The sequence below is a fragment of the Roseovarius gaetbuli genome, assembly GCF_900172365.1.
GTDB classification, from domain to species: domain Bacteria; phylum Pseudomonadota; class Alphaproteobacteria; order Rhodobacterales; family Rhodobacteraceae; genus Roseovarius; species Roseovarius gaetbuli.
This window is the reverse complement of record NZ_FWFJ01000019.1, coordinates 1-55405: the sequence shown is the minus strand read 5'-3', so window position 1 is coordinate 55405 and position 55405 is coordinate 1. Positions and strand designations below refer to the sequence as shown.

General features: G+C 61.6%; 57 protein-coding genes and 1 pseudogene (1 of these 58 cut by a window edge). 26 read left to right on the top strand and 32 right to left on the bottom strand.

Annotation, left to right across the window (positions count from 1 at the left end; translation table 11 throughout):
* From ROG8370_RS10880 to ROG8370_RS10870, 3 genes and pseudogenes are all read right to left on the bottom strand, one after another.
* Positions 1-432, bottom strand: a pseudogene (locus ROG8370_RS10880) (PhzF family phenazine biosynthesis protein) (it extends 453 nt beyond the left edge of the window).
* A gap of 24 nt (positions 433-456) precedes the next feature.
* Complete coding sequence (locus ROG8370_RS10875) at positions 457-684, bottom strand: DUF1150 family protein (protein WP_073198274.1); 228 nt, start codon at positions 682-684, stop codon at positions 457-459.
* Positions 685-690: 6 nt separating this feature from the next.
* On the bottom strand, positions 691-1104 hold the full coding sequence (locus tag ROG8370_RS10870; protein ID WP_085827108.1) for an Hsp20 family protein: 414 nt from the start codon (positions 1102-1104) through the stop codon (positions 691-693).
* Between the two features lie 159 nt (positions 1105-1263).
* Here ROG8370_RS10870 and ROG8370_RS10865 point away from each other — a divergent pair, with 159 nt between their 5' ends.
* From ROG8370_RS10865 to ROG8370_RS10855, 3 genes are read left to right on the top strand one after another with little or no spacing between them, the layout of a single operon-like run.
* The gene (locus tag ROG8370_RS10865) at positions 1264-1488 is read left to right on the top strand and encodes a YdcH family protein (RefSeq protein ID WP_073198272.1); all 225 of its coding nucleotides are present in this window, start codon (positions 1264-1266) and stop codon (positions 1486-1488) included.
* 46 nt (positions 1489-1534) lie between these two features.
* A complete protein-coding gene (gene purE / locus ROG8370_RS10860; RefSeq protein WP_073198271.1) occupies positions 1535-2023 on the top strand; it encodes a 5-(carboxyamino)imidazole ribonucleotide mutase in 489 nt (162 codons plus the stop codon).
* The gene (locus ROG8370_RS10855; RefSeq protein WP_085827107.1) at positions 2016-3083 is read left to right on the top strand and encodes a 5-(carboxyamino)imidazole ribonucleotide synthase; all 1068 of its coding nucleotides are present in this window, start codon (positions 2016-2018) and stop codon (positions 3081-3083) included. Before purE ends, ROG8370_RS10855 begins: the two co-directional genes overlap by 8 nt.
* A gap of 66 nt (positions 3084-3149) precedes the next feature.
* On the opposite strand, the gene ROG8370_RS10850 is transcribed toward ROG8370_RS10855, so the two are convergent.
* Both ROG8370_RS10850 and ROG8370_RS10845 read right to left on the bottom strand, forming a co-directional pair.
* Positions 3150-4298: an alpha-D-ribose 1-methylphosphonate 5-triphosphate diphosphatase gene (locus tag ROG8370_RS10850; protein WP_085827106.1), complete on the bottom strand. Its 1149-nt coding sequence runs from the start codon at positions 4296-4298 to the stop codon at positions 3150-3152.
* Complete coding sequence (locus tag ROG8370_RS10845) at positions 4295-5020, bottom strand: alpha/beta fold hydrolase (protein WP_085827105.1); 726 nt, start codon at positions 5018-5020, stop codon at positions 4295-4297. Before ROG8370_RS10845 ends, ROG8370_RS10850 begins: the two co-directional genes overlap by 4 nt.
* A gap of 72 nt (positions 5021-5092) precedes the next feature.
* Here ROG8370_RS10845 and ROG8370_RS10840 point away from each other — a divergent pair, with 72 nt between their 5' ends.
* Together ROG8370_RS10840 and ROG8370_RS10835 are read left to right on the top strand one after the other, a co-directional pair.
* Positions 5093-5530 (top strand): NUDIX domain-containing protein, encoded by a 438-nt coding sequence (locus tag ROG8370_RS10840; protein WP_245827323.1) that lies wholly within the window; start codon positions 5093-5095, stop codon positions 5528-5530.
* Positions 5502-6035 carry a GreA/GreB family elongation factor gene (locus ROG8370_RS10835; protein WP_245827321.1) on the top strand — a complete coding sequence of 178 codons (534 nt, stop codon included), beginning with the start codon at positions 5502-5504 and terminating at the stop codon, positions 6033-6035. Before ROG8370_RS10840 ends, ROG8370_RS10835 begins: the two co-directional genes overlap by 29 nt.
* On the opposite strand, the gene ROG8370_RS10830 is transcribed toward ROG8370_RS10835, so the two are convergent.
* The 4 genes from ROG8370_RS10830 to ROG8370_RS10815 form a co-directional block, all read right to left on the bottom strand.
* Positions 6019-6882 (bottom strand): DMT family transporter, encoded by an 864-nt coding sequence (locus tag ROG8370_RS10830; protein ID WP_085827102.1) that lies wholly within the window; start codon positions 6880-6882, stop codon positions 6019-6021. The genes ROG8370_RS10835 and ROG8370_RS10830 overlap by 17 nt on opposite strands.
* A complete protein-coding gene (locus tag ROG8370_RS10825; protein WP_139838108.1) occupies positions 6882-7367 on the bottom strand; it encodes a GNAT family N-acetyltransferase in 486 nt (161 codons plus the stop codon). Before ROG8370_RS10825 ends, ROG8370_RS10830 begins: the two co-directional genes overlap by 1 nt.
* A 70-nt stretch (positions 7368-7437) precedes the next feature.
* Positions 7438-9078, bottom strand: a complete 1641-nt coding sequence (groL, locus tag ROG8370_RS10820) for a chaperonin GroEL (protein WP_085827101.1) — start codon at positions 9076-9078, stop codon at positions 7438-7440.
* Between the two features lie 68 nt (positions 9079-9146).
* Positions 9147-9434 (bottom strand): co-chaperone GroES, encoded by a 288-nt coding sequence (locus tag ROG8370_RS10815; RefSeq protein ID WP_085827100.1) that lies wholly within the window; start codon positions 9432-9434, stop codon positions 9147-9149.
* A 256-nt stretch (positions 9435-9690) separates the two neighbouring features.
* Here ROG8370_RS10815 and ROG8370_RS10810 point away from each other — a divergent pair, with 256 nt between their 5' ends.
* Positions 9691-10611: a manganese-dependent inorganic pyrophosphatase gene (locus ROG8370_RS10810; RefSeq protein ID WP_085827099.1), complete on the top strand. Its 921-nt coding sequence runs from the start codon at positions 9691-9693 to the stop codon at positions 10609-10611.
* 54 nt (positions 10612-10665) lie between these two features.
* On the opposite strand, the gene ROG8370_RS10805 is transcribed toward ROG8370_RS10810, so the two are convergent.
* The 3 genes from ROG8370_RS10805 to ROG8370_RS10795 form a co-directional block, all read right to left on the bottom strand.
* Positions 10666-11391, bottom strand: a complete 726-nt coding sequence (locus ROG8370_RS10805) for a helix-turn-helix transcriptional regulator (RefSeq protein WP_085827098.1) — start codon at positions 11389-11391, stop codon at positions 10666-10668.
* A gap of 362 nt (positions 11392-11753) precedes the next feature.
* Positions 11754-13043: a crotonyl-CoA carboxylase/reductase gene (gene ccrA / locus ROG8370_RS10800; protein ID WP_085827097.1), complete on the bottom strand. Its 1290-nt coding sequence runs from the start codon at positions 13041-13043 to the stop codon at positions 11754-11756.
* Positions 13044-13180: 137 nt separating this feature from the next.
* Positions 13181-14554, bottom strand: coding sequence for a 1-acyl-sn-glycerol-3-phosphate acyltransferase (locus ROG8370_RS10795; protein ID WP_085827096.1), 1374 nt, complete (start codon positions 14552-14554; stop codon positions 13181-13183).
* Positions 14555-14616: 62 nt separating this feature from the next.
* Between ROG8370_RS10795 and ROG8370_RS10790 the strand changes: the two genes are divergently transcribed.
* Positions 14617-16683: a methylmalonyl-CoA mutase family protein gene (locus ROG8370_RS10790; RefSeq protein WP_503128341.1), complete on the top strand. Its 2067-nt coding sequence runs from the start codon at positions 14617-14619 to the stop codon at positions 16681-16683.
* A 157-nt stretch (positions 16684-16840) separates the two neighbouring features.
* On the top strand, positions 16841-17281 hold the full coding sequence (locus ROG8370_RS10785) for a GNAT family N-acetyltransferase (RefSeq protein WP_085827094.1): 441 nt from the start codon (positions 16841-16843) through the stop codon (positions 17279-17281).
* A gap of 114 nt (positions 17282-17395) precedes the next feature.
* Here the strand turns inward: ROG8370_RS10785 and ROG8370_RS10780 are convergent, their stop codons facing one another.
* The 8 genes from ROG8370_RS10780 to ROG8370_RS10745 all read right to left on the bottom strand — a co-directional run bounded on the left by ROG8370_RS10780 (position 17396) and on the right by ROG8370_RS10745 (position 26506).
* The gene (locus tag ROG8370_RS10780; RefSeq protein WP_085827093.1) at positions 17396-18091 is read right to left on the bottom strand and encodes an ABC transporter ATP-binding protein; all 696 of its coding nucleotides are present in this window, start codon (positions 18089-18091) and stop codon (positions 17396-17398) included.
* Entirely contained in the window at positions 18078-18800 is a 723-nt protein-coding gene (locus ROG8370_RS10775) for an ABC transporter ATP-binding protein (protein ID WP_085827092.1), read from the bottom strand. The genes ROG8370_RS10780 and ROG8370_RS10775 overlap by 14 nt, the downstream gene beginning before the upstream one ends.
* A complete protein-coding gene (locus ROG8370_RS10770; RefSeq protein WP_085827091.1) occupies positions 18797-19741 on the bottom strand; it encodes a branched-chain amino acid ABC transporter permease in 945 nt (314 codons plus the stop codon). The genes ROG8370_RS10775 and ROG8370_RS10770 overlap by 4 nt, the downstream gene beginning before the upstream one ends.
* Positions 19738-20664, bottom strand: a complete 927-nt coding sequence (locus tag ROG8370_RS10765; RefSeq protein ID WP_085827090.1) for a branched-chain amino acid ABC transporter permease — start codon at positions 20662-20664, stop codon at positions 19738-19740. Before ROG8370_RS10765 ends, ROG8370_RS10770 begins: the two co-directional genes overlap by 4 nt.
* A gap of 63 nt (positions 20665-20727) precedes the next feature.
* Positions 20728-21345 carry a hypothetical protein gene (locus ROG8370_RS10760; RefSeq protein WP_085827089.1) on the bottom strand — a complete coding sequence of 206 codons (618 nt, stop codon included), beginning with the start codon at positions 21343-21345 and terminating at the stop codon, positions 20728-20730.
* A gap of 25 nt (positions 21346-21370) precedes the next feature.
* The gene (locus ROG8370_RS10755) at positions 21371-22675 is read right to left on the bottom strand and encodes an ABC transporter substrate-binding protein (RefSeq protein WP_085827088.1); all 1305 of its coding nucleotides are present in this window, start codon (positions 22673-22675) and stop codon (positions 21371-21373) included.
* 97 nt (positions 22676-22772) lie between these two features.
* On the bottom strand, positions 22773-24158 hold the full coding sequence (locus ROG8370_RS10750; protein WP_085827087.1) for a hypothetical protein: 1386 nt from the start codon (positions 24156-24158) through the stop codon (positions 22773-22775).
* Between the two features lie 143 nt (positions 24159-24301).
* Positions 24302-26506 carry a hypothetical protein gene (locus tag ROG8370_RS10745; protein ID WP_085827086.1) on the bottom strand — a complete coding sequence of 735 codons (2205 nt, stop codon included), beginning with the start codon at positions 26504-26506 and terminating at the stop codon, positions 24302-24304.
* A 232-nt stretch (positions 26507-26738) separates the two neighbouring features.
* Here ROG8370_RS10745 and ROG8370_RS10740 point away from each other — a divergent pair, with 232 nt between their 5' ends.
* The 3 genes from ROG8370_RS10740 to ROG8370_RS10730 all read left to right on the top strand — a co-directional run bounded on the left by ROG8370_RS10740 (position 26739) and on the right by ROG8370_RS10730 (position 30597).
* Entirely contained in the window at positions 26739-27413 is a 675-nt protein-coding gene (locus tag ROG8370_RS10740; RefSeq protein WP_085827085.1) for a thiamine diphosphokinase, read from the top strand.
* A 66-nt stretch (positions 27414-27479) separates the two neighbouring features.
* Positions 27480-29114 (top strand): MFS transporter, encoded by a 1635-nt coding sequence (locus ROG8370_RS10735; protein WP_085827084.1) that lies wholly within the window; start codon positions 27480-27482, stop codon positions 29112-29114.
* 313 nt (positions 29115-29427) lie between these two features.
* On the top strand, positions 29428-30597 hold the full coding sequence (locus ROG8370_RS10730) for a sensor histidine kinase (RefSeq protein WP_085827083.1): 1170 nt from the start codon (positions 29428-29430) through the stop codon (positions 30595-30597).
* Here the strand turns inward: ROG8370_RS10730 and ROG8370_RS10725 are convergent.
* The 3 genes from ROG8370_RS10725 to ROG8370_RS10715 are packed head-to-tail and all read right to left on the bottom strand — an operon-like array spanning position 30519 to position 32807.
* Positions 30519-31883 (bottom strand): MATE family efflux transporter, encoded by a 1365-nt coding sequence (locus ROG8370_RS10725; RefSeq protein ID WP_085827082.1) that lies wholly within the window; start codon positions 31881-31883, stop codon positions 30519-30521. The genes ROG8370_RS10730 and ROG8370_RS10725 overlap by 79 nt on opposite strands.
* On the bottom strand, positions 31876-32385 hold the full coding sequence (locus ROG8370_RS10720; RefSeq protein ID WP_085827081.1) for a PaaI family thioesterase: 510 nt from the start codon (positions 32383-32385) through the stop codon (positions 31876-31878). The genes ROG8370_RS10725 and ROG8370_RS10720 overlap by 8 nt, the downstream gene beginning before the upstream one ends.
* Positions 32385-32807 (bottom strand): PaaI family thioesterase, encoded by a 423-nt coding sequence (locus ROG8370_RS10715; RefSeq protein ID WP_085827080.1) that lies wholly within the window; start codon positions 32805-32807, stop codon positions 32385-32387. Before ROG8370_RS10715 ends, ROG8370_RS10720 begins: the two co-directional genes overlap by 1 nt.
* A gap of 119 nt (positions 32808-32926) precedes the next feature.
* Between ROG8370_RS10715 and ROG8370_RS10710 the strand changes: the two genes are divergently transcribed.
* From ROG8370_RS10710 to ROG8370_RS10670, 9 genes are all read left to right on the top strand, one after another.
* Entirely contained in the window at positions 32927-33295 is a 369-nt protein-coding gene (locus ROG8370_RS10710) for a MerR family transcriptional regulator (protein WP_085827123.1), read from the top strand.
* A gap of 178 nt (positions 33296-33473) precedes the next feature.
* A complete protein-coding gene (locus ROG8370_RS10705) occupies positions 33474-33875 on the top strand; it encodes a MerR family transcriptional regulator (RefSeq protein ID WP_073198743.1) in 402 nt (133 codons plus the stop codon).
* A gap of 34 nt (positions 33876-33909) precedes the next feature.
* The gene (locus ROG8370_RS10700) at positions 33910-35688 is read left to right on the top strand and encodes an acyl-CoA dehydrogenase C-terminal domain-containing protein (protein ID WP_085827079.1); all 1779 of its coding nucleotides are present in this window, start codon (positions 33910-33912) and stop codon (positions 35686-35688) included.
* A 48-nt stretch (positions 35689-35736) separates the two neighbouring features.
* Entirely contained in the window at positions 35737-35949 is a 213-nt protein-coding gene (locus tag ROG8370_RS10695; protein WP_073198748.1) for a hypothetical protein, read from the top strand.
* Positions 35950-35964: 15 nt separating this feature from the next.
* Positions 35965-37119 carry an acyl-CoA dehydrogenase family protein gene (locus ROG8370_RS10690; RefSeq protein WP_085827078.1) on the top strand — a complete coding sequence of 385 codons (1155 nt, stop codon included), beginning with the start codon at positions 35965-35967 and terminating at the stop codon, positions 37117-37119.
* Between the two features lie 262 nt (positions 37120-37381).
* The gene (locus ROG8370_RS10685; protein WP_085827077.1) at positions 37382-38017 is read left to right on the top strand and encodes a glutathione S-transferase family protein; all 636 of its coding nucleotides are present in this window, start codon (positions 37382-37384) and stop codon (positions 38015-38017) included.
* Between the two features lie 15 nt (positions 38018-38032).
* The gene (locus tag ROG8370_RS10680) at positions 38033-39244 is read left to right on the top strand and encodes an acetyl-CoA C-acetyltransferase (protein ID WP_085827076.1); all 1212 of its coding nucleotides are present in this window, start codon (positions 38033-38035) and stop codon (positions 39242-39244) included.
* Positions 39244-39735, top strand: a complete 492-nt coding sequence (locus ROG8370_RS10675; RefSeq protein ID WP_085827075.1) for a cupin domain-containing protein — start codon at positions 39244-39246, stop codon at positions 39733-39735. Before ROG8370_RS10680 ends, ROG8370_RS10675 begins: the two co-directional genes overlap by 1 nt.
* Entirely contained in the window at positions 39728-41926 is a 2199-nt protein-coding gene (locus tag ROG8370_RS10670) for a 3-hydroxyacyl-CoA dehydrogenase NAD-binding domain-containing protein (RefSeq protein ID WP_085827074.1), read from the top strand. Before ROG8370_RS10675 ends, ROG8370_RS10670 begins: the two co-directional genes overlap by 8 nt.
* 55 nt (positions 41927-41981) lie before the next feature.
* Here the strand turns inward: ROG8370_RS10670 and ROG8370_RS10665 are convergent, their stop codons facing one another.
* The 3 genes from ROG8370_RS10665 to ROG8370_RS10655 all read right to left on the bottom strand — a co-directional run bounded on the left by ROG8370_RS10665 (position 41982) and on the right by ROG8370_RS10655 (position 45906).
* On the bottom strand, positions 41982-44015 hold the full coding sequence (locus ROG8370_RS10665; RefSeq protein WP_085827073.1) for a TRAP transporter permease: 2034 nt from the start codon (positions 44013-44015) through the stop codon (positions 41982-41984).
* Between the two features lie 89 nt (positions 44016-44104).
* Complete coding sequence (locus ROG8370_RS10660) at positions 44105-45109, bottom strand: TAXI family TRAP transporter solute-binding subunit (RefSeq protein ID WP_085827072.1); 1005 nt, start codon at positions 45107-45109, stop codon at positions 44105-44107.
* Between the two features lie 146 nt (positions 45110-45255).
* Positions 45256-45906 carry a carbonic anhydrase gene (locus ROG8370_RS10655; RefSeq protein ID WP_085827071.1) on the bottom strand — a complete coding sequence of 217 codons (651 nt, stop codon included), beginning with the start codon at positions 45904-45906 and terminating at the stop codon, positions 45256-45258.
* A 159-nt stretch (positions 45907-46065) separates the two neighbouring features.
* On the opposite strand from ROG8370_RS10655, the gene ROG8370_RS10650 reads away from it, so the two are divergent.
* The 4 genes from ROG8370_RS10650 (at position 46066) to speB (ending at position 49613) form a co-directional block, all read left to right on the top strand.
* Positions 46066-46446, top strand: coding sequence for a hypothetical protein (locus tag ROG8370_RS10650; protein ID WP_085827070.1), 381 nt, complete (start codon positions 46066-46068; stop codon positions 46444-46446).
* Positions 46447-46528: 82 nt separating this feature from the next.
* Entirely contained in the window at positions 46529-47908 is a 1380-nt protein-coding gene (locus tag ROG8370_RS10645; RefSeq protein WP_085827069.1) for a leucyl aminopeptidase family protein, read from the top strand.
* Positions 47905-48654, top strand: a complete 750-nt coding sequence (locus ROG8370_RS10640; RefSeq protein WP_085827068.1) for a C40 family peptidase — start codon at positions 47905-47907, stop codon at positions 48652-48654. The genes ROG8370_RS10645 and ROG8370_RS10640 overlap by 4 nt, the downstream gene beginning before the upstream one ends.
* Positions 48651-49613, top strand: coding sequence for an agmatinase (gene speB / locus ROG8370_RS10635; protein WP_085827067.1), 963 nt, complete (start codon positions 48651-48653; stop codon positions 49611-49613). Before ROG8370_RS10640 ends, speB begins: the two co-directional genes overlap by 4 nt.
* Here speB and modC read toward each other — a convergent pair.
* From modC to ROG8370_RS10605, 6 genes are all read right to left on the bottom strand, one after another.
* Positions 49610-50710, bottom strand: a complete 1101-nt coding sequence (gene modC, locus ROG8370_RS10630) for a molybdenum ABC transporter ATP-binding protein (protein WP_085827066.1) — start codon at positions 50708-50710, stop codon at positions 49610-49612. The genes speB and modC overlap by 4 nt on opposite strands.
* On the bottom strand, positions 50707-51408 hold the full coding sequence (gene modB / locus ROG8370_RS10625; RefSeq protein WP_245827318.1) for a molybdate ABC transporter permease subunit: 702 nt from the start codon (positions 51406-51408) through the stop codon (positions 50707-50709). Before modB ends, modC begins: the two co-directional genes overlap by 4 nt.
* On the bottom strand, positions 51389-52153 hold the full coding sequence (modA, locus tag ROG8370_RS10620) for a molybdate ABC transporter substrate-binding protein (protein WP_085827065.1): 765 nt from the start codon (positions 52151-52153) through the stop codon (positions 51389-51391). Before modA ends, modB begins: the two co-directional genes overlap by 20 nt.
* Positions 52154-52221: 68 nt before the next feature.
* On the bottom strand, positions 52222-52602 hold the full coding sequence (locus tag ROG8370_RS10615; RefSeq protein WP_370738336.1) for a winged helix-turn-helix domain-containing protein: 381 nt from the start codon (positions 52600-52602) through the stop codon (positions 52222-52224).
* Between the two features lie 10 nt (positions 52603-52612).
* Positions 52613-52957, bottom strand: a complete 345-nt coding sequence (locus ROG8370_RS10610) for a DUF2794 domain-containing protein (protein ID WP_085827064.1) — start codon at positions 52955-52957, stop codon at positions 52613-52615.
* 110 nt (positions 52958-53067) lie between these two features.
* Positions 53068-54723: a Y-family DNA polymerase gene (locus tag ROG8370_RS10605; RefSeq protein WP_085827063.1), complete on the bottom strand. Its 1656-nt coding sequence runs from the start codon at positions 54721-54723 to the stop codon at positions 53068-53070.
* A gap of 116 nt (positions 54724-54839) precedes the next feature.
* On the opposite strand from ROG8370_RS10605, the gene ROG8370_RS10600 reads away from it, so the two are divergent.
* Complete coding sequence (locus tag ROG8370_RS10600) at positions 54840-55043, top strand: hypothetical protein (protein WP_085827062.1); 204 nt, start codon at positions 54840-54842, stop codon at positions 55041-55043.
* Positions 55044-55049: 6 nt separating this feature from the next.
* Positions 55050-55289 (top strand): cytochrome c, encoded by a 240-nt coding sequence (locus tag ROG8370_RS10595; RefSeq protein WP_306372369.1) that lies wholly within the window; start codon positions 55050-55052, stop codon positions 55287-55289.
* Positions 55290-55405: the final 116 nt, after the last annotated feature.

Below are 55405 nucleotides of genomic sequence, written 5' to 3'. Positions count from 1 at the left end.
GTCCGGCTCGATGCCACCCACAGCCGCCACAAGGTCGCGCGGCAGGTCAGGCCCGAATTGGGGCGCCACTTGCGTCATGGTGATGCGTGGTGTGTCCTCGCTTGCGTCAATCGTCACCGGCACAAGCCCCGCGCCGGTTTCCAGCACAAGCTCTGCCCCGCGCGTCAGACCGCGCCGCGCCAAAGAGGCGACCGTCGCAATCGTCGGATGCCCGGCAAAGGGAATTTCCCGGCTCGCCAGAAAATAACGCACCTTGATATCGGCCACATCGGAGGGTTCCAGAAAGGTGCATTCCACAAGTGACGTTTCACGCACGAAAGCCTGACAGGTCTCGCCACTCAGGGCCCCCGCATCATGCACCACGGCACAGCCATTGCCGCCGAACGGCTAATCGCTAAAGGCATCGACCCAATCAAACTCATAGCTGGTCATCGCGGGCCCTGCCTATCGTTGGAGTTAGTGAACCGCGACCGGGTCCATGTTGTTCTGACGCGCCAGCATGAAGGCCAGCTTGCGGTCGCCCACAAGCGCCAGACGCTCGCCATCCACGGTATGAACCGCATAGATCGTGGTCAACCCACCCGCCTGTTCGCGCATCTCCGCAGGCAGGTCCTTAACCTCGACCGGCCGCACATAGACAATCGCAGGCGCCTCATTGGCGTCGAATTCGTATTTGGTATCCATCTTGGCTTACCCCTTGTTTATCTTGATCCGCTGCACAACCGGTTCCGGTTGGGCGCGGGTCAGGTCGACATGCAACAGACCGTTTTCCATGATCGCCTCGCCCACCTCGACCCCATCGGCCAGCACGAAAGAGCGCTGGAACTGCCGCGCAGCAATGCCACGATGCAGGTATAGCCGGGCCTCGGCCTCGTCATTCTGACGGCCCCGGATCACCAATTGGCGGTCCTCGACCGTGATCGACAGGTCATCCTCGCCAAATCCGGCCACGGCAAGCGTGATCCGATAGGAATTATTCGAGGTCTGCTCGATATTGAAAGGCGGGTAGCCTTCATTGCCGGATTTCGCACTGCGTTCCAGCATCCGCTCAAGCTGTTCAAACCCAAGCATGTAGGGGTGTGACCCCAGTGTAAGCTTTGTCATCGACACGTCCTTGACTCTAAGCGACCGTCCGTTGCGCAGGCCCCGTTTTGGCGACCTGCCCCTGAAATATGGGGATTGTGAAACGCGCGTGCAAGGGCTTTGCGAAACGGCGCGAATTCAGTATGTTATGGCTTCAACGGTGCAAGGGAATCGCCAGAAATGAATGCCTATAGCGATCTGTCGATGAAATCCGAAGACGTCCTGCGGGTCGAGCTTGAGGAATTTCGCCGCGAACACCGCGATCTTGACGAGGCAATTCGCGCCCTGCATCTCAATGGCATTGCCGATCCGCTGACCCTGCAACGCCTGAAAAAGAAGAAACTTTACCTGCGCGATATCATCGCCCGCATCGAAGACCGGCTTTATCCGGACATCATTGCGTAACCCCCGCCGATCAGTATAGTGCGCGCTTCATTGCAAGGGGCGTGATATGACAGAGGTCAAAGTCGGCATCATCATGGGAAGTCAGTCTGACTGGTCCACCATGCGTGAAGCCGCTCAAATTCTCGATGAACTTGGTGTTGCCTATGAGACCAAGATCGTCTCGGCGCATCGCACGCCGGACCGGCTCTGGGAGTATGGCAAAACCGCCGCCGCGCGCGGGCTTCAGGTGATCATCGCAGGCGCCGGCGGGGCCGCGCATCTGCCCGGCATGATGGCCAGCAAGACCCGCGTTCCGGTGATCGGTGTCCCGGTTCAGACCAAGGCACTCTCGGGTGTGGATAGCCTCTATTCCATCGTGCAGATGCCGCGCGGTTTTCCGGTGGCGACCATGGCCATCGGCGGCGCAGGGGCGGCCAATGCCGGCCTGATGGCCGCCGCGATCCTTGCCAATGGCGACGCCGACCTTGCCACCCGGCTTGACGACTGGCGCATTGCCCTCTCGGCCTCAATTCCGGATGAACCCACCGATGACTGACCTCCTTCCCACCGGCGCGACCATCGGCATTCTTGGCGGCGGTCAGCTTGGCCGGATGCTCTCTGTGGCCGCCGCGCGCCTTGGCCTGCGTTGTCATATCTTCGAACCGGGCGCCAACCCGCCTGCGGCGGACGTGGCCCATGCCGTCACCACCGCCGCCTACGAGGATGAAGACGCCCTGCGCGCCTTTGCCGAAAGCGTCGATGTCATCACCTACGAGTTCGAGAATATCCCGACCTCGGCCCTCGATATCCTGGAAAAGATCAAACCCGTTCGCCCCGGTCGCAAGGCCCTCCGCATTAGCCAGGACCGGCTTGTCGAAAAGGCCTTCCTAAGCGATCTTGGCTTGCAAACCGCGCCCTTCGCCGCCGTCGACGACGCCGTTGATCTGGCCGAGGCGATTGCCGAAATCGGCCTGCCTGCGATCCTCAAGACCCGCCGCTTTGGCTATGACGGCAAGGGCCAGGCCCGGATCATGACCCCGGAAGACGCCGAAACGGCCCTGGCCGACATGGGCGGCCACCCCGCCATCCTCGAAGGCTTTGTCGAGTTTTCGCATGAGGTCTCGGTGATTGCCGCGCGCAACGAGGCCGGCGATGTGGCCTGTTTTGACCCCGGCGAAAACGTCCACGAGGGTGGCATCCTGCGCACCACCACCGTGCCCGCCCGCCTGAGCGGCGCGCAGCGCACCGATGCGGTGCTTCTGGCCGCCAAGATCCTCAACACGCTGCGCTATGTCGGCGTCATGGGGGTCGAGCTTTTCGTCACCGACAAAGGCCTGATCGTCAACGAAATCGCCCCTCGGGTGCATAATTCCGGCCATTGGACTCAACAGGGCTGCACGATTGATCAATTCGAACAGCATATCCGCGCCGTTGCGGGTTGGCCCTTGGGCGACGGAACGCGCTATGCCGACGTGGTGATGGAAAACCTGATCGGCGATGACATGGACCGCGTCCCGGACCTTGCCAAAACCGCCAATACCGCAATCCACCTTTACGGCAAGGCCGAGGTCAAAGCCGGCCGCAAAATGGGCCATGTGAACCGCATCGTTACGTAAAGCGACGACAGGCCTTTCATCGTTCCATAAATACTCACATCGCGCCGCAGGCCCCTTGCGGCGCGGCTAGCCAATAAAGCGCGCCGCCGCCTCGCCGGACATATAGCTGATCCGCCCGGCGGCCATGGTCGCGGCCACCTTGCGGCTGCCTGCCTCAAGCACAACAAGATCGGCCCTAAGCCCGGCGCGCAGCGCCCCTCGGTCAGACAGCCCCAAAATCCGCGCAGGCCCTGTCGACACAAGCCCCCAGGCCCCAGCCAGATCAAGCAGCCCGCCATCCGCCAGCAGAAACGCCGCCCGTTTCAGCGAGGGATAGTGGTAATCCGAGGCAAGCGCATCCACCAGCCCCATCGCCACAAGCTCGATCGCGCTGGCATTGCCATTGTGAGAGTTGCCGCGCACCACATTGGGCGCGCCCATGATCACCGCGTCACCGCCCGCACGGGCCTCTTCGGCGGCCTCAATTGTCTCGGGGAATTCGGCGATCGCCACACCGCGCGCGCGGCCTGCGCGGCGTTGATCTGCGCGGCGGTCGTCATGGCTTCCAAGGCGCACACCGCGCGCCACAAGCTCGGCGCTTAGCCGGTCAAGTGCGGCGGGCACCTCGCCCATCGCCGCATGCAGGCCTTGAATGAATTCCAGGTGTTTCTCGGGGTTGCGCCCGATCCGAAGCGCCTGACCATGCAGACGCGGCGGGCGTTTGCCCTTGTCGAGCGCCTCATGCGGCAGGTGGTCGTTGAACACCACATAGCCGATATCATGGCGCGCGATCATCTCGGCCACCGCCGCGTAATCGTCCAGCATCGCCACCTCAAAGCGAAACTGCGGGCGCAGGTCGGTTGCCACGCGCGCACGCAGGCTTGCGATGCTGGTAAAAACGCGCTCGGCAAACTCCGGGCCGCGCATACCGCCCTCCCAGCTATAGAATTGCGCCAGCGTGGCGGTGGTGATGCCGTTTGCGCCAAGCTCTGCCTCGGCGGCGGTCAGCCCCTCGCCAAGGTCCTTCATCGCCCCGCGGCGCGGGGCAAGGTGGCGTTCAAATCCGTCGCCGTGCACATCGACGATCCCCGGCAGCACCATGAAACCGCTCAGATCAACCTCGCGCCCGGTCGGGGTATCGGTGATCACGCCGTCGCTTATGCCGAGCGGTTCAACCGATACACCCTCGGGGCGCAGAACCTCTGCCCCGGTCAATGTCAGGCAAAGCGCGCTCATTCCTCGACCCAGCCCCAAAGCACATCGCCAAGGGTAAGGTCGTGATCAAACGCGCCATCGCGCAAGAAAGTCTCGACCTGCGCGATCACCAGCGGATTGTTCATCATGAAGGTATGCGTCACCGGCAGGGTCAGGTGATCCGCCATGCCCTCGACCTTGGTCGAGGCGACCGACACCTTGCCGTCATCCAAACCCTCGATCACGCTCGAATAATAGGGGTTGAGCGAGCGCGTGCCGGCAATCACCCCAAGCTCGAAATCCACCGGCGGAAGCTGTTCCGGAAGACCCTCGGGCCCGGTCTCAAGCTGTGCGCCGGCCGGGCCGTTGATCCATTGGAAAAGCTCAAGCCCGCCCAACTCATCCACAAGTTCGCTGCCGTGATTGGGCGGCGCAAGCATGACGACGCGGCCCATATCCTCGGGGCGGTTGTCCTTGAGCCAGAACCGCAACAGAATGCCGCCCATCGAATGGGTCACGAAATGCACCTTGGTCTCGCCGCAGACCCGCACGCCGAATGGTAGGGTCTCTTCGGCAAGCTCTGCGATGCGCTCTTCGGTCGAGGGGTAATCGGGGCTGAACACGTCATAGCCCGCCGCCTCAAGCGCCTCTTGCATCACCAATAGCGAAGTATCGGAACGCGCCAGGCCATGCAAAAGCACCACGCAATCCGCGCGCGCGGACGTGGCGAACATGCCGACGCAAAGGCCAAGGACGAAAAGCATCTGTTTCATGTGGTTCAGATAGGTATATTTGCCCCTGCTGAACAGCCCCTTTTCCCACTCGGAGACACCACTTTGAGCATCCGCATCGCCACCCGCGCCGTGATCGTCAAGGATCAGCGGCTTTTGCTGGTCAACGCCTTTCCGGACCAGCAGAGCGATCTGTGGTGCGCCCCCGGCGGCGGCGCAGAGGCGGGCGCGTCGCTTCCCGACAACCTCCAACGCGAGGTTTTTGAGGAAACCGGGCTGCGCATCCGGGTCGGCCCGCCCTGCCTTGTGAACGAATTCCACGAGCCGAAAAGCGGCTTTCATCAGGTCGAGATCTTCTTTCGCTGCACCATCACCGACGGCGCGCTAAGCGATGACTGGCAAGACCCCGAGGCCGTCGTCAACCGTCGCCGTTTTGTCAGCGCCGAGGAAATGGCCGACCTGCGCGTCAAGCCCGACAGCCTTGCGCATGTCGCCTTTGCGCGCGGCATGGGCTATGATCCGCTTGAAACGCTGGTACGGTGACACGATGAACAAAGCCTTTACCAAAGAGGATGACGGCAGCACGCCCGAGCGCCTGCCCGACCTGCCGATCAGCGGGCATCCCAACCACGTCACGCCGCAGGGTTTGGCCGCGCTCAAGGCACGCCACGCCAGCCTTGAGGCCGAGGTGAACCGTTTGCGCGAAGGGCGCGAATTCCTCGATGACCTCCACCCGCTGGCCGTAGCCGAACGCGATCTGCGCTATGTCGAGACGCGGCTGAACACCGCGATCCTTGTGCCCCCGCCCGAAGGCCCCTGCGATCAGGTGCTGTTTGGCGCGACCGTCACCGTCGCCGATGAAGACGGGCGCGAGACCAGCTATACCATCGTTGGCGAGGATGAATCCGACCCCGCGCAACGCCTGATCGCGGGGTTTTCGCCGCTGGCGCGCGCCCTGATCGAGGCCCGCGTTGGCGATATCGTGGAATGGCCCAAACCCACCGGCGTGGTCGAGCTTGAGGTGCTGCGCGTTAGCTATCGCGCCTGACGCGCCCAAGCGGCAGAACAGAGATCGCCACCCCGCCCAGCACCAGAGCCGTCGCCATCACGAATTGCATATCAAGCGCCTCGGCGAGAAAGATCATGCCGCCCGCCATGGCGATCACCGGCACAGTCAATTGTGCCACCGCCGCCACGCTTGCGCCGATCCGCGGCAGGATCGAATACCACATCGCATAGCCAATCCCCGAGGTCAGCGCGCCCGAGGCAATCGCCAGCAGAATCCCGTCGCGCCCGATCTCGGCCCCGCCCGGCCCGCTTGGCCAAAGTAGGGTGAGCACCACACCGACCGGCGCCGCCAGAATGAAATTCGCCGCCGTCGCCTGAAGCGCGTCGCAATTGAGCCGCCCGACCAGCGAATAAATGCCCCAGCCGACCCCGGCCAGCGCCATCAACAGCCCGTGCAGCGGGCTTATCACCGGGCCGGCACCGGGCCAGAGCAGCCAGGCCAGCCCGCCAAAGGCCACAAGCGCCCCGATCCAGCGGCGCGGCGGCATCGCCTCACGCGCCCAAAGCCCGCCGGCGAACATGGTGATCTGAACCACGCCAAACAGGATCAGCGCACCGATCCCAGCATCAAGCGCGTTATACGCCCCGGAAAACCCGTAGATATAGACCAAGAGCGCCAGCACCCCGGCGACACGCCCCGGCCCGCGCAAGTCAATCCGCCCGCGCAACGCGAGACATAAACCCGCCAGCATCACCGCCCCCGCCACAAGCCGGATCGCGCCAAAGCTCGCGGCATCAATGCTGCCCCCGGCAAGGGCCAGACGGTTCAGCACCGAATTGGCCGCAAAGGCGATCATGGTCAATGTCGTGAGGAAAAACAGGGGCATTACAGGGTCTCAAACGCCTTGGGATAGATCAGGGTCTGTTCTGGCACATCCGTCCCCGGCCCCGCCAGCAACGTGTTCGTGATCGGATAGGGCGAGGTCAGTTTGGCGGCGCGCTCAAGGCTAAACCCGGCGCGGGTGTAAAACGCGGGCTGACCTAGCACGACAACATAACACCCGCTCAGGCGCGCCCATTCCGCCAACAGGCCGATCATCCGGCGGCCATGCCCCTGTCGCTGCCAGTCGGGATCAATCGCCACCGGCGCAAGGCAAAGCCAGGTCTTGGGGCTGCGCATCACCGAGAGGGCGTAATATCCAACGATGCCATCGTCAGAGGGCAGCACGGTTTCGCCCGCGATATCCCCCGCCCGACGCAGCTTTTCAACAAGGCGCGCCTCGGCCTGCCCGCCAAAGGCGCGCTCTAACAGGGCGGCCACGGCCGGTTCTTCCCCGCGCCGCATCTCGCGGCTGAATTGCGTATGTTTCACTTGTCCACCCACCAATAAAAAGGGGCCGCCCGAAGGCGACCCCAATGCACTAGCACAGATGTGCAGCAGATTACATCATGCCGCCCATGCCGCCCATGTCGGGCATGCCGCCACCGCCTGCGCCTTCTTTGGCGGGTTTGTCGGCAACCATCGCTTCGGTGGTGATCAGCAGGCCTGCAATCGAGGATGCGTCTTCCAGAGCGGTGCGCACAACCTTGGCCGGGTCGATCACGCCGAACTTGAACATGTCGCCATATTCGTCGGTCTGCGCGTTATAGCCAAACTTGAGGTCTTCGCTCTCGCGGATTTTGCCCGCAACAACCGAACCGTCAACACCAGCATTCTCGGCGATCTGACGCAGCGGCGCTTCAAGCGCCTTGCGAACGATCATGATCCCGGCGTTCTGGTCGCTGTTGGCGCCTTCCAGACCCGCAAGGGTCTTGGCCGCCTGAACGAGGGCAACACCGCCGCCCACAACGATACCTTCTTGCACGGCCGCACGCGTGGCGTTCAGGGCGTCGTCGACGCGGTCCTTACGCTCTTTCACTTCGATTTCGGTCATGCCGCCAACGCGGATAACAGCAACACCACCGGCCAGTTTGGCCACGCGCTCTTGCAGTTTTTCACGGTCGTAATCGCTTGTGGTGTCTTCGATCTGCTGACGGATCTGTGTGACCCGTGCTTCGATCTCGGCTTTTTCACCGTGGCCGTCGACGATGGTGGTTTCGTCTTTGGTGATGGTGATGTTCTTGGCCGAACCCAGCATGTCCATGGTGACGGATTCAAGCTTCATGCCAAGATCTTCGGAGATCACCTGACCACCGGTCAGAATTGCGATATCCTGAAGCATTGCCTTGCGACGATCGCCAAAGCCGGGGGCCTTGACCGCAGCGATTTTCAGACCGCCACGCAGCTTGTTGACCACGAGGGTTGCAAGCGCTTCGCCTTCAACGTCCTCGGCAATGATCAAGAGCGGCTTCTGGCTCTGGATCACCTGCTCGAGCAGCGGAACCATGGCCTGCAGCGACGAAAGTTTCTTTTCGTGCAGCAGGATCATGCAGTCTTCCATCTCGGCAATCATCTTGTCCGAGTTGGTGACGAAATAGGGGCTCAGGTAGCCGCGGTCGAACTGCATGCCTTCGACAACATCGGTCTCTGTTTCCAGGCCTTTGTTCTCTTCGACGGTGATGACACCCTCGTTGCCGACTTTCTGCATCGCGTCTGCGATCTGACGACCGATTTCCGCTTCGCCGTTGGCCGAGATGGTGCCGACCTGGGCAACTTCGGCGCTGTCATTGACAGGTCGCGAGGCGGCTTTGATCGCGGCAACCACTGTGTTGGTCGCCATGTCGATACCGCGCTTGAGGTCCATCGGGTTCATGCCGGCGGCAACCGATTTCATGCCTTCTTTGACGATGGCCTGGGCCAGAACAGTGGCGGTCGTGGTGCCGTCGCCTGCTTCGTCATTGGTGCGGCTGGCCACTTCTTTGACCATCTGCGCGCCCATGTTTTCGAACTTGTCTTCCAGTTCGATTTCCTTGGCAACCGATACACCGTCTTTGGTGATGCGCGGTGCGCCAAAGGATTTTTCCAGAACCACATTGCGGCCTTTGGGGCCAAGTGTCACCTTAACCGCATCGGCCAGGGTGTTGACGCCTTTGAGCATGCGATTGCGGGCGTCTGTAGAAAAACGTACGTCTTTTGCAGCCATTTTCAGGTGCTCCCGTTTTTTGTGTATCTAGTGTTGATGGGAAAATAAGGCGGTTTGAAAACCGGGCCTTATGCCATCAGACCCAGAATGTCGCTTTCTTTCATGATCAACAGCTCTTCGCCATCAACCGTCACTTCGGTGCCCGACCATTTGCCGAACAGGATGCGGTCGCCGGCTTTTACAGCCATTGCGATCAGCTCGCCGTTGTCCTTGCGTGCGCCTTCGCCGCAGGAAACAACTTCACCCTCGCTGGGTTTTTCTTTTGCGCTGTCGGGGATGATCAGTCCGCCGGCAGTTTTCTCTTCGCTTTCAACGCGGCGAACAAGCACGCGGTCGTGCAGCGGTTTAAATGCCATCTCTGAGGCTCCTTGGCTCAAAGTTTCTCCCTATGACCCCTCCGAGGGGGTCGTTAGCACTCAGTCTCGCCGAGTGCTAACGACGCATAGCTAGGGACCACGCGAAACGGAGTCAACACCAATGGTCCATAAAATTCAGCGCTTTGACCGGCGTTTGCCACCGGAAGCCATGCCGCAGCGCAGCATTGGAGGTGACAAACCGTCCGCGCCCGCCTATAAGGCGCGCAAATCAGACAGACCCACAGGATGATCCCACATGACAACACTTGTTTTTGGCCATAAATCGCCCGACACCGATTCAACCGGCTCGCCCATCATCTGGGCCTGGTATCTGAACGACGTAAAGGGCATTCCCGCCGCGCCCGCCCTCTTGGGTGAACCCAACACCGAGGCGCTGTTCATGCTTGAGCGCTGGAATCTCGACAAGCCGCAAATCATAGATGGCGTCGCCGCCGATGCGCCGGTGGTGATCGTGGATACCAACAACCCGGCCGAGCTTCCGGCCGATATCAATGCCGCCGACATCCGTGGCATCATCGACCATCACAAGCTTGTCGGCGGCCTCGAAACCAAAGGCCCCATCGACATCCGGATCGAGCCTTTGGCCTGCACCGCGACGATCATGTACAAGATGATCGGCAAGGATATGGCGCAGATGCCGACCGCCATCAAAGGCGCGATGCTGACCTGTATCCTGAGCGATACGCTTGAATTCCGCTCGCCGACCACGACGCAGGAAGACAAGGCCATCGCGCATGCGCTTGCCGAAGACCTTGGCATCGTGATCGCCGATTATGCCGCCGAAATGTTCACCGCGAAATCCGATGTCTCGGCCTTTTCCGACGCCGAACTGCTGCGGATGGATTCGAAAGAATACGCTGTTGGTGGGACCAAGCTTCGCGTCAGCGTTCTTGAAACCACCGCCCCCGCGACCGTGCTTGACCGCAAGGCCAGCCTGATGAACACCATGACAACCGTGGCCGCCGAAGATGGCGTGGATCAGGTTTTGCTGTTCGTGGTCGACATCCTCAACGAGGAAGCCACGCTTTTGGTGCCCAACGATCTGGTGAAAACCCTCGCCGAGAAATCCTTTGGCGCGACCGTGTCGGGCGATGCTGTCGTTCTGCCCGGCATCATGAGCCGCAAGAAACAGATCATCCCCAACCTCAAGATCTGAGGGCGATAAAAGAGTTTGGAAAAGGGGCGCCGTCTGCGCCCCTTTTTCGTGGACTCAGACCACGATCAAGCCGCGGCTGGTGGCGCGCGCCACCGCATGGATGGTGTTGACCGCCCCAAGCTTGAAGCGCGCCGATTCAACGTAAACCCGCAGGGTATGTTCCGAGATGCTGAGCGTCTGCGCCACCTGCGCCCGGCTATAGCCCATTGCCAAAAGGGTAAGCCCGTCAACCTCGCGTGGCGACAGGGGTTGAACCTGGCCGGGGTTACGATCCGGCTCGAAATCAAGCGCTTTCTGGTTGAAGTAATGTGCGATCAGGATCAGATTGCGCCGGTGGTCTTCGGTGAAGGCCGCCCAGGTAAGATCATCGCAATTATGGCTAACGGTAAAAAGCGCGAACTGGCCGTTTGGCCCGCGCACCGGCACTGAATAGCCCTGATTTCCGATTCCAAAGTCTATCGCCTCGGCCTGAAAGGCGCGGGCCGCCTTGCTTGACCAGTCAAGCCGCTTCCAATCCACCGGATGAAACCGCTTGTAACAGCCCTGAATGACCGGGTCGATGCGCACATATTCCTGATCGAGATAGCGTTGCACCCAAGTCGGGGAATAGGTGCCACAGCCGTATTGCTCACCGGCGCCGCTGACCCAGTGATAAACCATATGATCGACACTCAGCAGATCGCGAAATTGTTCGATCAGCCTTTGCAAAGCCTCCAGATCAGAGGCATGTTCCAAGACCTCCAATAACGTTTCCAGCCGCACGGGCGGGGTTGCGCTCATTCGCGGAATGTCCTTCCCCAGTCAACGCAAGCTCGGTCGCGGCCACCAGCCGTGTATAATCCAGCTGTTCGGCCAAAACACTCATCCCGTTTTCATGGGCAAATGTCTGTAGATCGGCAAGAACGTCGAGTATCCATTCGTTTCGCATCTATCAGCCTCGCGTAACACTGGTTAATAAAGAGTTAACACAACCATAACACGTATCGAAATGCGGTGTTATTCGCGAATAACAACTCCCCAGAAATAGCGAGGCGGTCCTTAGCTAAGTATTTGGCCGCATTGAGATGCACCAAAACGAAGACCGCCCGCGAATCGATCGGGCGATTCGCGGGCGGTTTCAGGTCGCTAAACCCAAAGCTGATTTATGAACGGCCGGCCTCGACCACGTCCTCGACCGTGCGCAACCCGGTGCGCGGGGCCTGAACCAGAACCGCCATATTGCCCGGCTTATGCTCGTTGCGCAGCATCTTGAGGTGCGCGGCTGGAATCTCGTCCCAAGGGAACACTTCCGACATGCAGGGATCAATCCGGCGCTCGATCATCAGCTTGTTGGCCGATGCCGCCTGTTTGAGGTGGGCAAAGTGCGAGCCCTGCAGGCGCTTTTGGTGCATCCACATATAGCGCACGTCAAAGGTACAGTTAAAGCCGCTGGTCCCGGCGCAGATCACCACCATGCCGCCCTTTTTACACACCAGGCTGGACACAGGAAAGGTCGCCTCGCCGGGGTGCTCAAACACGATATCGACATTATTGCCCTTGCCGGTGATGTCCCAGATCGCCTTGCCGAACTTGCGCGCTTCCTTGAACCACGCAGCATATTCCGGCGTGTTCACGGTGGGCAGTTGCCCCCAACAGCTAAAGTCCTTGCGGTTGATCACACCCTTGGCGCCAAGGTCCATCACAAACTCGCGCTTGTCCTCATCCGAGATCACGCCGATGGCATTGCCGCCTGCGGCATTGATCAACTGAATGGCAAACGACCCAAGACCACCCGAGGCGCCCCAGACCAGAACGTTTTGACCGGGCTTAAGCTCGTGCGGGTGATGGCCGAACAGCATCCGATAGGCGGTGGCAAGCGTCAGCGTGTAGCACGCCGATTCTTCCCATGTCAGGTGCTTGGGACGCGGCAGCAATTGCTGCGCCTGAACGTTGGTGAATTGGGCAAACGACCCATCGGGGGTTTCATAGCCCCAAATCCGCTGGCTCGGCGAGAACATCGGATCGCCGCCGTTGCATTCCTCGTCGTCGCCATCATCCTGGTTGCAGTGAATGACAACCTCGTCGCCCACCTTCCAGTTCTTGACCCGATCCCCCACAGCCCAGACGATGCCCGAGGCATCGGAACCTGCGATATGGTAATCGGCGCCATGGCCGTCAAACGGGCTGATCGGAACACCGAGGCCGGCCCAAACGCCGTTATAGTTAACACCTGCCGCCATCACCAGAACCAGCACTTCGTGGCTGTCCAGAATGGGGGTATCGACCACCTCGATCTGAAAGCTTTTGTCGGGCTCGCCGTGGCGCTCGCGCCGGATGGCCCAGGCATACATCTGCTTGGGGACATAGCCCAGGGGCGGCATTTCACCGACCTCGTACAGGTCTTTTTCGGGTGCCTCGTAGGGCGCAATACCCGGTTCTGTATCCAAAGCCATGATAGCCTCCTGTCACAAAATTGCCGCGACGCAGAATCGCGCCTCTCTGCCCTTGAAATATCCGTCGAAACGCAACAATGCAATGCCAAAGGGTGCATTTTTGTAATTTTATGACCGAGCGAACGCAGAAATTACCGCTATTTCGTGCTGCAATCGCGAAAAAGATGGGCGATCGAGGCCGCGTAGAACTCAACGATGGGCCGCTCATGCTCGACCACCGAATACTTACCATCGGCCTCTTGCACCATCTCGCGCTTGGTCAAGGCCTGAAGACCAAACCGCGCGCCATAACCGATATCGTCACGCGGCAGATGCAGATAGGCGTTGGGCAAATCCGCCGCCATGGCGGCGACGCGTTCCTCAATCTCGCTCAGACTCAGCGGGGCCTTGGCCAGCAACATCGCCCGCGCCACAAGCGGCACGGGCAGCACCGGAACCTCTTGGCCGATCCGCTCCATCAAAAGCGCGGCAAGGCCTTCGATCCCCGCTCCCGGATGATCGCGCTCGAACGCCGTGAGCGATAGCGGCGCACCAAAGCTGACCGCCGCATAACCATGCCGGTGATATCGCCCGCGCAGGCGCAGCCATATCTGCTTGAGGATAAAGCGCCCGATCACACTTATACGCGCCGGAAACTTGCGCCCGCCGGCCTGTCCTGCGGCGACCAAAAGACGATCCTCGAACACCCGGTCGTAATTAAGGGCGACCGGCACGAACACCACATCGCGCACACCGGGGGTGCGCTCTTCGACAAGGTACTTCAGCAAACCAAGCTTGGGTGGCGCCAATGCGCCATCAAGGCTCAGCCCGCCTTCCGGGAACATCGCCTGGGTCACGCCGCCATCGGTGGCCATCCCGACATAGCGCGCCAGGACCCTGCGATAGAGATCACCGCGCGATTTGCGGCGGATAAAATAGGCCCCCATCGCCTTGATCAACCGGCTAAGCGGCCAGACCCGCGCCCATTCGCCCACCGCATAACTAAGCGCCGAGCGTTCCGCCGCAAGCCATGTCACCAGAACGTAATCCATGTTGCTGCGGTGGTTCATCACAAAGACCACCGTCGCCTCTTTATCCACCGCGCTCAAGGCGGCGGCATCGAAATGGCCAAGCCGCACGCGGTATAACGACCAGCTCAGCCATTTCGCGGCACGGATCGCAAAGCCGAAATAGGCAGAGGCGCTAAAGCTTGGCACGATTTCGCGGGCATAGCCTTTGGCCTGTTCAAAGGCGACGTTCTCGGGGATGCCTTGAGCCTTGGCATGGGCGACAATTGCGCGGTTCACCTCGGGGTCATAAATCAGCCGCTGAATCATGTCATGGCGCCGCGCAAGCTTGAACGGCTCGATCGGGCGCTCCAGCCGGGTGTTGAGCTTGGCCACCACCTTTTCCATGCGTCGACGGAAAAACCAGCGCACCGACGGAAACAGGAAATGCGAGGCAAATGTCACACCCGCAAACGCAACAAGCAAGATCAGCGCCCAAACGGGCATTTCCACCACATTCCCCATGCGCGCAGCAAAGCAGGGTTTGCACCCCGCGTAAATGCCTGTGTAAATGAAGCCATGCCGCGATGCAGCGAATTGACAGCGGCATTTTATTGCATATAACCGAAGCCGAACGTAACAAAATTACCCAAACCGATTCACGAGGCCCCATCATGTCGCAGACGCAGAAAGACCAGACCAAGGATCGTCCCTGGCTTATCCGGACCTATGCGGGCCATTCCACCGCTTCGGCCTCGAACGCGCTTTATCGCGCCAACCTTGCCAAGGGGCAGACCGGGCTTTCGGTGGCTTTCGATCTGCCGACGCAGACCGGGTATGACAGCGATCATATTCTGGCGCGCGGCGAGGTCGGCAAGGTCGGCGTGCCGGTAAGCCACCTTGGCGACATGCGCGCGCTGTTTACCGATATCCCGCTCGATCAGATGAACACCTCGATGACGATCAACGCCACCGCGCCTTGGCTGTTGTCGCTTTATATCGCGGTCGCCGAGGAACAGGGCGCGGATGTCACCGCGCTTCAGGGCACCGTGCAAAACGACCTGATCAAGGAATACCTGAGCCGGGGCACCTATATCTGTCCGCCGAAACCCAGCCTCAAGATGATCGGGGATGTGGCCGAATATTGCTATAAGAACGTGCCGAAATGGAACCCGATGAACGTCTGTTCCTATCACCTGCAAGAGGCCGGCGCGACACCGCAGCAAGAGCTGGCCTTTGCCTTGGCCACCGCCACCGCCGTTCTTGACGAGCTAAAACCGCGCGTCGCACCCGAGGATTTCCCGGCGCTTGCCGGGCGGATTTCGTTCTTTGTGAACGCCGGCATCCGGTTTGTCACCGAGATGTGCAAGATGCGCGCTTTTGTCGATCTCTGGGGTGAAATCCTAGAAACCCGCTATGGCGTGAGCGATCCGAAATTCCGCCGCTTTCGCTATGGCGTACAGGTCAACAGCCTTGGCCTGACCGAGCAACAGCCCGAAAACAACGTCTACCGCATCCTGATTGAGATGCTGGCCGTGACCCTCTCCAAAAAGGCCCGCGCCCGCGCCGTGCAATTGCCCGCCTGGAACGAAGCGCTTGGCCTGCCGCGCCCCTGGGATCAGCAATGGTCGATGCGCATGCAACAAATTCTGGCCTATGAAACCGACCTTCTGGAGTTCGACGATCTGTTCGAAGGCAATCCGGCGGTCGATGCCAAGGTCGAAGCGCTCAAGGACGGCGCGCGTCACGAGCTGGCCAATATCGACAGCATGGGCGGCGCGGTCGATGCGATTGAGTACATGAAGGCCCGCCTTGTCGATAGCAACGCCGAACGCCTTGGCCGGATCGAGCGCAATGAAACCATCGTTGTCGGCGTCAACCGCTGGCAAGAGGGAGAGCCCTCGCCGCTGCAGACCGAGGATGGCGGCATCATGGTGGTCGACCCGGCCGTCGAGGCCGAACAGATCAACCGGTTGAACGACTGGCGCAACAACCGCGACGCGGGGGCCGTGAAAGAGGCGCTCGCCAATCTGCGCGCCGCCGCCGCCGAGGGGCGCAACGTGATGGAGCCTTCGATTGCCTGCGCCCGCGTCGGTGTGACCACCGGCGAATGGGCCGCACAGATGCGCGCCGTCTTTGGCGAATATCGCGGCCCGACCGGCGTCTCGGCCAACCCCTCGAACATGACCGAGGGCCTTGATGATATCCGCGCCGCCGTCGATACGGTCAGCGACCGCCTTGGGCGGCGGCTCAAGTTTCTGGTCGGCAAGCCGGGGCTTGATGGCCATTCCAACGGCGCCGAACAGATCGCCTTTCGCGCCCGCGATTGCGGCATGGATATCGGCTATGCCGGTATCCGCCTGACCCCCGAGGAAATCGTGCGCACCGCGCTTGAGGACGAGGCCCATGTTGTCGGCCTCTCGATCCTGTCGGGAAGCCACATGCCGCTGGTCGAAGACCTTATGGCGCGGATGCGCGAGGCGGGGCTTGGCGATGTGCCGGTGATCGTCGGCGGCATCATCCCCGAGGATGACGCCAAGCGCCTGCGCGAAATGGGCGTGGCGCGGGTCTATACCCCCAAGGACTTTGAGCTCAACACCATAATGATGGATATCGTAACCCTCGCCGACCCCAAGGCGGTGGCGGCGCAGTAACGCCATGCCTGTCAGGGCGCGCCGCGGCACCCGCAATGGTGGATGCTTGCGCGCGCCTTGGCGAAAAAAATGCCTCGAAATGAGGCGCGATTTTACTTTCCCTGACACGGGTTTAGGCACAAACTGATCTTTCACGCTCCCAAAGATCAGGCCGCACATGACCATCACGATCCGCCCCATCCAGACCGGTGACAAACCCAAGTGGACGACGCTTTGGCGCGACTATCTGACGTTTTATGAAACCACCCTGCCCGACACGATCTATAAGACCACGTTTTCGCGGCTCTGCTCGCCCGATCACCCGGATCAGAACGGCTTTCTGGCGCTCAGCGGTGGCAATCCGGTGGGCCTTGTCCATTATATCTATCATCCGCACAACTGGCGGATCGAAAAGGCCTGTTACCTGCAGGATCTCTTTGTCGCCCCAGAGGCGCGCGGCATGGGCGTCGGGCGCAAGCTGATCGAGGCGGTCTATGCGCAGGCCGATCGCGATGGCTGCCCCTCGGTTTATTGGCTCACACAGGAGTTCAACGCAGAGGCGCGCAAGCTTTATGACCGGATCGGCACCCTGACGCCTTTCATCAAATACACCCGCTGATTTTAGAGCATGTTGCTCAAAAGTGGGACCCGGTTTTGAGCTTCTCGAACATGCGAAATCATTAGGTCAGAGCATGTCGCGTGAATTTTGAGTGAACGCGACATGCTTCAAGCGCTAAACCCCGATATAGCGATCCACGATCGAATGATCCGCGCGCAGCGCCTCGGCGGGCAATGTCTCGGTGTTGCGGCCGTTCTCGATAAACGCCACCCGGTCGGCCACCGATAAAACCGCATCAACCCGCTGTTCCACCAACAGGATCGCGACGCCTTCGTCGCGCATCTTGACGATCACCTGCCGGATCGCCTCGATCATCGAAGGTTGAAGCCCCTCGGTCGGCTCATCCAGCAAAAGCACCTTGGGGCGCAGGCAGAGCGCGCGCGCCGTCGCCAGCATCTGCTGCTCGCCACCCGAGAGGGTCTGCGCCCGCTGACCATAACGCTCGCGCAAACGCGGGAAAAGCGCGAGCACCTCGTCTAGAACCTCTGGCCCGCTTTTGCGCGCGCGCAACCCGATTTCAAGGTTCTGCGCCACGGTAAGCTCCGCGAACAAGCGCCGCCCCTGCGGGATATACCCGATGCCCGCGCGCGGCACCTTATAGGCCGGAAGGCGGCTGACCTCTTGCCCGTCAAGCATGACCCGGCCCGACATCAACGGCAACAGCCCCATGATCGCCTGCATGGTGGTGGTCTTGCCCGCGCCGTTGCGCCCCAACAGGCACAGGATTTCGCCGGGGGCCACCTCAAGGCTCAGGTCGCGCAGCACCTGCGCGCGGCCATATCCGGCGTTGATCCCCTCAAGCCGAAGCATGATCCCCCCCAAGATAGGCGGTCTGAACCGCGCCATTGGCATGGATTTCATCTGGCGTGCCCTCGGCCAGAACCTCGCCGAAATTCAGCACCGTGATCCGGTCGGCAAGCTCCATCACCACGCTCATGTTATGCTCGATCAACAGGATCGTGGTCTTGCCCGCCAACTCGCGGATCAGCGTCTTGAACTCGGCAATCTCGCCCTCGGCCAATCCCTGCGTCGGCTCGTCGAGGATCAACAGGCGCGGCGATTGCGCGAGGCCCATGGCGATCTCCAAAAGGCGCTGATGGCCATAGGACAGATCCCCCGCCTCCTGCGCCTTGCGATCCAGCAGACCGACCCGCGCAAGTGCGTCATCGACCGCCGGGGTGACCTTTGCCCCCTTAAGGCGGCGGCGCGCGGCAAGGGCCACGTTTTCGCCAACACTCAGCCCGTCAAAGACCGAGGTGATCTGAAAGGTATAGGCCATGCCAAGCATGATCCGCTTATGCGCCGGAAGCGCGGTGATATCGCGCCCCTCAAAGATCACCTGCCCCTCCGAGGGGGAAATCCGCCCGCAAATCATGCTCACCAGCGTGGTCTTGCCCGCGCCGTTGGGGCCGATCAGCGCGCGCACTTCACCCTCGGGCAGATCGAAATCCACCCCCTCGACCGCGCGCAGCCCGGCAAAGTGTTTCGACAATCCCCGCGTCGCCAATAGCGTCGTCATGGCAGCCCCCGCCAGACCCGGCGGCGCAATTCGCCCATCAATCCTTGCGGCGCGAACAGCGTCAAAAGCACAAGCGCCACACCGGCGATCAGCATATAGGCGGTGGTCACGCCCGAGCTAAGATCAATCAGGTAGAACATGAACAGCGTGCCGATAAAGGGGCCCAAAACCGTTCCTGCGCCGCCCAAAAGTACCCACAAAAGCGGAAAGATCGAATACTGAACGCTTGCAAAACTTGCCCCCGCATAGCCGAACAACAGCCCGTATGACGCCCCCGCCGCCGCCGCGATGGTGCCCGAAATGACCATCGCCGCCAACTTATGCGCGAAGATGTCATAGCCCAGCATGCGCACGCGTTCCTCATTCTCGCGGATCGCCACCAGAACCTTGCCAAACGGCGCACGCACCAGCCAAAGGCTCAGCATGAGGCAGCTTCCGAACAGGATCAGCGCGGCGAAATACCGGTTACCCGGATCGCTAAGGTCGATCCCCCAAAGCACGCGCTGCGCTTGTTGGATCACGAACCCTTCGTCGCCACGGGTATATTCGCCGAAATAAAGGATCGTCAGGTAACCGACCTGCGCGAACATCAGCGTCACGATCATGAAGGCCACCCCGGTCGTGCGTAGCGCCAAAAGCGCCAGCCCCCCCGAAACCACCGCCCCCGCCACAAGCCCAAGCACAAGCGCCGGTGCCGGTGTCAGGCCAAGGTGCTGAATCCCAAGGCCCATGCCATACATGCCCGCCGCAAAGAACAGCGCATGCCCAAGGCTGAGCAACCCGGTATAGCCGAACAGGATGTTATACCCGACCGCATAGCTGGCCAGCACCATGATCCGTGCAAGATTGCCGTGGTGATAGGCGGGCAGCACGAATTGCAGCACGAACAACAACGCGATCAACCCGCCATGAAGCGCAATCACCCGCGCGCCGCCGCTCATTCGGATCGCGCCCCGAACAGGCCCTGCGGGCGAAACACAAGCACGAGGCCAACAAGCAGCGTCGCCAGGATTTTCGCCAGCGTCGGCGAGAAAAACACCGAGATGATGCCATCGCTAAGCCCGATCAACACGGCGGCCAGCACCGTGCCCGGCAGGCTTCCAAGCCCGCCGATGATCACGACGATGAACGACAGCAAAAGTGGATCGGCGCCCATCAGGTAATGCGCCTGCTGAATGGGCACGATCAACACCCCGGCCAGCGCCGCCAACGCGGCCCCAAGACCAAAGACAAGCGCATAGACCCTCTCGACCGGGATGCCAAAGGCCTGCGCCATGTCACGATCCGCCTGCGTGGCCCGCATCACAAGACCAAAGCGCGTCCGCGACATCAGGAGCCAGACACCGCATAACAGGACCACCGCCGCGCCGATCACCGCCAACTTGTAACTCGTGGTGCCAAGCCCCCAGGGCCAGATCATCGCCCAGCCGTCGGCGCCATGCTCAAACCACGGAATCGCCAGACGTGTGTTGAACGGCGCCTCGACCGGGCGCGCATCAGGGCCATAGCCCATCAGGGTCATTTGCTGGATGATATAAAGCACACCGATGGTGGCCACGATGGTGCGCTCGGGGTCATAGTTCAGCCGTTTGAGGATGGTCATATCGGCGGCCACGGCAAGCGCGCCCACGACAAGCGGCGCCGCGATCAGCGCCACACCAAACCCGAGCGCCGGATGGCCGCCAAAGCTATGCGCGATCCACCAGGCAATCACTGCGCCCAGCATGAAAAACTCGCCATGGGCAATATTGACCACCCGCATCACGCCGAAAACAAGCGACAGCCCGACCGCCGTCAGCGCAAGCACCGCCGCCGTGATCGCGCCCTCAAGCGAGGCCAGCAATATGTAAGGGCCCAAATCCATTCTGGCATAAGGATTGCCCGGCATCGCCACAGGGGGCAAGCCCGTTCCGCGCAAGACATGCGATTATTGCGCGCTAAACTCGGTTTGGCCCATGACGATACGCTGATCCTTGGTCACGGTGACGATCTGACCGTGCTTGCGTTCAAGCTGGCGGGCGACCACCTCGTTTCGCGGCTCCCAGTTGTACCATGCGTCGTCTTTGGTGCGCACCCAGGTCAGCGTGCCCCCCTTGCGCCAGGGGTCAAGCACGATGCCTTCGGCAAAGGAATCACCCCGTCGGGAGATCACTGCGGTACTATGCTCAAGGCGAAAAGCGTTATCGCTGTTGGCCACGGCACGATGCACCTCAAGCGTCTGGAAATTCTCCCGCTTTAGACGCGCCTCGATATCGCGCGCCCAATGCCAGCAGAGCCCGCGCGGCTTCAGGCCCAGATTGACTTTGGTGTTATGGATGATCGGCGGATCAGTGATCTGATACTCCTGCGCAAGCTGATGGGAATACTCATAGGCCACCTTCGCCGCGCGCTTCGCCTCTTCAGGGTCAACCTCAGAACCCAAAGCGGCGATCCCGGCCGCCAGGCGCGTCACATCGCTTGCCTCGGGCGGAGGCGGCGGCGCGCCACAGCCCGCCACCGCCACAAGCGCAACGCCCCAGAAAATTCGCCGAATTTTCTGGATCATTTTCTTCGCAGAAGAAAATGACACCTCAGAACGATTGCGTCGTGTAGTCCGTCTCATCCGGGTAAAGCGTGTCCTCGATAGAGGTCTTGTGAACGCACAGCAATTTTCCACCCGTGACCTTGGAAATATACTGATGTCCGAACACCTGGTGGGTCTTGCCATTGAACCGCTTGGCGCCCTGCGGATGCGCGAGGCTTTCGGGCATATCGGTCATCGCCTCGACCGCCTCGATCAAAGCGGCGCGATCCTGCGTTCCGCTATACCCAGACGCTTCCATCCCGGCCTTGATCACATGCAGCGTTTCCCAGCATCCGAACATATGCGCATAGGTCGACACATCGCTCGGATCACTGATCGAGGCGCCTTCATCATTCACCCCCACAGCGGCGCGGAAAAACTTGTCGTGCTCTGACTGATCCGCCTGCGCGTGGCGCGGGTTGCCCTCCCAGAAATAAGTGCCTTCAAGATACTCAAGCCCAGGGCTGTCGATGGCCACCGCTTCAAGGCTGTCGATAAAGCCGAACATTTCCGGCCGCGAGGGACCAAAGAATTCGCCCAGCTCCTTAACGAAGGTCAGAACCGCAGGCCCCACCATCACATGATAGAGAACCTCGGTTTCACGCGGAATTTTGGGGAAATACTTGGTAAATGACGTCTCGGACGGCGGAATCGCGATATGCGCCAGCACCTCGCCGCCCTGCGCCTCGATCGCCTGGGTGAAGAAATCGCGGTGATCATGGCCGAATGCGAAATCCGGGAACACCATCGTGACCTTCTTGCCAAGGTTCTGCGCCACGAATGGCGCCATCGCCTGCACCTGGCTTTTCACGTCGGTGATACCGGGCTGCAACGTATAGCGGTTGAGCATGCCACTGGCGACGTGATGCCCTTCAGAAACCACGAAATAGGGCATCTTGAGCTCGCCCGCGCGCGGCGCAGAGCCGATAACCACATGGCTGAACAGGGTCCCGAATGCCAAATCACAACCGTGCTGATTGGCGAATTTCTCGACCACTTCGGCACCGCGCTTGGGATCGGTACCATCATCTTCGGCCACGATCTCGACCATGCGGCCATTGATACCGCCGCCCTGGTTGATCAGCTTGGCCGCCGCTTCGGTGGTGCGCCCGTACCACCGCCCATAGGCCGCGCCGATGCCGGTGCGGTGCACCTGAAAGCCGATCTTGATCGGCTCGGCGGTCTGCGCACCGGCGTAGCGCGCCCACATCGGCAGGCTCGCCGCGCCTAGACCAGCAGCCAGCGTTTTCATAGCGCCGCGGCGGGTGGTGCCTGCAGGCTTGGTCTCGGGGCGGTTTTTCGGGGTGCTCATGCTGGGTTCCTCTGCACTGATCTCAAAACACGCGGCAAATCTGCCGGTTGCGCCCAAGTCTGCGAAGCATTGCGCCCCTTGTCCAGCCTTTTGCGCATCACATCCCGCGCGGCGAGGCCAACAACCACAGGCCAAAAACGGTATAGAGCACCATGAAAAGCGCCAATGGCGCCTGCCCGAGCACCGCGCGCCGGGTGCTGTGGATGTGCTGCATCGCCACGGCGTGGGCCAGAAGAATGGCGATCACATGCCCCGCCACCACCGTTCCCGCCTGCGCCAGCCAGATCACCTTTACCGTGCCCGGCGTGTTCAAAAACCCCGTCGTCACATGATAGTCGGCAAGCCCCAAAAGGTCCGCCCCCCGCCCCAGCGGATCATTCAGCGCCTTGAGCACATATTGCCCATCCACCAGAAAAGAGGTCAGGTAATGCGCGATGTGATAGGCAAGCGCGATCGGCAGGATCGTCGGCGCATAGCGGCAAAACACGCGCGCCAGCGGCTCATTCCCCCCGGCAACCCGCTCGCCCAGCCACAAACACACCATGAACCCGGCAATCAGCGCCGCATTGGCCACCAGAAGCCCGACCAGATTGGGGACAATCACCGCCGAACGGCCCGGAAATTCAAGCGGGTTGATCCCCAGAACACCCATCCACCAAAAGGTCTCGTTCAGCCCGTCAAAGCTGCCGCTGCCGAGAATCAAGAGGATGAACACCGCCAACCCAAGCCCAACCTTGGGGGCACAGAGCACCTTCCAGCCGGGCAGGCCAATCGCCAGCCGTCCACGCGCGCGCGCCAAGAGGGACATGCGTCCATAGGCCCGCATCAAAATGCTCAGCGGCTCGGCCCGCACCATCCAGACAGGCCCGAACAGCAAGAGCCCCGCCAGCGTGACGTACCAGTAAAGCCCGACAATAACCGCCAATCGCCCCGGATCGGCCGGGGCCGGATCGGCCAGCAAAAAACCGGCATAGGCGAGAAAAACCACCACCCCCGGCCACACCCCAAGCCGACGCGGATAGCGCAGCGGCGCGCGCATCCCCGTCAGGCGCGCAATTGCCGCCGCCGGGCCGGTCCATGGATTGCTCCAACGCCAGTGATTGCCGATAAGCCCCTGCACCGAGACCATCGCGATCCACCAGACCACCCAGACAAAAAGCGGCATCGGGTTGACCAGCGGATCGCGTGACCCGACAAGCCCGCGCCAGACCAGAACGCCAAGACCCACCGCTGCCAGAACGCTTGTCACATGGCGCAGCGGAACGCCGCGCGTGCGTAGCATCGCCAGAGGCCGAAACAGCGCCGCCGCCAGCCCGCCAGGCAAGAGCGCCAAAAGCACGATCGTCAAGGCCACGGTCGCACCACCCGCCGCGATATAGGCATCCGTTGGCAAGAGCAGGACAAACCCCTGCTCCGAGGCATGCGCCCAAAGCGCGCTTGCCGTCAGCATCACCAAAACGCCGCCCAGGGCGATCACCCGCATGCCTTGACCCCTTTTTCGGTCGTTACCGGGCCAATCCTATAGACCGGACAGGCGCAAGAAAGGGCCAAATCACCGCAGGCAGCGCAAAACAAAACCCCCGGCATTGCCTGCCGAGGGTTTCGCTTTGGATATCTTGGTGCGGATCAACCGACGTTGCGGGCGCCCGGATCGCGATAGTCGGTCGCGTTGGTGACCGAGAACCGCCCACCGGCCAGCTTTTGAAGCTTACCCTGACGCAGCAGTTGGCCAAACGACCGCAGGCCGTCTTCGCGAGAAAAGCTTTCCTGCTCGACCTCTTTGAGCTTGCCCATAAGCATCGGGCGCGAGAATTGCGGGCGCCCTTCGACATCGGCAAGGTAAGCTGCCGCCGCCTCAAGCAGTTCAGGAAGCTGGTTAGCGCCCATTTCCTCTGCAAAGGCGCTAAATCCGCTATCGCCGCCGGTCTGTTCCATTTCGGGCGCGATGTCAGAGGTCGACACACGGCGCGGGCGAATCGGTTCGCGCGGGGTATCGATCCGCTGTTCCGCAACCAGCTTGAGCGGCGCAGGGCGTACTTCTTCGGGGCGGGCAGAGCGCCCGGCATCGGACACCACCTGCGGACGACGCGGGCGTACAACGTTGGCAAGATCGTCGCGATAGGCCGTGTCGTCAACACCGCGGCTCGGCTTGGCGCCTGCTTCGGTTTCGGCACGGGTTGCGGCCACAGCGGCGCGCAGATGCTGGATCGCATTGCGGCGCTGGCTTGACGCCGGTGCGTCAAGCTGATTGTCGGTCTCGTCAAAAATCCGCGTCAGATCAGACGGGGTTTCCGCAGTCTCAAGCTTGCGGCGCCCCTGTTGCGGCTCTTCATCCTGCTCCTCTTCGGACTCGAAGTCGGCGGCGGTCTCTTCTTCAATCTCCGCGTCATCTTCATCTTCGGCTTCGGCAGCATCGTCTTCGGCTGCGTCTTCGAGATCATCGCCAGCATCTTCTGCCGCGTCTTCAATCTCATCTTCAATCTCGGCAAAATCTTCAGCCAGATCGTTTTCAAACTCGGCCTCCACCTCGGCCAGTTCGCGCTGAAGCTCGGCCTCTTCTTCCGGGCTAAGGAAAGAGTCGCCCTCTTCAAAGAGGTTGCTATCGCTTTCCTCGGACGTGTCATCGTCTTCCTGGAAAAGCCCGCTTGCCACAGCCGCCTCAAACTCGGCGCGCTTGATCTTGATGACCCGCGCATTTGTCAGCGCAGGCTCGTCTTCCGCAGCGGCCGCCACCGATAGCTCGGCCTCTGGCGCGACGGTCTCTTCGATCTCGGTGACGCTTTCGATCTCGGTGATTTCTTCGATTTCAACCCTGGCTGTTTCGACGGGCATTGCATCGGCCAGCAAACTGGCCAGTGTATCCTCGAATTCATTGCGCTCGTCCGTGGCGACGTCATCCTGTGCGGTCTCTTGCGCCTGATCCTCGGCCTCGACCTCTTGCAGCGCGTCCTCGTCTTCGGGGGCTTCCATCGCATTCGCACGGGCCATGATCGCGGCGAGTTCATCGTCGTCGATTTCGACCATGGAATAGCTTGCGTCGGTGCTCTGGGCCGCATCATCTTCGGCCAGGGCCGCATTCAGATCGGCGGTCGTGGTGTCGATGAAGCCCTGCGCGTGCTCGTCTTCATTATACTCATCCGCACCAAAGCTTTGCTCGGCACCGGACACGACCGAGCGAATCCGGCTCAGCTTGGCGGCGATGCTCTCGCTATCGCCGGGCGCAGCAGGCTCTTGCACCTGCTCCAGATCCTGCGCGACGTCTTCGGCCTCGACCTCGGGCTGCACATCGTCCTGCGCAACCGGCTCGGGCTCGGCCACGGCCTGTTCTTCTTCAACCGGCTCAGGCTCGGCAGTGGCCTGTTCGTCTTCAACGGCCTCCGGCTCGGCCACGGCTTCTTCTTCCAGACCTTCGGGCATCTCGACCGGGGCGGCCTCTGCCACCTCTGTCTGGATGTCTTCGGAAATCTCTTTCTCGACCACCTCAGGCGCAGCGACCTCTTGCTCGGGGGCCGATTGTTCGACCTCCGGTTCCGGTGTCGGCTCGGGGCTTGGCGCGACGTCCTGCACCGGCTCCGGGGCGGGCTCGGGGGCTTGCTCGGGGGCCGGGGCTTGTGCCTCTGGCGCATTGGCCAGTGCGACGGCCTGACCAAGGGCGGTCCCGGCCTCTGCCCGCAGCACGATCTTGCCCTGCTCTTCATGGGCCTCGACCCGCCGTGCGATTTCCCGCTCGGCGATGCGCGCCAGCATCTCTGCATCAGGGGTGGGCGGTTCGGCACCGAAATACCGGTCATCCGCCGCCAGATCGCGGAAATATTCCGCAATCGCTTTCATTGTATCAAATGAATCGTCAAAACCTTCCAACGTACACGAGAACGTGCCGTAGGAGACTGTTAGAATCTTGCTTGAACCAACCATATTAATTGCTCGCTTTGCTTGCCTGCAAAGACAGGGTTTACCATGACACCCAAGACCAAAGACGCTCGATTCCTAGATTTTTACCGTATCATTTCATGGTCAGAATGTGACATCTGGTCCTTAAGCGCAACGATAAGGTGACAATACGATGATTGTTCGCGAAAATGAACCAATCACCCTGATCGGCGGGGCAGCGGTCACGTTAACCCTTTTGGCGCGCGCCCGTGCCCTTGCCCCGATAGTGGTGGCCGCCGATGGCGGCGCGGATGCCGCCCTTGCCCATGGCGCCATGCCCCAAGCGGTGATTGGCGACTTTGACAGCATCTCCGAGGACGCACGCGCACGCATCTCCGACACCGCGCAACACCCCATTGCCGATCAGGACAGCACCGACTTTGACAAATGCCTGGGCAACATCGCCAGTCCGCTGATCATCGGCATCGGGTTTTCCGGGGATCGCCTTGATCATCAGCTGGCGGCCTACAACACCCTCGTGCGCCACCCCTGGCAGCGCTGCATCCTGCTGGGCCGTGAGGAACTTGTGTTTCTCGCCCCGCCGTCGATTGACATTGACCTTGAGGCCGACTGTCCGGTTTCTCTTTTCCCGATGGGCGCGGTCGAGGGTATCTCGGACGGGCTTGCCTATCCGATCGGCGGTCTGAACTTTGCCCCCGATGGGCGCGTGGGCACCTCGAACACCGCGCTTGGGCCGGTGCATCTTTCGGTGACCGCGCCTAAAATGCTTGTGATTCTGCCGCAATCCACGCTTGAGGACGCTGCCCGCGCCCTCAGCGCCGGCAAGACCCGCTGGCCCGGCCCGTAAGCGGGGCGATTGCACAGGCCCGCGCGTGCGTTAAACTAAGCCCAAAAAAGGCAGGACAGACAGAGCATGACCCCGCTAAAACTTATCGGCACCTGGATTGACGCGGTTGTCTTTGATCTTGGCCGTCAGATGCGCTGGACCTTCCTGCCGCCACTGATGATTTATTTCGCCGCCGGGTTTTCCGGGCTGACGATGATTGTCGGCACTTTTTTCGTGAAGGAATACCTTGATCTCTCGGCGGCCTATCTTGCCGGGCTTGCGTTTTGGGCCGGTCTGCCCTGGGCGCTCAAGATGCCGCTTGGGCATCTGGTCGATATCTTCTGGCGCTGGAAATGGCTTTTGGTCTATCTCGGCGCCGGGTTTATCGGGCTGTCGGTCTTTATCATGTACCTTGTGCTGACCCAGACCACGATGATGCAGGCGATCATGCCGATCAGCGCCTGGTATGTGACCTCTTACCTTCTGGCGCCAAGCGGGCTTGTCATTCAGGACGCGGTCGCCGATGCCATGTCGGTCGAGGCGGTGCCGCGCTTTGACGCCAAGGGCGACGCGATCCCGCTTGAAGATGCGCGCGCGATGCATACCACGATGCAGACCCTTGGCCGCTTTGCGCTTATTTCCGGCACGGTCGCGGTGGCCATGCTCAACATCTATATGTTTTCGGGGATCGAGGCGCTCGACGATGCCGCCAAGACCGCGACCTATGCCGGCATTTACCTTGTTGCGCTCTTGATACCGCTGGTTTCGGTCTCGGGCGTGGTTCTGGCTGCGGTTCAGAAAATCCGCATGCGCCGTAACCTGTTACGCCGTGGCCTGAGCGACGCCGAGGCTGATACCCTGTTTGAACGCCCAGACGAGGAAACCACCCCGAACCCCTGGTATTTCATCGGCGGCGCAGGGTTCGTGGCGCTGTCGCTGACCGTCGGCCTTGGCGATGTGCCCTATGGCCAAGAGATCATCTTTGCCGGGTCGATGGCGATTGTCCTCTTGCTGATGCGCCAACTGGTGTCGGTGCTGCCCCCGGCATCGGCGCGCGCGCTGATCGGCACTGCGGTTGTGATCTTTATCTTTCGCGCCACGCCGCGCCCCGGCGATGGCCTGACATGGTTCGAGATTGACGTGCTGAAATTCGACCAGCAATTCCTGTCGATCCTGTCGCTGATCACCTCGGTTCTGACGCTGGTCGGGATGGTCGTGCTGCGCCCGCTGATGGCGCACCGTCCGATTGTCTATATCGTCGTGCTTCTGACGCTGGCGGGGGGGCTTATGTCGCTGCCCAATATCGGGCTTTACTATGGGATTCAGGAAATCACCGCCGCGATGACCGGTGGCGTGGTCGATGCCCGCTTTATCGCTATTCTCGACACCGCCATTGAATCGCCCCTGGGACAGATCGCGATGATCCCGATGCTGGCCTGGATCGCGCGCAATGCGCCCTCGAACCTCAAGGCCACTTTCTTTGCCGTGATGGCGTCGTTTACCAATCTGGCGCTATCAGCCAGTTCGCTCTTTACCAAGTACCTCAACGAGGTCTTCGTGATCACCCGCGAAGTCACCGATCCGGTCAGCGGTGCGGTGACAACACCCGCCGATTACACCGACCTTGGGATTCTTCTGATCCTTGTGACGGCGCTTACGGTGGGGCTTCCGCTGGTGGCGGTGACACTTGTGCAAAACTCACGCTTGCGCACCCCGGACTGAACACAACCCAGAGCCGCCGAATTCGCGTAAATCCGCTCAAGTTGCGGCAGATAAAGAGAAATTCAGTAGATGTGAGGACATAAAACGGCCTATCCTGCCTGTCACGTTATCCCGGTTTTTTTAGTCTCACACCGAACCGGACTGTTAGTCTTATTTATCCGTCAGGCAGTTTATGACCAAGACGCGCTAATACAGCCCTCAACTCGACGCGCTGCGCCGTGCCGATGCATCGTCGGTCACGGAAATCGGCCTGCGGTTTGTTCTCATTGCCGCGACAAGCCTGATCCTCTGGGCCACGACCGAAAACCCGGCCATGCTGGTCTGGGGGTTTGGTTATATCGGCATGAGCGGCACTTATATCCTCTTCCTTGCCTCGCGTCGGCTATCGGGAAGCTTGCGCACCTATTTCACCTTCCTATGCCTGAGCATTCTGCTGTCGTGCTGGTATGTCTCGGCGATGATCTATCTGATCACTCTGGACAGCAGGGTTTACGAGTTCTTCGGGATCTGCGGCATCATCGGGCTTGGGCTTTATTATCTCAGCCGCCACAGCGACCTGACGCTGCTGGCGATCTGGGACAATATCCTTATGTCGCTGGGCATCCTTGGCGCGGTTCTGGCCTATATCGGCAAATCCGACAGCACCGCGGGCATGGTGGCCATTGCCTTTGCCGGGCTCGGGATAAGCGCGTATTACTCGCTGAACTTTTTCGAGATGATGCGCACCCGCAGCCGCCTTCGCCTTGCCCAAGAGGCCGAGGCGGAAGCGCAGAAAATGCGCGCGGTGGATCAGCTCACGACCGGCATTGCCCATGACTTCAACAACATCCTCACGGTGATCCGTGGCAATCTTGATCTTCTGACCGAGCTGCCAGAGGCCGATGACCGCGATGTGATGCTGAACGAGGCGCGTGCTTCGGTGGACCGGGCCGCGCATCTTGTGCGCCAGCTTTTGGCCTTTTCACGCAAATCCCAGATGATGCGCCGCGATCTGGAGGTGGCGCCGTTCCTGACCACCCTGCACGGCTCGCTGCGCGCCATGCTCCCCGAAAGCATCAAGGTTGAACTTGCCACGCCTCTGCCTGATCTGACCATCCGGACCGACCAGCACCTGCTGGAAGCCGCGCTTTTGAACTGTGCCCTGAATGCGCGGGACGCGATGCTGCCGCAGGGCGGCACTTTGCGCCTGCGCGCCGATCATGCCTCCGGCCGGGGAGAGCTTGCCCTCGTTGTCGAGGATACCGGCCCCGGTCTGGCCGACGAGATCAAGAACCGCGTCACAGAGCCGTTTTTCACCAACAAGCCGGTCGGCGAAGGGCCGGGTCTTGGCCTCTCGATGGTCAAGGGGTTTGCCGAACAATCCGGCGGGCGGCTGGAACTTAACAACCTGCCGCAGGGCGGGCTTCAGGTGGCGCTCTTCTTGCCACTGCTCGCGGCGGGTCTTTCGTCCTGTTCCGCCACGTCCCGCTCTAACGCCGGATAGCGCAGCCCAAGCGTGATTCCGCGCGCAATGAAGCTTATCAACAGCGCCAGCCATAGCCCGTGATTGCCCATCACCGGCAAAAGCACGGCAACCGCGATGCCATAGATCACAAGGCTGACCACCATCATGTTGCGCATGTCGCGGCTGCGCGTGGCGCCGATGAACACCCCGTCCAGCATATAGGCCGCCAGCCCCAGCACCGGCGCCAACACCATGTAGATCAGATAGGTGCGCGCCGCATCCTGCACCGCCGGGGCCTTGGCCATCACGTCAATGATCGCCCCGCCAAAGACGGCAAAGCAGGCCGCAAGCGCGAGGCACACCACCAGCCCCCATTGGCTTGCCATGATCGCAGAGCGCCGCAACACCGCGCGATTGCGCGCGCCATATGCCTGACCGACAAGCGCCTCGGCGGAAAAGGCGAAGCCGTCAAGCGCATGGGCGGTGATGCTCAGGAATTGCAGCAACACCTGATTGGCCGCCAGCGTCACATCGCCAAAGCCGCTTCCCATGAACAGGAAAGACACGAAAATCACCTGAAGCATCAGGGATCGCAAAAGGATGTCGCTATTGACCGCCGCCATGTTGCGCAGGCGCTCGGCGTCAAACACCCGCGGCCAATCGCGCCAGGCAGGCACCGCAAAGGCATCGCGGCAAAACCAGAAGCCAAGCGCAAGCCCGCTCCATTCCGCGATCACCGTGGCCCGCGCCACACCGGCCACGCCCCAATCGAGGCCGAGAACGAACCACAGATCAAGCAGGATATTGGCGCCATTCATCAGCACCTGAATGAACAACACGGCGCGCGTGCGCTCTTGCGCGATAAGCCAGCCGGTCATGCCAAAGAGCGCGATCATCGCCGGCGCGCTCCAGACCCGGATCGCGAGATATTCGCGCGCCATCCCCTCGACCTCGGCACTCGCCGGAGAGAGCTGAAACGCGCCCCAGAAAATAGGTGCCTGAAGCGCGATAAGCGCGACGCCCCCGGCAAAGCCGATCATCAGGGCGCGGGTCAAAAGCGCGGCAACCTCGCCCACCTGCCCCGCGCCATGCGCCTGACTTGTCAGGCCGGTGGTGCCCATCCGCAAAAAGCCGAAAATCCAGTAAATGCCGGTCAAGATCACCGCGCCAATGCCAACCGCGCCAATCGGTGCGGCAAGCCCAAGCTGTCCGACCACGCCGGTATCGACCGCGCCCAAAATCGGCACCGTCGCATTGGATATCACAATCGGAAGCGCAATCCTGAGAACCCGCCTGTGGGTCATCGACATGGTTGTATCAGCCATCCCGACGCGGCATCAGGAAATGCCCCGTTGCCTGCGCAAAGGGACGCCCGCGATTGTCTTGCCAGGCCTCGACATGAACGCTCGCATAACGCCGCCCCGAGCGGTTGATCTGCGCGCGCGCATAGGCATCGCGCGGCAGCCCTGAGCGCAGGTAATCGACGGTGAAATCAATCGTCTTGGGCAGGCGCGGAAGATCGCCCCCGACAAGCGCCTCGGCATCGAACGCGCCGCTTTCGATTTCTTCCCAGAGCGTGCCCCAGCTTAGCCCGATGATCGCCGTGATCTCTAGAAACGCTGCCGTCGCGCCGCCATGCAGGGCGGGCAAAAGCGGGTTGCCGATCAGCTTTTCCTGAAACGGCATGATCGCCGTCAATTCGTCGCCGCGCCGGTCGAACTGAACCCCGAGAAAACGGATATATGGCACGCCATCCACCAGCGCCTTAAGCGCCGCATCGCGCCGCTGCTTGACCACCTGCACGGGTTCGGGACGGGGGCGCGCCATTATTTGCCCTCCACGGTGAAGGTGCCGGTCGCGGTGGCGACAGGGCGGTCATCGTCATCATCCATCGCGCGTGCGCGCACGAAGGCGACCGAGCGGGTGATGTGATAGCATTCGGCATGCGCCCTGATCTTTTGCCCCGGCGTGGCCGGGCGCATGTAATCAATTCGCAGATCAATCGTCGCCGTGCCACCGGGCGACGAGGGATGGCACATCGCCGCCGCCCCGCAACAGGTATCCATGAGCGCCGAAACCGCGCCGCCATGAATGACCCCGGTTTCGGGGTCGCCGACAAAGCGCTCGTCATACTCCATCTCGATCTCGGCCGTGCCATCGCCCATATGGCTAAGCCGCATCCCGAGGGCCTTTGCATGCGGCAGGGCCTGCATGAATTGCTTGGCGATTTTGCTTTTGTCCGCGCTCATTTCTGGCCCTCTGGGATGCTCTTGCGCCCTTTATGGGCCTTAATCCGCAGCACCTGCAAGGGCAGGAGTTGCGCTTGGCGCGGCTTGATCCTAACCTTGGTGCGAGAGGGGGCTTGGCCATGACGGAAAAACGACTGTCCTTCAAGGAAATGTGCGCGACCTACGAGGTGACGCCGCGCACCCTGCGCTATTACGAGTATATCGAATTGCTTGAGCCGACGCGCGAAGGCCGGTCGCGGTTTTATGGGCCGCGCGAATGCGCCCGCATGACCCTTATCCTCAGGGGGCGCAAATTCGGCTTTGCCCTCGAAGATATCCGCCAGTGGCTCTTGATCTATGAAAATGACGGCACCGAGGCGCAAATGCAAAGCTGGATCGAACTTGCCGATCGCCAGCTTGCCGACCTCGCCGAACAGCGCGCCCAGCTTGACGAGTCGATTTCCGAGCTGAAAAAGCTGCGCGACAGCACCGCCGCCACCCTCGGATAACCGGCGCTCCGTCGGTGTGCCCGCAAGAAAATTGCCCGGCACCCCAGCTTACCTTGCTTGATCTTACGTCAACCTGAAAGTGACGCGACGTATCGGTTACGTAAACCTTCTCTGGTGTTGTAACGATGGTCACCGAGACGCAAATTGCCGCAAACCTGTTGCGACAAGAGGCAAAGCCATGACCGATGACACACTTACAATCCGCCAGATGTGCACGGCGTTCGATGTAACGCCCCGCACCCTGCGGTTTTATGAATCAAAAGAGCTGCTCTTTCCTGTGCGGGTCGGGCAAAAGCGCCTGTTCACCCGCCGTGACCGGGCCCGGCTCAAGCTTATCCTGCGCGGCAAGCGCTTTGGCTTCAGCCTTGAGGAAATTCGCCAGCTGCTCGACCTCTATGACAAGGGCGATCAGCAATTCACCCAGATCAGCCGCGCCATTGATGTGGCCAGCGAGCGGTTGGTCGACATGGAAAAGCAACGCGAAGAACTTGACGCCGCGATTGCGGACCTTCGCGAACAGATGACCTGGGGGACGCGCATGATCGCGTCGCTCAGAACCACAAAGAACGCCGCCGAGTAACGCCGCCGCGCAACCGTTTCAGGGAGAGAGACCTATGCCAAGCTACACCGCCCCCACCCGCGACACGCAGTTCGTGCTGCACGACGTGCTGAGCGTGTCGACATCCGACACCCCCGGCTACGCCGAGCTTGATGCCGAGTTCACCTCGGCCGTCCTTGAAGAGGCCGGCAAGATTTCCTCCGAGGTTCTGTCGCCGCTCAACCCGGTGGGCGATACCGAGGGCTGTGTTCTTGAAAACGGCGTCGTGCGCACGCCGACCGGCTTTAAGGCGGCGTTTGACGAGCTGCGCAACGGCGGCTGGACCGCGCTTGATCTGCCCGAGGAATATGGCGGCCAGAACATGCCTTACGTTCTTGGCACCGCCGTGGGCGAAATGTTCTCGGCCTCCAACCAGGCGTTTACCATGTATCACGGCCTGACCCATGGCGCGGCTTCGGCCATTCTTGCGCATGGCACCGAGGCGCAGAAAACGACCTATCTTCCGCGCATGGCCAATTGTGACTGGACCGGCACGATGAACCTGACAGAGCCGCATTGCGGCACCGATCTTGGGCTGATGCGCACCAAGGCCGAGCCGCAGGACGATGGCAGCTTCAAGGTGACCGGGCAGAAAATCTTCATCTCGGCCGGCGAACATGACATGGCCGAAAACATCATTCACCTTGTGCTGGCCAAGATCCCCGGCGGGCCGGAGGGCATCAAGGGCGTGTCGCTTTTCATCGTGCCCAAGTTCAACGTCAACGACGACGGCAGCCTTGGCAATCGCAACGCCGTGACCTGTGGCAAGATCGAAGAGAAAATGGGCATCCACGGCAATTCGACCTGCGTGATGAATTATGACGGCGCGACCGGTTACCTCTTGGGCGAAGAGCACAAGGGCATGCGCGCCATGTTCACCATGATGAACGAGGCACGGATCGGCGTTGGCATGCAGGGTCTGGCACAGGCCGATGTCGCCTATCAGAACGCCGTTGCCTATGCCAAGGACCGCCTTCAGGGTCGCGCCGTGACCGGCGATGAAAACCCCGATGGCCCGGCCGATCCCCTGATCGTGCATCCCGATATCCGCCGCTCGCTTCTGGATCAGAAGTCATTCGTTGAGGGCGCGCGCGCCTTCCTTCTCTGGGGCGCACAGCTTATCGACCAATCCCATCGCGGCAATGACGAGGCCGCCGAAGGTCTGATCAGCCTGATGACCCCCGTGATCAAGGGGTTTTTGACCGATGAGGGCTATGACATGACCGTGCTCGCCCAGCAGGTTTACGGCGGCCATGGTTATATCGAGGAATGGGGCATGTCGCAGTTCACCCGCGACGCCCGCATCGCGATGATTTATGAGGGCGCCAATGGCGTTCAGGCGCTTGATCTTGTCGGTCGCAAGCTGGCGCAGGACGGCGGCAAGCATGTGATGGCCTTTTTCGAGATGGTCAAAACCTTCATCAAGGAAAACGAGGGCAACGAGGCGCTCAAGGCCGATTTCCTCGATCCGCTGAAAGAGGCGTCCAAGCATCTTCAGGCCTCGGCGATGTATTTCATGCAGAACGGCATGAAGAACCCCAATGCCGCCCTTGCAGGATCATATGACTTCATGCACCTTTTCGGCCATGTCTGCCTTGGGCTGATGTGGGCGCGGATGGGCAAAGCGGCCTATGCCGCCCTTGAAGACGGGGCGGCGGATGAGATGTTCTACAAGACCAAACTGGCCACCGGACGGTTCTACATGAAGCGCCGCCTGCCTGCGACGTCGATGCACTTGGCGCGGATTGAATCGGGCGCCGACCTTGTGATGGAGCTTGACGCCGAACAGTTCTGAGCCAGCGTGGGTTTCACCCACCCTACGGTATGATGAGAGGGATGACAGATGCCGAAACGCTTTCGCCTGACCCGACGCTTTAACGCGGCAATGACCGAAGACGGCTATCGCCGCCTGCGCAAATTCGCCGCCGAGTCGGGGTTGGACGAAGGTGAGGCGCTGTCGTTTCTCTTTGAGAATTTCGACAGCGTGATCGACGAGGATACCTTTGGTCACCGGCTGCGGATTTTCAATTCGGAACTGGACGCGCGCAAACGCTAAGCGGGGAGGCTGGCAATGTCACTTTGGATGACCGACGAGCACCAGATGCTCTCTGACATGACGGCGAAATTCATCACCGATGAATGGCGCCCGCATTTCGAGCGTTGGCGCAAGGCAGGCCAGATGGATCGCGATACCTGGCAACAGGCCGGCGAACTTGGTCTGCTCTGCCCGTCGATCCCCGAGGAATACGGCGGCGCTGGTGGCGATTTTGGCCATGAGGCGGTGATTTGTATCGAGCAATCGCGCGCCAATCTCGCCAGTTGGGGCAACCCGATCCACTCTGGCATCGTGGCGCATTACATTCTCGCCTATGGCTCGGAAGAGCAGAAAAAGCGATGGTTGCCCAAGATGGTCTCGGGCGAGATGGTCGGCGCGCTTGCCATGACCGAACCCGCCGCCGGCTCGGATGTCCAAGGGATCAAGACCAAGGCCGTGCGCGACGGCAATGCCTATCGCCTGTCGGGGCAAAAGACCTTTATCACCAACGGCCAGCATGCCGACCTGATCATCGTCGCCGCCAAGACCGACCCCAAGGCGGGTGCAAAGGGCACATCGCTTGTGGTGGTGGAAACTGAAAATGCAAAAGGGTTCAACCGTGGCCGCAACCTTGAAAAAATCGGCCTGCATGCCGGGGACACCTCGGAGCTGTTCTTCGACAATGTCGAGATCCCGCCCGAGAATATTTTGGGCGGCGAAGAGGGCCAGGGTTTTTACCAGATGATGCAACAGCTACCGCAAGAGCGCCTGATCATCGCCTGCGGCGCGCAGGGTGCACTGGAAGGCGCCGTGGCGCGCACCATCACCTATTGCAACGAGCGTCAGGCCTTTGGAGGCCCGATCACCCAATTCCAGAACACCCGGTTCAAACTGGCGGAATGCCAGACCAAGACCACCGTCGCGCGCGCCTTTCTTGACGAATGCATTGCCGACCACCTGCGCGGCGCGCTGAGCGTGGAAAAGGCAGCGATGGCAAAATATTGGCTGACGGATACGCAGTGCGAGGTGCTGGATGATTGCCTGCAACTGCATGGCGGCTATGGTTATATGGCCGAGTATGACATCGCCGAAATGTGGGCCGATGCCCGCGTCCAGCGCATCTATGGTGGCACCAACGAGATCATGAAAGAGCTGATTTCGCGCGGATTCACGAAGGGGAATGCCGCATGAGCCAGTGCACGGCCCTACTGTCGGATTGCCTTCGGCGAGAGTATTTTCGCCAAGAAGAAGGGCCAAGTCCACCCCGCCCTCCGGCACGGCGCAAACCGGCGAGGGGGCAGGGCTTCTCCTTGGGCGGTCATCGGCTCTCCAGCCTGTACCGCACCGATAATCAAACCGCATTAACGTTAATGGCAGGTGAATCCCCTGCTTCTTCTTGGCAAAAATACTCAAAATCCGCGCGAGCCACAGGCGCAGCATCAGGAGCAGGAACATGACGACCAAACTCTATTGCATGGGAGAAAGCGGCAACGCCTACAAGGCGGCGCTTGCGCTGGAACTTGGCGGGCTTGAGTGGGAGCCGGTCTATGTCGATTTCTTCGGTGGCGAGACCCGCACGCCCGAGTTTCGCAAGATCAACGTGATGGGCGAGGTGCCGGTGCTGGTCGATGGGGACACGACGCTGACCCAATCCGGCGTCATGCAGATGTATATCACCGAGAAAACCGGCAAATTCGGCGGCAAGACCCCGGAGGAGCAGCGCGAGGTGATGCGATGGGTCTTCTGGGACAATCACAAGCTGTCCAGTCAGGTCGGCATGGCTCGCTTCCTTATGAACTTCCTGCCAGAGGACAAACGCCCGGCCGAGGTCATCGCCTTTACCCAAGGCCGCCTCAAAGCCGCTTACGCGTCGCTTAACGATCATCTTGAGGGGCGCGACTGGATCGTCGGCGACGCGATCACCAATGCCGATCTGAGCTGTTGCGGCTACCTGTTCTACCCCGAACCGTTCGGGTTCGAGCGCAAGGATTGGCCGCATATCGACCGCTGGCTGAGCAATATCGAGAACACACCGGGCTGGAAACATCCCTACGATCTGATGCCCGGCAGCCCCGCTGACCGCGCCTAAATGAGGAGAACCAAAATGAGCGATGCCTATATCTATGACACGGTGCGCACCCCGCGCGGCAAGGGCCGCAAGGATGGTGCCCTGCACGAGGTGACCGCCGCCCGGTTGAGCGCGCAGGTGCTGAACGCCCTGAAAGAGCGCAGCGGTCTGAGCGGTCATGCCGTCGAGGATGTGATCTGGGGCAATGTGACCCAGGTGATGGAACAGGGCGGATGCCTTGCGCGCACCGCCGTTCTGGCCTCGGATCTGGATGAGAGCATCCCCGGCCTCGCGATCAACCGCTTTTGTGCCTCTGGCATGGAGGCCGTCAATCTGGCCGCCAATCAGATCAAGGGCGGTGCCGGTGAGGCCTATATCGCCGGCGGTGTCGAGATGATGGGCCGCGTGGCCATGGGCAGCGACGGCGCGGCGATTGCCGTTGACCCGAGCATCGCGATGGAGACCTATTTCGTCCCCCAAGGCATCAGCGCCGATATCATCGCCACCGAATACGGCTTTAGCCGCGATGATGCCGACAGCCTGGCGGTTGAATCGCAAAACCGCGCCGCCGCCGCATGGGAGGACAACCGCTTCGCCAAGTCTATCATCGAGGTGCGGGATCAGAACGGGCTGACCATTCTGGATCGCGACGAATACATGCGCCCGGGCACCGACATGCAGACCCTAGGCGCGCTGAACCCCGCCTTTCAGGCGATGGGCGAGGTGATGCCCGGCTTTGATGCCGTCGCCAAGCTCAAGTACCCGCATCTGGAAAAGATCAACCACATCCACCACGCCGGCAACTCGTCTGGCATCGTCGATGGCGCCGCTGGCGTGCTGATCGGCTCCAAGGCGTTTGGCGAAAAGTGGGGCCTCAAGCCGCGTGCGCGCATCCGTCAGACCTGCAAGATCGGCACCGATCCGACGATCATGCTGACCGGGCCGGTGCCTGCGACCGAGAAAATCCTGGCCGATAGCGGCATGTCGATTTCCGACATTGATCTGTTCGAGGTGAACGAGGCCTTTGCCAGCGTTGTTCTGCGGTTTCAGCAGGCGTTTGATGTCGACCCTTCACTTGTCAACGTCAACGGCGGCTCGATCGCCATGGGCCACCCTCTGGGCGCGACCGGCGCGATCATCATCGGCACGCTTCTGGATGAGCTTGAGCGCACCGGCAAGAGCACCGGCCTTGCCACGCTCTGCATCGCCTCGGGCATGGGCGCTGCCACCATCATCGAGCGCGTCTGATGCCAAGGCTCGATCTCTCGCAAATCCCAGTCAAGGGCGGCTCGACCTATCCCGGCAAGCTGGCCGGTGCCATGGCCGGGCGCACCAGCCAGCGCTTGGGCGATGCAGGCGGTTTAAGCCAGTATGGTGTCAACCTTGTGCGCCTTGCCCCCGGCGCGATTTCGTCGTTGCGCCATTACCATATGGAGCAGGACGAGTTCGTGATGGTGACCGAAGGCACCTGCACCCTGATTGATGACCACGGCGAGCACCTGATGCAGGTTGGCGATTGCGCCACCTTCCCGGCGGGCGAGGCCAATGGCCATCACCTTGTGAACAAGACCGAGGCGCCTGCCGTTTTTCTGGTGGTGGGCACCCGGACCGAAACAGAGACCGGATATTACAGCGACCTCGACATGAAGGTGACGATGGATGCCTCCGGTTACACCTTTACCCGCAAAGACGGCAGCCCCCTGACGGCTGACCAGATCGGAGATCTAAGACATGACTGATTTCACAATGAAAACCGATGCCGACGGCGTGGCCATCATCACATGGGACACGCTCGGCAAGTCGATGAACGTGATGAACGGCCAGGGATTTTTGGACCTCGAGGCGCTGATTGACAAGGCCTTGGCGGATGACGCCGTCAAGGGCGTGATCATCACATCCGGCAAAGAGGGCTCTTTCGCGGGCGGCATGGACCTTAACGTGATCGCCAAGATGCGCGATGATGCGGGCGACGAGCCGGCCAAGGGCCTGTTTGACGGGGTTATGGGCATGCATGCCATCCTGCGCAAGATCGAGCGCGCCGGCATGGACCCCAAGACCAACAAGGGCGGCAAGCCGATTGCCGCCGCCCTGCCCGGCACGGCGCTTGGCATCGGATTGGAAATTCCGCTGGCCTGTCACCGCATCTTTGCCGCCGACAATCCGAAGGCCAAGATCGGCCTGCCCGAAATCATGGTCGGCATTTTCCCCGGTGCCGGCGGCACCACCCGCCTTGTCCGCAAACTTGGCGCGATGGCGGCCTCGCCCTTGTTGCTTGAGGGCAAGCTGAACGATCCCAAAAAGGCCAAATCCGCCGGTGTGGTGGATGAGGTTGTCCCGGCGGATGAGTTGATCGCAAAGGCCAAAGAATGGGTTCTCAGCAGCCCCAGCATCGTCAAGCCCTGGGACGAGAAGGGCTATAAGATGCCCGGCGGCGCGCCCTATCATCCGGCCGGCTTCATGACCTTTGTCGGCGCAAGCGCGATGGTCAACGCCAAGACCCAAGGCGCGTTTCCCGCCGCCAAGGCGCTGCTGAGCGCGGTTTACGAGGGGGCATTGGTGCCGTTTGACACCGCCCTCAAGATCGAGGCGCGCTGGTTCGTCAATGTTCTGATGAACCCAAGTTCAAGCGCGATGATCCGCTCGCTGTTCATCAACAAGGAAGCGCTTGAAAAAGGCGCCAACCGCCCCGATGTGCCTGACCAGCGGGTCAAAAAGGTTGGCGTCATGGGCGCGGGCATGATGGGCGCCGGGATCACGTTGGTGTCGGCCATGGCCGGGATGCAGGTGGTTCTGATCGACCAGAAACAAGAGGCCGCCGACAAGGGCAAGGCCTATACCGCCGATTACATGGACAAAGGCATCAAACGCGGCAAGGCCACCGAAGAGAAAAAGGCCGCCGCGCTTGACCTGATCACGGCAACCACGGATTACGCCGCGCTTGCGGGGTGTGATCTTATCATCGAGGCGGTGTTTGAAGACCCCGCCGTCAAGGCCGAGGTCACCAAAAACGTGCTCAAGGTCGTGGGCGATGACTGTATCTTTGCCACCAACACCTCGACCCTGCCGATTTCCGAACTGGCCAAGGCCAGCGACAAGCCCGAAGATTTCATCGGCATCCACTTCTTTAGCCCCGTGGAAAAGATGATGCTGGTCGAGATCATCAAGGGGGCGAGGACCGGCCCACGGGCCGTGGCCAAGGCGCTTGATTACGTCCGCCAGATCCGCAAGACGCCGATCGTGGTCAATGACGCGCGGTTCTTTTACTGCAACCGCTGCATCATTCCCTATATCAACGAAGGCATCCGCATGGTGGCCGAGGGCGTCGCGCCCGCGCTTATCGACAATGCCGCGCGTCAGTTGGGCTTTCCTGTGGGTCCGCTGCAACTTGTTGATGAAACCTCGATTGATCTCGGCGCCAAGATCGCCCGCGCCACCAAATCCGCGATGGGCGCCGATTATCCCGACGAGGCGGTGGACGAGGTCATCTTCTGGATGGAGGGCGAGGGCCGTCTTGGCCGCAAATCCAACGCCGGGTTCTTTGACTATGACGACAAGGGCAAGCGTCAGGGCTACTGGCCCGGTCTTGCGGCGAAATATCCCCGCGCCGAGGATCAGCCCGACCTGCACGAGGTGCAGCATCGCCTGATGTTCGCGCAGGTTCTCGAAGCGGTGCGCGCGCTTGAGGAAGGTGTGCTTGAGGATATCCGCGAAGGCGATGTCGGCGCCATTCTCGCCTGGGGCTTTGCGCCTTGGTCGGGTGGTCCGTTCAGCTGGCTTGACATCATCGGCACGCCCTATGCCGCCGAGCGCTGTGATCAACTGGCCGAAAAATTCGGACCGCGCTTTGCCACACCGGCGCTGCTGCGCGAGATGGCCGATAAGGGTCAGAGCTTTTATGGCCGCTTTGACACGCAGGCAGACGCAGCCTGATCCAACCCCGTTGAAAAAGACGCGCGCCCTTTCACCGGGGCGCGCGTTTTGCGTTTCACGCCGCTTGCGTAGAGCGGCGGCGCAGTTGCACGATCAGGATCGGCAACCAGAGCACCAGCCCAAGCGCCATCGTCTTGAGCCCCGGCGCGATGAACAGCAGCGACACGATGGCGACCCACCACCGCTCGGCCTTTGACATATGGCTCAGGAAGAACCCAGAGAACGCCACGCCAAGCCCGCCAATCCCCATCATCGCGCCCGCAAGCGTGATGGTGAAGGCGCTCCATGTGAACCCGTCGGTCACGATCAAAAGCGCCGGGGAATAGACAAAGACAAACGGCACAAGCGCCTTGGCAATCCCAAGCCGGAACGCGGTATTGCCGGTCTTGAACGGATTGGCCCCCGCGATTCCCGCCGCCGCATAGGCCGCAAGCGCCACGGGCGGCGTGATATCGGCCAGAACGCCGTAATAGAACACAAAGAAATGCGCCACGATCGGCTCGACCTGTAGCTGCGCAAGCGCCGGGGCCGCAACGGCCACGAGGATGATATAGGTCGCCGTTGTCGGTATCCCCGCACCCATGATGATGCAGGACGCCGCGATCAGGATCAGAGACACGAACAGCGCCCATTGCATCACGCTGAAATAGCTCAGCGGCCAGAGCCCACCCAAGGTGTTGCCGATATCGGTCGCCGTCTGCACCACCACATAGCCAAGCCGAAACCCGACGCCCGTCAGCGTGACCACACCCACGACCACGCCCACCGTCGCCGCCGCCGCGCCGACCGCAAGCGTGTTGCGCGCTCCGTCGCCCAGCGCCTGCCACAGGTCCTGTATCGTGAGGCGGTTGACCGGGTTGAGAAAGCCGACGACGACACAGGCGATGATGCCGTAAACGGCGGCAAAATCCGGGGTGCGCCCGCTCAGGATCATATAAACCAGAATGATCAGCGGAATGACCGACAGCCAATGCTGGCGCAGCACCAGACCCATTTTCGGCAGTTCTTCGGCCTTCAGCCCGCGCAGGCCAAGCTTGCGCGCCTCAAGATGCACCATGATGAAGATGCCGAAATAATGCAGCAAGGCCGGAAACAGCGCCGCCGCCAGAACATCGCGCAGCGGAATTTCGAGATATTCGACCATGATAAACGCCGCCGCCCCCATGATCGGCGGGGTGATCTGTCCGCCGGTCGAGGCCGTTGCCTCGACCGCGCCGGCGAAATGCGCCGGATAGCCGACCTTTTTCATCGCCGGAATGGTCAGCGCCCCGGTGGTCACCGTATTGGCAATGCTTGATCCTGAAATCGTGCCCATGAAGGCCGAGGAAAAGATCGCTACCTTGGCCGGGCCACCCGCATAGCGCCCGGCAATCACCATCGCGAGATCAATGAACAACTGGCCAAGCCCGATGCGCGTGGCCAAAACGCCAAAGAGGATGAACAGGAACACGTACTGCGCCATCACCCCGATGGCGATGCCGTAGATGCCTTGGTTCGTCATGTAGAGGTGGTTGATCAACCCCTGCCAGCTTACCCCGCCATGCTTGAGAGCACCCGGCGCCCATGGCCCGAACAGGGCAAAGGCCACAAAGATCAGCGCGATGATCGGCAAGGTCGGCCCAACCGAGCGGCGTGCCGCCTCTAGCGTCAACACCAGCAAGGCTGTGCCCATGAACACATCCGTCCCCGAGGGGTTGCCGACCCGCACCGACACCACCGAAGGCGGCAAGAGCGGCAGGTAAAGCGAGGCCGCCACCGCCAGAACCGCCAGAACCAGATCCCAGACCGGCACGCCGCTTATGCGATACCACGCCGGACCGGGAAGCGACGTACTCAAGCTGCGCCGCCAGGCGAAGAGCAAGAACACCAGACCCAGCACGAAGGACAAATGTATTCCCCGGTGCAGCAATTCACGCACAAGAGCAAAGCCCGAGGCGTAGAAATGATAGGCAGACATCGCCACCAGAGCGACGCTTATCACCCCGGCGATCAAGGGGCCGGTGGGGCGAAACGCCAGTTCGGGATCGAACTTGCGCTCGATCTCGTGAAGCTCATCTACGCTGAGCGCGTGATCGGTATCATGGGTCATGGCCGGGGTGCCTCTGGCAGGGGTCGGGACAAAAACCGGCGGCCCCATGTAAGGGCCGCCGGTCAGGGCACTAGAGATGCCCCCAAGGCTTACTTCAAGAGGCCCGCTTCGCGATAGAAACGCTCGGCACCGGCATGAAGCGGCACGCCAATGCCGTTCAGCCCGGTATCGGGCGTGATGGTCTTGCCCTTAGCATGGCCCACATCCAAAAGCTTGCGCGAATTGTCGTTCCACAGCGCCTTGGTGATCTCATAGATCAGGTCGTCATCCTCTTTGGCAGAGGTGAACCACTGTGCGCCAACGGCAACGGTTGTCGTCGCGCCGACACCTTCATAGGTGCCCTCGGGGATATCGCTCTGGCCGAAAAAACCATATTTTTCGGTCAGCGCCCTGGCGCCGTCGCCCTCAATCGGCACAAGCTTGATATCCGCCGCCGAGGCGAGTTCGACAAGCGAGCCGGTCGGATATCCGGCGACCACAAAGAACGCATCAATCCGCCCATTGCGCAGCGCATCCGAGGCGGCGTTGCCCTTGAGAGCCTCTGCTGTGACATCGTCAGCCGAAAGACCGTTTGCCTCAAGGATCAAACCGGCATCGACATAGGTGCCCGAGCCCGGCTCGTCGAGCGAGACGCGCTTGCCCTTGAGGTCGGCCACGGAGTTGATGCCGCTATCGGCGCGGGCCACAAGGTGGATATGCTCTTCGAACAGCGCCGCGATGGTGCGCAGATCGGTCGCTGGCGGCTGGCCGTCCATGGTACCGGTGCCGGTATAGGCCCAATAGGCCACGTCCGATTGCGCAAAGCCGGAATTGCGAAGGCCCGAGTTGATCGCGTTCACGTTATCGACCGAGCCGCGCGAGGATACCGCCGAGGCAATCAACCCATCCACGCCACAGCTTCCGCCTTCGTCACAGGGGCGCGAGCCGGGGGGCTTGGAAATGGCGTTGGCGATCACGCCGCCGACCGGATAATAGGTATAGGCGGTTCCGCCGGTGCCGATGGTAAAAAACTTGAGGTCCTGCGCTGCGGCAGCGCCTGCAAGGCCCACGGCCACAACCGCGCCCGCCGCCAGCGTGCGCATGAAATTCGTCATAGGTTTCATTCGGTTCTCCCTGAACTCATGGCACGGCGTTTTCCCGTGCCTTATGTCGTCGTACAGGGCAAAATTGCCCCGAACGCTGCGTGCAGGTTAGGCAGGTGAATACGCACGTGCAAGCCTTGCGCGCCGAACCGATTGTCTTAGAGCGGGATAAACTCTTTTTGCGCGGCGCTGAACTGTTCCAGATCACCCGAGCCGATTTCATGCCAAAGACCATGAATGGTCAGCGAGCCGTCCTTGACCGCCTCGGCCACGAAGGGAAAGGTCATCAGGTTTTCAAGTGATACGACAACCGATTCCTTTTCCAGCGCCCGACGCTGTTCGGCCTCATCCTTGATCTCGCGTACCCGTTCATAGCCGGGGCGCAGGATATCCATCCAGCGGCCCACAAAGCTTGACTCGGCCTCAAGATCGGGGGCGTGGCCCGAACACATATCAAGACAGCCCTGAACCCCGCCGCAATTGGAATGACCCAGCACGATCACATGCGCCACCTTGAGCGCCATGACCGCATATTCCACCGCGGCCGAGGTGCCGTGCTGTGCGCCATCCGGGCAATAGGCCGGGACAAGATTGGCGATATTGCGGTGAATGAAGAACTCGCCCTGATCCGCGCCGAAGATCGAGGTGACATGCACGCGGCTGTCGCAACACGAAATAATCATGGCGCGCGGATGCTGACCATCCGTAGCAAGGCGGCGATACCACGCCTGATTTTCGGTATAGGCGGTGGCCTTCCAGCCGTGAAAACGTTGCACCAGATAGCTGGGCAGGGGGCGGGCGTGTTCCATGATCTCTCCGGGTCTTGGGGCACTCGGGTGCTGGATAGTCTGAATTCGCATAGAATTCGAGAGATAAATCGCCGCGCTCGAAACCATTTGGGAACCCTGAAAATGCAATGATGCTCGCAGTCGTGGGGATTACTATGAACTCAGAATTCGGGTGAGAATGTGGAACAGGTGACATTGCTTAAACAAGACGAAACGGTCCGGCTTGATGCCGACCGGCTAGAGGCGCTTTACCTTCAGCTTGGCGAATCAAATGCCGAGGATGTGGTGTGTCGCGCGCTGGAAGAACTCGCCGCGCGGCTGTCGCATTCCGAGCGCTGCCACCGCGAGGGGCGGCTTGAGGATATGCGCAAAAGCACCCGAAGCCTGATCGCCATCGCCGATCAGATCGGGATGCAGCTTTTGGCGCGGGTCGCGGGCGACGTCACCGGTTGTATCGACGCCGGTGATCACAATGCGCTTGCTGCCACCTTTGCGCGGCTGTTGCGGATCGGCGAACGCTCGCTCTGCGAAATCTGGGATCTTCAGGAATTGCCACTTTGATCAGCATCCCCATTTGATGGGTTGCAGGCGGCGAAATCGCGACTAGGCTGGGCAAAAATACCTGCCCGAAAGGCCCGTCGCCATGACCCTTACCTTCGCCCCGGATACTGCCTCTGCCATTCCTTTGCATGTGATTGCCGAGGATGCGCTTGAGACATGGCTTGCGGATCAACCCGAGCGGATCAAGGCCTGGGTTGGCGCCGCAGGGTTCACCGGCGCGCTTGGGCGCACGCTTTTGATCCCCGGCGAGGCGGGCACTATCGAGATGGCCCTTGCCGGATATGGAAGTGCGTGCACCCGTGCGCGTGGCCGGTTTCATCTGGCGGGCTGCGCCGCCACCCTGCCCGAGGGCACGTACCGCCTTGAGGGGCTGCCCTCTGATCAGGCCGAGACCGAGGCGCTTGGCTGGCTCCTGTCGCATTACGCCTTTGAGCGCTATCACAGCCAAAGCCCGGCCAAGGCCCGGCTGATCGCCCCCGAAGGGATTGATGCCACCCGCCTTGAAATCATAGCGGCGGGCGAGGCGCTGACCCGCGATCTGATCAACACGCCCGCCTCTGACCTTGGGCCAGATGCGCTTGAAGCGGCCTGCACGGCGATCGCCACGCAACATGGTGCAAGCATCGAAACCATTTGCGGGCGCGACCTGCTCGATCACAATTTTCCGCTGATCCACACCGTCGGACGCGCCGCCGAAACCGAGCCGCGCCTGATTGATATGCGGTGGGGCAAGAGCGGGCCAAAGCTGACGCTTGTTGGCAAGGGCGTGTGTTTTGACACCGGCGGCCTTAACCTCAAACCCGGATCAAACATGGGGTTGATGAAAAAGGATATGGGCGGGGCCGCCACGGTTCTGGGGCTTGCGCATATGATCATGGCGCTTGGGATGCCGGTTCAATTGCACGTGCTCATCCCGGCGGTCGAAAACGCCGTTGCCGGCAATGCCTTTCGCCCCGGTGATATTCTGACCGCGCGCAATGGCCTCACGGTCGAGATCAACAATACCGATGCCGAGGGTCGCCTTGTGCTGGCGGATGCGCTTGCCTTTGCCGCCGAAGAGTGCCCCGATTTCATCATCTCGATGGCCACGCTGACCGGTGCCGCGCGGGTCGCTGTCGGGCCGGATATTTCGCCCTATTACACCGATAGCGCGGCAATGGCCGCCGCCCTTGAAGGCGCCGCCGAAAAGGTTGCCGATCCGGTCTGGCGCATGCCGTTTCACACGCCCTACGAGGCGATGATCGAACCGGGTATCGCCGATCTCGACAATGCACCCTCGGGCGGATTTGCCGGGTCGATCACCGCCGCGCTGTTCCTGCGCCGCTTTACCGATGGGCTGCCTTACGGGCATTTCGACATCTACGGTTGGACGCCCACCGCAGCCCCGGCGCGCCCCAAGGGCGGCGTCGGCATGGGCGCGCGTGCCCTGCTCGAGGCGCTGCCGAAGGTACTCTCGCTGTGAGCGATACGCGGCTCATCTCGGTCCCGATTGCCGATCTGCGCCGCGCGCCGGATGGCCCACGTGAGCGCCAGCTTTTGATGGGCGAAGCGGTGACCATGCTGGACATCACCGATGGCTGGGCCGAGGTCAGTGCCGCGCGCGACGGCTATCACGGCTATCTGCCCGAAGCCGCACTGACAACCGGCACGCCGACCCATCGCGTGAGCGCGCGCGCCACGCATCTATATCCCGAGCCAGATTTCAAAACCCCCGAACGCCTGAGCCTGAGCCATGGCGCGCGGCTGACCGTGCTTGGCACCGGCGCGCGCTTTGCCGAAACACCGCAAGGCCATGTGCCGCTTGCCCATCTCAGCCCGCTTGAAAGCGTCGAGGCCGATCCCGTCACAGTGGCCGAGCTTTACCTTGGCACGCCTTACCTCTGGGGCGGCAATTCGTCGTTTGGCATTGATTGCTCCGGTCTGGTTCAGGTCGGCTGCCTCGCCTGCGCCATCCCCTGCCCCGGCGATAGCGGCCCGCAAGAGACCGCACTTGGCACCATTCTGCCCGAGGACGCCCCGCTTGAGCGCGGCGACCTGTTGTTCTGGAAAGGTCATGTGGCATGGGTGGCCGACGCCGATAGGCTGATCCACGCCAATGCCTTTCACATGGCTGTCGCCTATGAGGGCATCAACGACGCTATCAAAAGAATAGAAACACAGGGCGACGGCCCCGTCACCGCGCGCAAACGCCTGAAAGGAAGACCATGACATCCGATCCGTTCTTTCACCCCGTGTCGGGGTTTGAATTGCCCCGCTTTGCCGGCGTGCCCACCTTCATGCGCCTGCCCTATGTGCCGCATGGGCATGACCGCTACGACGATGTGCAAATTGGCCTGATTGGCGTGCCCTGGGACAGCGGCACCACCAACCGCCCCGGCCCTCGCCATGGCCCGCGCCAGTTGCGCGATGCCTCGACCATGATCCGCGCCCAGCACGCCACCAGCGGCATGCGCCCTTTCGAGGCGCTCAATTGCGCCGATCTTGGCGATGTCGGGCCGAACCCCGCCGATATCATCGACAGCATGGCCCGCATCACCGCCTTTTACGATCAGGTCACAGATGCCGGGATCACCCCTCTGACGGCAGGGGGCGATCATTTGACGACCCTGCCGGTGCTGCGCTCTTTGGCGCGGCGCGCGCCGCTTGGCATGATCCATTTCGATAGCCACACCGATCTGTTTCATTCCTATTTCGGCGGCACCCTGTACACCCATGGCACACCGTTTCGCCGCGCCGTCGAAGAAGGCCTGCTTGATCCCAAGCGGGTGGTGATGATCGGCATTCGCGGCACGATGTATGACACTGAAGATCGCGATTTCGCCGCCGCCAACGGCATCCGCCTGATCCTGATCGAAGAGTTTCACGCCCGCGGCCCAGAGGATGTGATGGCCGAAGCGCGCGAGATTGCCGACACAGGCGACACCTACGTGAGCTATGACATCGACTTTGTCGATCCGACCTTTGCCCCCGGCACCGGCACGCCCGAGGTGGGTGGACCCAACAGCTATCAGGCGCTTCAGGTGGTGCGCGGGCTTGAGGGCGTTAAAATCGTCGGCGCCGATATGGTCGAGGTTTCGCCGCCGTTCGACACCTCTGGCGGCACCGCCTTTCTTGGCGCGTCGATCATGTTCGAGATGCTCTGCGTCATGGCCAAGGGTGCAGCCTAGGTCGGGCCGCTTCCGCCCACATCGAGCGGCGCAATCGACAGCGACTTGATCACCGCAAAACACCTCTGCCCCGGCGCAAGCGCAAGCGCGCGGGCAGAGCGCTGCGTGATCCGGGCCAACACATCCTGATCCGCGCCCATGCGCAGGCGCACCATGACGCCCGGCCCCTGCCCCTGTCGCAAATCGGTCAACTCGCCCTCAAGCACGTTGAGCGCCGATAGCCCCTCGGGGCGTTGACGCGACAGGATCACATCCTGCGCCGCGATCCTGACCCGGACCTTTGCGCCCATCACGGCCGCAAAGCCCGGCACCAAAAGCCGCCCGCCCGCCACCGCAAGCTCGCTCAACCCATCGTCGTGATGCGCCAGAACCTGCGCCCGCAGGACAGACCCGGCGGCGCGAATGCCAAAGGCCGGGGCCGCAGCCGGGTCCGACAGGATATCCTGCGCAAGGCCAGCGCGGCGCACCTCGCCTGCCTCAAGCATGACGATGTGATGGGCAAGTCGCGCCACCTCTGACACCGAATGGCTGACGTAAATCACCGGCACCCGCATGCCATCGCGGATCGCCTCGATATAGGGCAGGATCGCGCCCTTGGCCGCATCATCCAGCGCCGAAAGCGGCTCGTCCATCAACAACAGGCGCGGCGCGGTCATCAGCGCGCGCGCCATCGCCACGCGCTGTGCCTCGCCCCCCGAGAGGCCCGAAGGGCGGCGCGTCAAAAGCCCCTCAAGGCCAAGCGCGGCCACGATACCCGACCGATCAGGGTTACGCCCCGCCTTGCGCGCGCGCCGCTCCGCATAAGCGAGATTGCCAGCCACGCTAAGATGCGCAAAAAGCCGCGCGTCCTGAAAGACATAACCGATGGCGCGCCGATGCGGCGGCACAAAGCACCCCGGCCCCTGCCAGTCCTGCCCATCAAAGGACACGCGCCCCTGCGCGCGCGTTTCAAGCCCGGCGATCACCCGCAACAGGCTTGATTTACCGCTGCCCGACGGGCCAAACACCGCCGTCAGGCCACTGGGCGCAAAACCCTGCGACACCGCAAGGCGGAACCCCGGCAAATCGAGCGTGAGATCAACCGCCAGACCGCTCATCCCGCATGCACCGGAAAGCGGCGATTGGCGGCATAGACCGCAATCAGCACCACAAAGGAAATCCCCAAAAGAATCGCCGACAACAGGTGCGCCTGTGCATACTCCAAGGTCTCGACATGCTCGTAAATCGCGATGGATATAACCTTGGTCTGGCCTGGAATATTGCCGCCCACCATCAAAACCACGCCGAATTCGCCAAGCGTATGCGCAAAGCTCAGCACCATCGCGGTGAGGTATCCGCGCAGCGCCAGCGGCGTGGCGACGGTGCAAAACCGATCCATCGGCCCGGCCCCAAGCGAGGCTGCCGCCTCCATCGGGTGACGGCCAATTGCCTCGAAACTGGCCTGAAGCGGTTGCACCGTGAAGGGCAAAGAATAGAGCACCGAGGCCACCACAAGCCCGGTGAATGAGAATGTAAGCGCGCTGCCGGTCACATCGCGCCAGGCCCCGCCAAGCATGCTGTTGGGGCTGAGCAGAACCAAGAGGTAGAACCCCAAAACCGTCGGCGGCAGCACCAGCGGCAAAGCCGTGATCGCCTCAACCGCCACCTTGGCGCGGCTCTGCGTTTGCGCCAGCCACCACGCCAGCGGCGTGCCGATGATCAGCAGGATCACCACGCTTACCCCCGCCAGCCGCATCGTTAGCCAAAGCGGCGTGAGGTCGGGAAAGGGCGCGCCATCACTCCACATGATAGCCATGCCCCGTGATCACCGCGCGCGCCTCTGGTGTCTTGAAATAGGTCAGAAAATCACGCGCGACGGCATTCGTTTCGGTTAGCAAAACCGCATCCTGCCGGATCGGATCGTAAAGGGCCTCGGGCACGTCCCAGAGGCCCCCTGACTGGCGGTTGCGGGCTGAAATCGCGTAGGATTTTGCCACCAGCCCCAGCTCGGCATTGCCGGTCGCAACCATCGAGAACGCCTGCCCGATGTTCTGGCCCATCACCAGCTTCGGCTTGAGCGCCTCCCAGAGACCAAGCCCCTGCAAGGCCTGTTTCGCCGCAAGGCCATAGGGCGCAAGATCGGGATTGGCGATGGCCAGATGCGCGAAGTCCCCGGCCCGAAGCACGGTTGCGCCGTCGGGCGTGATGACGCCGGGCGTCGCGCTCCAGAGCACAAGACGCCCTTCAGCGTAGGTAAAGCGCGTTTTTGCAACGGCGTACCCCTCGGCCTCAAGCCGCGCGGGACGGGCCTGATCAGCGGCAAGAAAGGCGTCAAAGGGCGCGCCTTGGATGATCTGGGCAAACAGTTTTCCGGTCGAGCCGGTGACAAGCGTGATCCGATGATCGGTTTGCGCCTCGAACCGTGCAATCAGGTCTTCCGCGGCCTCGGCAAAATTCGTCGCCACCGCAATCGTCGCCGTTCCGGCCTGGGCCGCGCCGATGCCGAGGGTAAGCAACAGCAGCACGCAAAGGCGGCGCAAAATGGTGACGGCGGCACGCATTGGCGGCCCTTCCCGGTCTCGTTATGTTTGAAGGGAAATATCCCGCGCAGCGCAGCCGATGACAAGCGCTATTTTTCGCCAGACATATCGCCAAGCAGGGCAGTGATGGCCGCGATCTCGGCCGCGCCCTGATCGGCGCAACGCCGTTCCAGCGCGCGATAGTGGCGCAAGACCTCTTCCCCGGTTGCGGTGAGGGCCGCGCCGCCGCCCTTGGCGCCACCGCGCGCGCTTTGCACGACCGGCGCGCGGAACATGGCATTCATGGTCTCGACCAGCATCCAGGCGCGCTTGTAGCTCATGTTCATCGCGCGACACGCCGCCGAGATTGATCCGGTTTCGGCAATTAGTTCAAGCAAATCGGCCTTGCCCGGCCCAATCATCGCGCCGCCCCCGAACACCAGCCGCAGGCGCAAATCTGCGCGCGCTTTTGGCGTGTCTGGCGCAGGCACGCTCAACCGCTCACTCCACAGCGCGGATAAGCTTGCGCTCCAAGACGCGCAGCACGGGCTTGAGATCGTGACCGCGCTTCAAAACCTGTCCGTCGATGCCAATCACTGCATATTGCCCCTGTTTTGCACGCAACTTGGGCCGCTTTTCGATCCGGTAAAGCGGGTTTTCCGCTGTGCGCCGAAAGATCGAAAAAACCGCCACGTCGCGCAGACAGGAAATGCCGTAATCGCGCCATTCCCCAGCCGCAACCATGCGCCCATAAAGCGACAGGATGACCGCCATTTCAGTGCGATGAAACGCAACCTGCATCGGCGTGCCGGACACTTGGATCGGGCTGAAAGACTGAAAGGTCATGGCTATAGAGTTGCCCCAAAGCCCTCGCGAATCAAGCGAATTCGCGCGCGGCCCATTTTCTTCGGCGAAGAAAATGCCAAGAAAATTCGGCGAATTTTCTAATCCCTCTGCTAGGCGAACCGACCCTGACAAAACCAGCCGGGCGACAGGGCGGCCCCGTAAGCGTAATAAAGCCAGAGTTCTTCGCCGCGCGCGGTAACCACCCACCAGTAATCGCGCACCCCGCTGCGCCACTCGGGATCGTCAAGCCACCATTCCGGCGCAATCCGTTCAGGCCCCGTGGCACAGACCACCTCATGCGAGCGCCCCCGCCAATGAAACCGCTCTTTGAGGTGCGGCGTCTCGGGGGCGCGCACCGGCTCTGGCCGCCAGATCAGCAAGGGGCGTTTGATTGCCGGGGTTGGCCACGCTCCGGGGGCCGGGCCCGACCAGGCCGCCGCCAAAACCTGCGCCGACTTTTCCGGGACATGGCTGCTACCGGGGTGGCGGCGAGTGATCGCCTCAAGCCCGATGCGCGCTCCAAGCCGCCCCATCAGGTCCTCAATCGCGCAGGCCTGTGATTGGCGCCGCTCCGCAGCCCCGAGGGCGGTGACGTGCCCCGCCATCTGCGTCGCCTCAATCCGCTCGGTTTCAACCGCTTCAAGGCGCAGCATATCAATGCCAAACCCCGCCTCGATCTCGTCAAGCTTCATCGCCAGCAACGGCAGGATGCCCTGGGCTGTGTCGGCAGGGCGGGCAAGCCCGACCTGCACCGCCTGCACCGTGCCATCGACGCGAAACACCTCGAACCGCACCCGCCGCGCGCCATGCCCACGGTCACGCAAAAGGGCACAGAGCCGATCCGCCAGCCGATCCAGACCGGCGCGCAGATCGTCTTGCAATCCGATCGGCTCGGGCAGGCTGAGCCGGGTTGCGAACGCCTGTGTCGGCATCAGAGGCGAGACCTGCTCCGGCACCAGCCCGACCGCCTGATCGAGCCGCAACAGCAACTCAGGCCCAAAGCGGCGCGCCAGAGGCCCACGCGGCTGTCCGCTCAGATCCCCGATCCGGCGCAGGCCAAGGCGGCCCAGTTCCTGCACCATATCCTGCGGCAAACGCAAGGCCGCCACCGGCAGGGGGGCAAGCGCGCCGCGCATCTGTCCTGGCGGCGCAATCTGTCCCACCGCCCCCGCTGGCCGCACGACCGGCGCCGCGCCGCCGCGCTCCCACGAGCGGCGCTTGGCAGCCCGCGAGCGGGTGGCGCGCGCCTCTTGGTCGATCGCGTCGCCCGACCGGATCGCTTGCCCCCCCTCTCCGGCGAAACGCGCAAGCGCCCAGGCCGCCCCCACCGTATCCGCCAGCCCACAGCGCGCGCTAAGCCCAAGATCCACCGCCCCCTGCGCCAGCCCCTCCATCATCGCCGCCTCACCGCCGAAAAGATGTGTGCAACCCGTGATATCAAGCACAAGCCCGGCCTCGCCCTGAAGCCCCACCCAAGGCGAAAAGCGCCCGGCCCATCGGCACAGCCCACGCAAGAACGCCGCCTCTGCCGGTCGGTTCTGTGGCTCTGTCACCAGAGCGGCACAAAGCGCGCGGGCATCGCGCAGCGGCTGTCCGGGCGACAGCCCCGCCGCCTCGGCGCGATGCGAAAGCGACACCAGAACCTGGCTTTGCCCCGCATCGCCCACCACCGCGAAGGGCAAATCCCCCATATCCCCCGCGCGCCGCAAAAGGCGTTCGGCCCCAAGCCGGGGAAACCAGACAGACAGGATACGGCGGGCAGACATTACGTATATTGTTCACTTTTTGTTCTTTTTAAATTGGCCGCACAAATGAGTCGAGTCCCCCCTCCCTTGAGCATCCAAAATGTTAGACTATCGGCATTTGCACCAGTAAACATTCGATGACACCCATTGCCCGTCCGGCCCTTGTGGTCTGCCTCTGCCTTGCTCTTGCCACCACCGCACTGGCCCACTCGGGGGTGCGCAACCACGCCGTGATGATGCGTATAGAGGCGATGCCAAGCTCCGAGACAGCGACTGAACGCCTCGTTGCGATGGTCAAAGGCCAGAGCGCGTTTGACGCCACCGCAGCCAACACCGCCTAACAGGCCCTGAAAACCCATATGAAGGATATTCCGGTCCTCTTTCGTGACGCTCAAAGCGATCCGAAATCCGAGGCGCTTCCGCTGATCTGGGAAAACCGGGCCGACTTCGAGCGGAAAGGCAACAGCGCCTACCTCGCCGTTTCTGCACTTGACACCCATAGCCTTGACGGCCTGCGCAGCACGCTGTTGAGCGTTGGCAATACCTGCCTTGACTGCCATCAGAAATACCGCAAAGAGAAGCATTGAGCGCCCAGAATTCGTCGTTAATGCCACTTTCGATGCCGCCCTCATATTGAAACCACCGCGCGCTTGCCGCATGGTTGGGGCAAATAACACAGAAGGAAAATCCAATGCGCACAAGA

What these genes read in the sequence shown, in the direction of transcription:
- ROG8370_RS10750 (WP_085827087.1), bottom strand. Translation starts at nt 24,158, where the DNA reads ATGCGGGTGATCGCCCTGGGCGGCGTTTTGGTGATGCTGACGGCAAGC.
- ROG8370_RS10690 (WP_085827078.1), top strand. Translation starts at nt 35,965, where the DNA reads ATGTCACTTTGGATGACCGACGAGCACCAGATGCTCTCTGACATGACG.
- ROG8370_RS10645 (WP_085827069.1), top strand. Translation starts at nt 46,529, where the DNA reads ATGACCCTTACCTTCGCCCCGGATACTGCCTCTGCCATTCCTTTGCAT.
- ccrA (WP_085827097.1), bottom strand. Translation starts at nt 13,043, where the DNA reads ATGGCTTTGGATACAGAACCGGGTATTGCGCCCTACGAGGCACCCGAA.
- ROG8370_RS10785 (WP_085827094.1), top strand. Translation starts at nt 16,841, where the DNA reads ATGACCATCACGATCCGCCCCATCCAGACCGGTGACAAACCCAAGTGG.
- ROG8370_RS10695 (WP_073198748.1), top strand. Translation starts at nt 35,737, where the DNA reads ATGCCGAAACGCTTTCGCCTGACCCGACGCTTTAACGCGGCAATGACC.
- ROG8370_RS10740 (WP_085827085.1), top strand. Translation starts at nt 26,739, where the DNA reads ATGATTGTTCGCGAAAATGAACCAATCACCCTGATCGGCGGGGCAGCG.
- ROG8370_RS10795 (WP_085827096.1), bottom strand. Translation starts at nt 14,554, where the DNA reads ATGGGGAATGTGGTGGAAATGCCCGTTTGGGCGCTGATCTTGCTTGTT.
- ROG8370_RS10755 (WP_085827088.1), bottom strand. Translation starts at nt 22,675, where the DNA reads ATGAGCACCCCGAAAAACCGCCCCGAGACCAAGCCTGCAGGCACCACC.
- groL (WP_085827101.1), bottom strand. Translation starts at nt 9,078, where the DNA reads ATGGCTGCAAAAGACGTACGTTTTTCTACAGACGCCCGCAATCGCATG.
- ROG8370_RS10660 (WP_085827072.1), bottom strand. Translation starts at nt 45,109, where the DNA reads ATGACGAATTTCATGCGCACGCTGGCGGCGGGCGCGGTTGTGGCCGTG.
- ROG8370_RS10790 (WP_503128341.1), top strand. Translation starts at nt 14,617, where the DNA reads ATGCAGCGAATTGACAGCGGCATTTTATTGCATATAACCGAAGCCGAA.
- ROG8370_RS10760 (WP_085827089.1), bottom strand. Translation starts at nt 21,345, where the DNA reads ATGATCCAGAAAATTCGGCGAATTTTCTGGGGCGTTGCGCTTGTGGCG.
- speB (WP_085827067.1), top strand. Translation starts at nt 48,651, where the DNA reads ATGACATCCGATCCGTTCTTTCACCCCGTGTCGGGGTTTGAATTGCCC.
- ROG8370_RS10600 (WP_085827062.1), top strand. Translation starts at nt 54,840, where the DNA reads ATGACACCCATTGCCCGTCCGGCCCTTGTGGTCTGCCTCTGCCTTGCT.
- modA (WP_085827065.1), bottom strand. Translation starts at nt 52,153, where the DNA reads ATGCGTGCCGCCGTCACCATTTTGCGCCGCCTTTGCGTGCTGCTGTTG.
- ROG8370_RS10765 (WP_085827090.1), bottom strand. Translation starts at nt 20,664, where the DNA reads ATGGATTTGGGCCCTTACATATTGCTGGCCTCGCTTGAGGGCGCGATC.
- ROG8370_RS10830 (WP_085827102.1), bottom strand. Translation starts at nt 6,882, where the DNA reads ATGCCCCTGTTTTTCCTCACGACATTGACCATGATCGCCTTTGCGGCC.
- ROG8370_RS10865 (WP_073198272.1), top strand. Translation starts at nt 1,264, where the DNA reads ATGAATGCCTATAGCGATCTGTCGATGAAATCCGAAGACGTCCTGCGG.
- ROG8370_RS10715 (WP_085827080.1), bottom strand. Translation starts at nt 32,807, where the DNA reads ATGAGCGCGGACAAAAGCAAAATCGCCAAGCAATTCATGCAGGCCCTG.
- ROG8370_RS10730 (WP_085827083.1), top strand. Translation starts at nt 29,428, where the DNA reads ATGCTGGTCTGGGGGTTTGGTTATATCGGCATGAGCGGCACTTATATC.
- ROG8370_RS10675 (WP_085827075.1), top strand. Translation starts at nt 39,244, where the DNA reads ATGCCAAGGCTCGATCTCTCGCAAATCCCAGTCAAGGGCGGCTCGACC.
- ROG8370_RS10745 (WP_085827086.1), bottom strand. Translation starts at nt 26,506, where the DNA reads ATGAAAGCGATTGCGGAATATTTCCGCGATCTGGCGGCGGATGACCGG.
- ROG8370_RS10870 (WP_085827108.1), bottom strand. Translation starts at nt 1,104, where the DNA reads ATGACAAAGCTTACACTGGGGTCACACCCCTACATGCTTGGGTTTGAA.
- ROG8370_RS10710 (WP_085827123.1), top strand. Translation starts at nt 32,927, where the DNA reads ATGACGGAAAAACGACTGTCCTTCAAGGAAATGTGCGCGACCTACGAG.
- ROG8370_RS10655 (WP_085827071.1), bottom strand. Translation starts at nt 45,906, where the DNA reads ATGGAACACGCCCGCCCCCTGCCCAGCTATCTGGTGCAACGTTTTCAC.
- ROG8370_RS10720 (WP_085827081.1), bottom strand. Translation starts at nt 32,385, where the DNA reads ATGGCGCGCCCCCGTCCCGAACCCGTGCAGGTGGTCAAGCAGCGGCGC.
- ROG8370_RS10810 (WP_085827099.1), top strand. Translation starts at nt 9,691, where the DNA reads ATGACAACACTTGTTTTTGGCCATAAATCGCCCGACACCGATTCAACC.
- ROG8370_RS10685 (WP_085827077.1), top strand. Translation starts at nt 37,382, where the DNA reads ATGACGACCAAACTCTATTGCATGGGAGAAAGCGGCAACGCCTACAAG.
- modB (WP_245827318.1), bottom strand. Translation starts at nt 51,408, where the DNA reads ATGGCTATCATGTGGAGTGATGGCGCGCCCTTTCCCGACCTCACGCCG.
- purE (WP_073198271.1), top strand. Translation starts at nt 1,535, where the DNA reads ATGACAGAGGTCAAAGTCGGCATCATCATGGGAAGTCAGTCTGACTGG.
- ROG8370_RS10855 (WP_085827107.1), top strand. Translation starts at nt 2,016, where the DNA reads ATGACTGACCTCCTTCCCACCGGCGCGACCATCGGCATTCTTGGCGGC.
- ROG8370_RS10610 (WP_085827064.1), bottom strand. Translation starts at nt 52,957, where the DNA reads ATGACCTTTCAGTCTTTCAGCCCGATCCAAGTGTCCGGCACGCCGATG.
- ROG8370_RS10670 (WP_085827074.1), top strand. Translation starts at nt 39,728, where the DNA reads ATGACTGATTTCACAATGAAAACCGATGCCGACGGCGTGGCCATCATC.
- ROG8370_RS10850 (WP_085827106.1), bottom strand. Translation starts at nt 4,298, where the DNA reads ATGAGCGCGCTTTGCCTGACATTGACCGGGGCAGAGGTTCTGCGCCCC.
- ROG8370_RS10605 (WP_085827063.1), bottom strand. Translation starts at nt 54,723, where the DNA reads ATGTCTGCCCGCCGTATCCTGTCTGTCTGGTTTCCCCGGCTTGGGGCC.
- ROG8370_RS10780 (WP_085827093.1), bottom strand. Translation starts at nt 18,091, where the DNA reads ATGCTTCGGCTTGAGGGGATCAACGCCGGATATGGCCGCGCGCAGGTG.
- ROG8370_RS10705 (WP_073198743.1), top strand. Translation starts at nt 33,474, where the DNA reads ATGACCGATGACACACTTACAATCCGCCAGATGTGCACGGCGTTCGAT.
- ROG8370_RS10680 (WP_085827076.1), top strand. Translation starts at nt 38,033, where the DNA reads ATGAGCGATGCCTATATCTATGACACGGTGCGCACCCCGCGCGGCAAG.
- ROG8370_RS10845 (WP_085827105.1), bottom strand. Translation starts at nt 5,020, where the DNA reads ATGCTTTTCGTCCTTGGCCTTTGCGTCGGCATGTTCGCCACGTCCGCG.
- ROG8370_RS10735 (WP_085827084.1), top strand. Translation starts at nt 27,480, where the DNA reads ATGACCCCGCTAAAACTTATCGGCACCTGGATTGACGCGGTTGTCTTT.
- ROG8370_RS10805 (WP_085827098.1), bottom strand. Translation starts at nt 11,391, where the DNA reads ATGAGCGCAACCCCGCCCGTGCGGCTGGAAACGTTATTGGAGGTCTTG.
- ROG8370_RS10775 (WP_085827092.1), bottom strand. Translation starts at nt 18,800, where the DNA reads ATGACGACGCTATTGGCGACGCGGGGATTGTCGAAACACTTTGCCGGG.
- ROG8370_RS10700 (WP_085827079.1), top strand. Translation starts at nt 33,910, where the DNA reads ATGCCAAGCTACACCGCCCCCACCCGCGACACGCAGTTCGTGCTGCAC.
- ROG8370_RS10875 (WP_073198274.1), bottom strand. Translation starts at nt 684, where the DNA reads ATGGATACCAAATACGAATTCGACGCCAATGAGGCGCCTGCGATTGTC.
- ROG8370_RS10725 (WP_085827082.1), bottom strand. Translation starts at nt 31,883, where the DNA reads ATGGCTGATACAACCATGTCGATGACCCACAGGCGGGTTCTCAGGATT.
- modC (WP_085827066.1), bottom strand. Translation starts at nt 50,710, where the DNA reads ATGAGCGGTCTGGCGGTTGATCTCACGCTCGATTTGCCGGGGTTCCGC.
- ROG8370_RS10815 (WP_085827100.1), bottom strand. Translation starts at nt 9,434, where the DNA reads ATGGCATTTAAACCGCTGCACGACCGCGTGCTTGTTCGCCGCGTTGAA.
- ROG8370_RS10665 (WP_085827073.1), bottom strand. Translation starts at nt 44,015, where the DNA reads ATGACCCATGATACCGATCACGCGCTCAGCGTAGATGAGCTTCACGAG.
- ROG8370_RS10835 (WP_245827321.1), top strand. Translation starts at nt 5,502, where the DNA reads ATGATCCGCTTGAAACGCTGGTACGGTGACACGATGAACAAAGCCTTT.
- ROG8370_RS10770 (WP_085827091.1), bottom strand. Translation starts at nt 19,741, where the DNA reads ATGAGCGGCGGCGCGCGGGTGATTGCGCTTCATGGCGGGTTGATCGCG.